The sequence below is a fragment of the Limisalsivibrio acetivorans genome (assembly GCF_000421105.1).
GTDB classification, from domain to species: domain Bacteria; phylum Chrysiogenota; class Deferribacteres; order Deferribacterales; family Geovibrionaceae; genus Limisalsivibrio; species Limisalsivibrio acetivorans.
Genome location: NZ_ATWF01000002.1, coordinates 1 through 57,671, shown reverse-complemented (window position 1 = coordinate 57,671; position 57,671 = coordinate 1). Strand labels below are relative to the sequence as shown.

The following is a 57,671-nucleotide window of genomic DNA, read 5'->3' as shown; positions in this document are numbered from 1 at the left end:
AGCGGCGATAAAGTCGTGCCAGGTGATTATTCCGGTGTAGTAGAGATACTCCTCAAAGCTCAACTTTCTGGAGGGGATGAAGTCCCGCTTTCTGCGGCTGGTGTGGGCTCTCTGCTGTGAACCGCTGCTGTTTCCGGGGGATGAGTACTGAGGTTTCTCAGTACTTCTCTGCCGAAATACTGAGGACGGTGCTGTGAATGCACCAGATGATTCCAAGTAGCCTAGAAGGTTTTTATAGGCCTCGTTCACGCTGATAAAGGAATCACCGAGCCTGCGTGAGGTTTCCTCGTCCGCCCCTCTGTTCATATCAGGGTGCAGCTTCATCGCCATCCTTCTGAACTGCTTTTTAACAGAATCGCTGTTCAGCAGTTCCGGAGAAGGAGAGCTTACCCTTGTGCCGTAAAGTTTGCTTAAACAGGAAATAAGTTCCGCATTGTTCATCATGCGGATTAATAAGCAAGGAGCGTGCCTGTCAGGAGTCTGCGGGGACGGTGAAAATAAAGACGCTACCATCCCCCGATGGCGGGTCTTCGGTCCATATTTTGCCGCCGTGATAGGATATTATCTCCCTGGATATAGCAAGGCCTAGTCCGGTTCCGCCTGCCCCTGTTTTGGTTTTGGCGCTCTGGATGAACTTATGGAAGATCCTCTCTTTATCCTCATCGGGAACCCCGTGCCCTTCGTCTCTTACTCTAACCTCTGCAAACCCTCTGTGTTTAATCAGTTCTACCTTTATGCTTCTGTTATCCGGTGAGAATTTTATGGCATTCGATAAAACATTGCTGAAGACCTGACCTATGCGTAAACGGTCAATGGAGGCTGTGGCGCCTTCTTTAGGCATCTCAAGAATAATCCCTTTTTCGTTTAGTGATTCCTGAAACTCCGAGGCGATGGACTGCAGAACAGGCAGGATATCCTCTTCCTGTATTCGGTAGTCCATACTCCCTGCCTCCAGCCGGGATAGATCCAGCAGGTCGTTTATGAAGGTCATGAGCCTGTTTGCGCTTTCGTGCACCTGTATGAAGTAGTGCTCGATCTTTTCTTCTGAGGCTGTGCCCAGTTTCTTCAATCCGAAATTGGAGAAGCTCAGGATACCGTGCAGAGGTGTGCGTATCTCGTGGGACATATTTGCCAGAAACTCGGATTTAGCCTTGTTGGCATTCTCCGCATCCTCCTTAGCACGTATAAGCTCTGTGTGAATATCCTTCCTCTTCCGGTTTTCCTCCTGCAGGTGACGGTTTACATCGTCCAGATCTGCGGTTCGTTCCCTTACGGCTTTTTCAAGCTCTTCGCCGGCTTTCCTTAAGGTGTTTTCTGTGAGCTTTCTCTGGCGTATCTCTTCCCAGAGCAGGCGGTTGCTTTCATGGAGCTTATCCTTCTTCTGCTTGTTTTCCCTGCGGTATTTTTCTGCCCCCGATGCTATTCTCCCCGATACTTTGAATGATATGAATACTGCAAGCCCCGCAACGGCGAGAAGGGCGGCGAGGGTGTATATGCTGTCCATTATGACCCTGTTAAGGAGCTCCGCCTTTTTACCGGCTATCTCATCCTTGATATCCTCAAGATAGTAGCCTTTGCCTATCATCCAGTCCCATTCCGGGTACAGGAGGAAATAGACCATACGTACTCTTGGTTCATCCTCTCCGGGGATTCTCACAAGATGCTTTACGAAGGCCTCTCCATTTTCACGAAGATCGTCCATTATATCACGCAGGTATAAGTTTCCTTCCTCATCGGTGTAGTTATCGGAAATGAGCATGTTCTGAAGCTCCTCATTTCCTGTGAATACGAGAACCCTCGCGAAGTCTCTTCCGCCGTGCATGTTGAATATCTCGTTTACGGAAACGAACTCCTTATGGAGTGATAAGTTACTGGTATATTTATAGCTGTTCAGGATATCTTTCTTTACGCTTTTTTCCGCCTCATCGAGATAGTCCCCAGTGCCGATAATCCAGCCGAATGGCTCGAAATTCCTGATATAGCTGTATTTCATGTATAGATTTTCCCTGTCGTAGGGCTTAGTCCAGCGGTACTCTATGTATCCATTTTGGTGGGAGTCCGCCAGGGATTTCATCTGTGTGATGAAGCTTTTTGCAAGCTCCAGAGGGGTATCGTTAACGTTAAGCCCTTCAAGGGGGGTATTGGTGCCATGGAGGACGATATCCAGGTTGCTGTTTATTATAAAATAGTAACCCCTGCCGGAGTTGAACTGGATAGGCTTTATGGTGTCGTAGATCTTCTGTTTTATCTCCCTTTCGCTCAGCTCGTCTTTATAATCGTTATAGATGCTGTTCATTATGTTCCATGCTTCATCGGTTCTTGTTTTGATCTCGATTCGGAGGTTTTCGGAAATAATGTTCCGGTAGAAGCTTATACGCTCGATCTCTTCGGTTACGCTGGTTCTCAGGACATCCTTAAGCGTTCTTTCGTAGTCATCCTGCAGTGCTTCCCGGTCCCTTTTGTAGTCTGTGTAGTAGCCTATGAAGAAAACGGCCGCAACTATAAGGGTGAGGGCGGCTGTGAGGCCGAGGGAGGTATAAAGGGATATCTTTGAAATCTTCTTTTCATTCATTGAGGCTGTCACCTTTAACCTCTTCGGGTGATTTCAATATGAAGCGGATTACAGTCTCTGCGCCCTCTCTAGCGGCAAATACATCGCCGTCGTGGACAAGGATGATCTCGCGGCATATGGAGAGACCGAGCCCGAAGGTGTTTGAGCCGTCCGGCTTGGGCTTGTCTGCATATCCGCTGAAAAGCTCGGAAACCTCTTTATCGGTTAAGATGTTTTCCGTCAGCCTTATCTCTGCGGCGAGGGCCTTAACATCCTCCCCCTTTCTCTGGAGCCTGGAGGGTGCGAAGGCTATGGATATCTCCGAATTATTCTCTGCTACCCTTATGAGTGAGGAAAGGAGGTGGCGGAAAACCTGCAGTATTGCTCCTACATCCGCATAAACCGGCTGTTGAATACCCTCGGGGGTTATGGTCACAACGAGACCTTTCTCGCTAAGGTTAAGCTCAAGCTCTTTAACAGACTGTTCGGCGGCGCTTCTTGCATCGGTAACGTTAATCCGGTACTCCATCTTTCCCGCCTCAAGCTTTGAGAGCTCGAGCAGTGAATTCAGGAACCCAAGCAGCTTTTCTCCACTGTCCTTAATCTGGCTGAAATATCTCTGCACCTTTTCTGGGGGGACCTTGCTGTGCTTGTCTATACCGAAACGGGAGAAGCTTAGTATCTCGTGCATCGGGGAGCGAAGCTCCTGGCTCATGTTTGTGAGGAATTCGCTTTTTGCAAAGTTGGCTGTTTCCGCCTCCTCTTTTGCTTTAATCAGTGCCTTTTCAGCCTGTTTCCTCTCAATATTCTCAGCAATAAGGAACTCGTTTTTCCGCTTAAGCTCCAGAGTTCTGTCCTGCACCTTTCTCTCAAGCTCCGCCCTTGCACGCACGAGCTGCTCCTCCACCTCTTTACGCTCCTTAATCTTTTCATGAAGCCTTTGATTGGCGGCAGCCAGCTTGTCGGTCTGGTTTTTGTTTATCTTGCCATAGCGACGAAAGATACTGCTTATATTACTTGCGATAACAAAAGATATTACAACGCCTATGAGCAAAGCGCTGAGAACTGCCCCTGCGAGTATGTATATGTTTCGTTTCAGCCCCTCCCTTAGAAGATGCTCCTCTCTCATTACCAGATCGCTTATATCACGGGTGGACATGGTTCTTGAAATAATCCAGTTCCAGTCTTCAATAAGACGAAAGCAGGAGAGTGCGGGCACAGCGTAGCCCTCCTGTTCACGGTATAGGCTGTTTGATATGCAGACCTGATTCTCCTCTTTTATCCTTTCCAGTATATTAGCGGTGTAGCCGGGTGTGGGTTTTTCCGTGTAACGATCACCTTTTTCCAGAAGTGTTTCGATGAACCTGTCCCCATCAGCGGTCTCTGTTATTTCATAAATGCTCAGCCGCTCTTCCTTCGGATTCAGTCTGCTAAGTCTCTGCATTTCATTAAGGATTACGTTCTTGGACTCATTTATAATATCTTCCTTGTACAAACCGGTTCCTACAAAGAGATCCAGAGCTTCAACATATTTTATATAGCCTTTTTTCTCATACATCAGTAGATAGTTGTCCGGCTTGTACCAAGACCACTCCAGGAAATCCTCACGACGGTTTTTTGCTATCTCAAGCATCTTTTGGACTATGAAGACTCCGTTGCTGTCCTGCAGTCCTATGATGTTGGTTCCCTCCATTTCCCGGTTTGTGGGGAATAGGTGGGATAAACCCTTCATGTCTATCAAGAAGTAATATCCGTTGCCGTTATTGAAGCGCATCTTATCAAGTAGCGATGCGGCTGTTTCGATAATCTTCGCATCGGGATATTCACCCGCCATGTCTCTGTATGTTCTATAGATTACAGAGTAAGCGTTGTGGACCCTTTCAAGGAGCTCGGATTCGGTTCTGCTCTTCATCTCTTCGGAGGCGTAAGTTATCCTTCTGGTTTCCGAGGCAAGCCTGCCGCTCAATACATCTCGCCGGACATCATAGATTTGGTTTTGCAGCTGTTGGGACTTACGTTTTATCTCACGGATATTTGATGAAATGAATATAAAGCTGATTGTTACTGCGAAGATAGCGACCACAGAGATCAGGCTCAGGAAGCTAAGTGCGGCAATCTTTCTGTCTTCGCCTTCTCTATCCATTCCTTACCCTTGTTGCTCTTTTATTCTAAATTCACAGACAGCTCCACCCGTTTCGGAGTTATAGAGGGATATATCACCGCCGTGGGCTCTGGCCACATAGCGAGCTATGGAGAGACTTATCCCAAGCCCCTTATGGTGGTGCATAATCTCATCTACGTGGAACTCCTCGAAGAGATCACGATAGTTTTCCTCATCTATGCCGGGGCCGTTGTCCGTTACTCTGTATAGAACCATATCTGGCGATTCCTTTTGGATATCGGCCTTAACCTCAGCTCCGTGGGGGGAGTACTTTACGGCGTTGTCCATGATATAAGTTATTGCGTGGGTTATCATCTCCCAGTCTGCCGTTGCGGGCTCGAGTTCGTCGCCGGAGACAGAGAGGCGCACGTTCTTGGTCCTGAACTGCTCGGCAAGTCTTTCCTTAGCCGCAAGAACAACATCGGAGGGTCTCGCTATGTATGTGTTAAGCCGTTGGCCGCCTTTCAGGTTGCAGAGAAGGGTGGTCTTGTTTATGAAATCCACCAGCCTCTCGGAGCTTGATACGATCATTTTGAGCAGATAGCGCTGATCCTCGGTAAGGTTTGTATCCTCAAGCAGGAGTTCAGCTGGGCTTACGATGGAGCTGAGCGGTGTTCTGGTTTCATGGGAGAAGAGGTTCAGGATGTCCATTTTGATCCTGTCCACCTCTTCGGTCCTTTTCAGTCTCAGAAACACGTTTGCCTTGGCCAGAAGCTCGTCATCGCTGAAAGGTTTGGTTACATAGTCATCGGCGCCAGCCTCATAGCCCTCAAGGCGCTCTTCGGTCATCCCCTTGCCCGAAACGAGAATGATCTTAACCAGCCTGTGTTTCACGCTTCTGCGTATCCTTCTGCACGTTTCATACCCTCCTATGCCGGGCATCATAATATCCATAAGGATAAGATCGGGTCGGTATGAATCAAGAAGCTCAAGGGCTTCCTCGCCGGAAGAGGCACTCTTCACACGGTATATATCGGAGAAAATCTCCTCGAGTATGTCTATGTTAAGAGGATCATCATCAACGATTAGGATTTTGTTTTCATTATCCATCAAGGCACCTGATAATTTTTTTACATGTTAACATAAGGGGAAAGTTAAATTAAGGCTAATTGCCTTTTGAAACTAATCATAAATATCATTGTTTAATAATGTGTCAAAAAAATAATTACTCAATATGGAAAAAACATCTTGAGTGTATCTATTGCACACACTATTTTCTTATAATGCAAGAATACGCAGGTTTAATTTATTCACTTGGTGGTAAATAATGAATAATCAGTTAATCTTAGTTGTGGATGATGAAGTAATAAATCTCGATATTATGGAGGAGATGCTCTCGGATCATTACTCCGTAATTACGGCCTCTTCGGGTAGCGAAGCCCTTGAAATGGCTACTGTAAAGCAGCCCGATCTTATCCTTCTTGATGTTATGATGGACGAGCCGGACGGCTACGAAGTGTGCCGCAGGCTCAGAAACGACCCCATACTCAGGGACATCCCGGTTATCTTTATCACAGCACTTTCCAGCGACAGTGATCAGGCCGCAGGTTTTAAAGCGGGTGCGGTGGATTTCATTACCAAACCCCTTAGCGAGACCGTTGTACTTGCCAGAGTCAGAACACATCTGGAGCTCAAGGGGCACCGTGACCGTCTTGAGGATATCGTCCGTGACAGAACAGCCAAGCTTCGTCAAACCCAGCTTAATATCGTTAAATGCCTTGGTCATGCGGCGGAGTTCCGTGATAATGAAACGGGAATGCATATCCACAGGATGAGCTATTTCTGCGAGCTTATGGCGAAGGAGCTCGGTATGGATGACAATCAGGCGGAACTGCTCGCAACGGCCAGCACTATGCACGATGTGGGTAAGATCGGTATTCCGGACAAGATCCTTCTGAAGCCGGGGAAGCTCACCTTCGAAGAGTTTGAGATTATGAAACAGCACACTGTGATAGGGCATAACCTGCTCCCCGATGATGATTCTGAGTTGCTTAAGTTGGCAAGAAAGGTTGCTCTGCTCCACCATGAAAAATGGGAGGGGGGCGGCTACCCCCAGGGGCTTAAGGGGGAAGAGATCCCCTTGGAGTGTAGAATAGTTGCCATATGCGATGTTTACGATGCACTCACCTCCGAGCGCCCCTACAAAAGGGCATGGAGCCCGGAAGAGGCTCTGGCGCAGATCCTTAAGGGGAGGGGAACCCATTTTGAGCCAGAGATAACAGACAAATTTGAGAAAAACTTCGACAGGATCGTACAGCTCGGTTCAGAATACTCGGATTAAAACAGGCTACACTGTTTTATCATTCTTGAAGTTATTCTGTCTTCTGTGTAATATGCTCGAAAATAACTATATAAAGCGGTATAAATGTCACTATTCAAAAAGAAGAGCAGGATCCTTGTAACCTGCCCTAAAGCAATGCCCGATTTCCTTGCAGAGGAGATGGAGGCTCTCGGATTCGAAATAACCAAGAAAAGTATAGCCAGCGTGGAGACCGAAGGAACCATGCGGGACTGCATGCGCCTTAACCTCCATTTGCGCATAGGTCACAGGGTGCTGTATCTCCTTAAAACCTTTAGAGCGGCTGGGCCCGATGAGCTGTATAAGGAGGTCTCAAAGGTCGGCTGGGAGGATATCATCGACAGCCGTGGCTATGTGAGTATAACCTCCTCGGTGCTTAACGATAATATCCGGGACACCCGGTTTGCAAACCTGAGGCTCAAGGACGCCGTTGTGGACAGGATCTCCTCTAAAAGAGGGAGAAGACCCGATTCAGGGCCCATTCTCAATAAAACGGTCATCTTCCTTCACTGGCGCAACGGTGGCTGTGCACTCTATATAGACAGCTCCGGAGAGGCTCTTTCCAAAAGGGGCTACAGGCTTAATCCTATGAAAGCGCCGATGCAGGAAACCCTTGCGGCAGCCTGTGTTGAGGTTTCCGGGTGGGACGGTACTAAAAACTTTGTAAACCCCATGTGCGGCAGTGGAACCCTTGCCATAGAGGCGGCGATGCGTGGTCTTAATATGGCACCGGGGCTGATCAGGCGGAACTTCGGTTTTATGCATATTCTCGATTATGACGAACGGGAGTGGAAGCGGATGCGTGGTGATGCACTCTCCGCTGTACGCAAAGGTTTTGACGGCAGGATAATAGCCACAGACATCAACAGCGAAGCCGTTGAAGCGGCGAAAAGCAATGCCGCCGAAGCGGGTGTTGAGAGGTTTATAGAGTTCGGCAAGGTCCCCTTTGAAGAGACAGAGATCCCCGGGGGTGAAACCGTTGTTATGCTCAACCCTGAATACGGAATGCGGATGGGGGAAGTATCAAAACTTGAAAAGGTATACGGCGAAATAGGCGATTTCTTCAAGCAGAGCTGTACCGGGTGCAGTGCGTATATATTCACGGGCAATATGGATCTTGCCAAGAAGGTCGGTCTTAAAACATCATCAAAAACCGTCTTCTGGAACTCCAAAATAGAGTGCCGTCTGCTTGGATATGAGATATACTCAGGTAGCAAGAAAAACAAGGACTAGCTGTGTTTTGTACTGACCGTGCTCGTTTTATGTTTATTTGTTTAATTACGAGCTTATGCTAAAATCTCTTAGGGATGGCAAGCAGCCGTTAAGGAGATACGGATAGTTTTATGGCGAAGAAGATAGTCGGGATAGGTTCATCCGCTGGAGGTCTGGAGGCACTTAAGCTCCTTATTCCAAAGCTTCCGGTGGATATGGATATAGCTTACATTATTGCACAGCACCTCTCACCCAAGCATCACAGTATGCTTTCATCACTCCTCAAAAACAGTACTGTAATGGATGTTAAGAATGCTGAGGACGGAATAGATCCTAGCCCCAATACCATATACGTAACACCCCCTAACAGAGATGTTTTCATAAAAGACGGCCGTATTATGCTCCGTGAGCCCGGGCATGCTATAGGCCCGAAGCCTTCTGTGGACAATCTTTTTGTTTCCATGGCAGAGGACGACCTCGATAAGCCCATCGGTATTATCCTCTCCGGTACCGGTTCGGACGGATCCCACGGTGTCCGGGCTATTAAGGCTGCTGAAGGGTTTGTCCTGTGCCAGGGGAAGGAATCCGCAAAATACAACGGAATGCCCACCGCAGCCATAGCCACCGGGTGCGTGGATCACATAATGGAGCCGGAGGATATGGGGCAGGAGATAGCCCAGCTTCTGAGGGCAGCTCCCCCCATAAAGCAGGATGAGGTGAGCTCCACAGAACAGGATTACATCGGTGAAATACTGAGATCTGTTAAGAAACGCACAGGCTATAGCTTCTTCGAGTATAAACCGAATACCATCCTCCGCCGTATGTCCCAGCGCATGAGCGCCATAAAGGTCTCGACTGTACAGGATTACTCCGACTATATAAAAAGAAATCCCAACGAGGCGGATGCCCTTTGTAAAAACATCCTTATATCAGTGACATCATTTTTCCGTGATATCGATGTGTTCAAGAACCTTTCCGAGGTTGTAAAGAGCTTTATCAAGTGTGAGAAAGGGGCCAGGAGCCCGAGGATCTGGATTCCGGCGTGTTCCACAGGCGAGGAGGTATACTCCATCGCCATAACTCTATCCGAGGCTCTGGGCAGGGATCTCCACAGCTGCAACATCAAGATATTCGGCACAGACATAGATATGGAGGCCCTTGAGGTTGCCAGAAAGGGGCTCTATACCGATGCTGCAGTTTCCGGCCTTGATAAGAGGATCCTCAACAGGTATTTCTCCATGGAGGATTCTCGCTGGCGTGTGTCCAAGTCACTGAGAGAGCTTATTATCTTCGCCAAGCAGGATGTTACTGCGGATCCACCCTTCTCCAATATGGATATCATAAGCTGCCGCAATCTTTTGATATACTTTAAACCCGAACTGCAGAAGAAGGTTCTCCAGCTTTTTCACTACTCCCTTAATAACGGTGGTTTCCTTGTACTCGGCAGGAGTGAATCACCCTGGAACGAGAGCGACCTTTTCGAAACTGTGGACGACAGAAACAGGATATACCGCAAGAAGCGCCATTGGCACACCAGTTCCGCCGAAAGCTCCGGTAAGATGCCCCCTATGCCCAGCCAGACAAGCGATAAGAGGAGTCGAGAAAAGAAGAGCGGAAAGACTTTATTGAGTCCTGGTGTCGCCATGAGCCAAACGCTTGCAGAGCAGTACGCCCCTCCTTCGGTTCTTGTGGATGTTAACCATAACGTTATTCAGGTTAGCGGAAAGGTGGATCGTTTCCTTAAGTTAGCCCACGGTGAGGCGAGCCTGTCCGTAACTAAGATGATTGATGATCGTCTTGCCCTGGAGCTTAAGGGTTTGCTCCTTAAGTGTGCCAAGGATGGGGATAACTGTAAGGGCAACGCTGTGGTTGTAGAAGATAAACATAATAATAAAACCAGCATACGCCTTTGTGTCTCCCCTGTTCATCTATCTTCCAGCGATGATGACGACCCCTACTATCTTATATCCTTCGAGGAGACTAGTATCGGGTCAAAGCAGAGTGATTCTATCCCTACGAACAGGGAGAGTGATGATAAAATCAGTGAGCTAGAACAGGATCTTATCGCAACCAGAGAGCATCTGCAGACTGTTATCGAGGAATACGAAACTACGAACGAAGAACTTCAGGCTCTCAACGAGGAACTGCACTCCTCCAATGAAGAACTGCAGTCCACCAATGAAGAGCTCGAGACATCCAACGAGGAGCTCCAGTCCACAAACGAAGAGATGATTACGGTGAATGAAGAGCTCCAGGTGAAGACCATCGAGCTTGCAAGAAGCCGGGAAATATATATCAACATTGCAAAGAATTACCTCAATGGCGCGATTATGCTTTACGACACAGACCTTCGTTTCAGCATAGCAGAAGGTAAAGGGCTAGAAGGCTACGGAATCGAGAAAAGCGCCCTTGAGGGGAAGAAGGTTTGGGATTCTATGGGTGAACACTTCTGTGCCGAAGTGGTTCCCCATATGAATGAGGCGCTTGAAGGTAAGGTCTCCCGCTTTGAGCACCGCCTTGGAGAGGAATGGTTGCAGATCATCACCCTCCCGATAAAGGGCTACAAGGGGGAGATAGAGCAGGGGATGATAATCTGCAATGTTATTACAGATATTAAGAAAACTCAGAACAACCTCGAGGAGAACAGAAACCTTCTGCAGGCAGTTTTCGACAGGAGCGTAAGCGGTATCGTGCTTTCGGATCTCGAAGGGCGGGTGCTCATGGCAAACCCCGCATTTTGCAATATGGTAGGGGTTACCGAAGAGAGCATTTTAGGCAACAGAGTATCTGAGTTGAGTGTTGACGAGGATCATGATAAGGGAACTGAATATAACAGACAGCTCCTGAATGGAGAGATAGAGAGCTACAGTACAGAGAAGCGTTTCCGCAGACCGGATGGGAATGAGGTTTGGACGTCAATAGGTGTAAGCCTCATCAAGGGTACGGATAATGAGCCCGTAAACCGCCTTGCAATCGTCAAAGATATATCCTCCATCGTAGAGCAGAGGGAGGAGATCGAGAGGCGCAGAGATTACCTGCAGAATATCCTCGATTCCCAGTCCAGCATGATAGCAACCACCAACGGGTACATACTGAAAAGCTGCAATAAAAACCTCCTTGAGTTCTCAGGGTATTCAAGCCTTGAGGACTTCAAAAGGGATCATCAGTGTGTCTGCGACCTCTTTCTGGATGAAGATGGCTACATCTCAGGTCATGACAGCGGCGAATGGCTTCGTCAGCTGATTATAAATACCGCCGAGGAGAAGGATTCCAAGGTTCTCATGAAGGATGTCCGCACAGACGAGATCCGCACCTTCCTCGTGGACTACCGAGTATCACCGCTTAAGCTGGACGAGCAGAATCAGGATGAGTATATAGTATCCTTCACGGATATTACCGAGGTTATTAAATACCAGACCCTCTTGCAGGATATGAATCAGAACCTTGAGAAGCGTGTTTCCGAGAGGACGGTAGAACTGGAGGATGCAAAACGCCGCATTGAGGAGAGCAACAGGATCCTCGCCGATGCCCAGCAGATAGCCCACTACGGCAGTTTCGAATGGGATATACCAAATAACAGGGTTATATGGTCCGAAGAGGCCTACCGCATGATGGGGCTTGAGCCCCAGAGCAGTGAACTTACCTTCGACAGCTTTAAAAGCTTTGTCCACACGGATGACATCGACTTTATAGATGAGGTTATCGAGAAACAGCTGGTTTCAGGCGGAACAATGGAGTTTCAGTATCGAATTATAAGAGTCGATGGAGAAACGAGGAGTATTGATGCCATAAGCCGTGTGGAGATGGACAGGGATGATATCCCTGTAAGGATGTACGGCGTTTTCCACGACATAACCGACCGTATAACCGCCGAGCAGGAGATTAAGAAGAACGAGAACCTTCTGCAGTCCCTCTTCGATGTTTCCAAAGTTGGGATATGCCTCACCGATGAGAATGGGAATTTTATCCGGGTAAACAATGCATATTGCGAGATAAACGGATACGAAGCTGGTGAGCTTCTCGGAAATCATTTCACTATGATGGTTCCTGAGGAACATAAGGGTTATATGCTTGATCTTTACACATCATTCCTTGAGGGGAAGCATGTTGAACTCCCCTATGAGTGGCAGAACAGGCGAAAGGACGGCAGTCTTGTTCCCCTTATCGTCAGCGCTGGAAGGATAGAACAGCCCGATGGAAGCGCTTATAAGGTTACGACCATTTCCGATATCTCCCAGCTGAAATCCCTTGAAAAGGAGAAGGAACAACAGCAGCAGATGCTTATACAGCAGTCTAAGATGGCGGCCATGGGTGAGATGATAGGTGTTATTGCTCATCAATGGAAGCAGCCCCTTAATGCCGTGGGGCTTCTGAGCCAGATGATAGAGACAGAGTTCACCGAGGGGAGCCTTACAACTGAGGATCTGAAGGACTCCATGGAGAACATCCAGAACCAGGTGGATTTCATGTCCCAGACAGTGGACAACTTCCGTGAGTTCTTCAAGCCCTCTGTACAGACAGTTCCCTTCTGCCTTTATAAGAGTGTGCAGGATGTTCTGGGTCTTATTGAGCCTCAGCTGACCAAGTTCAACGTAAAGCATTCTGTGGAGCTTGAGGATCAAACGCTCATGGAAAGGATGGTTTGCGGGCTCCCCAATGAGTTCAAGCAGGTTGTGCTCAATCTTATCGTCAATGCAAAGGATGCCGTCCAGGAGAAGTGGAAGCGTGAGGGCAGAAAGGCGGGTGAGATGGGTATTGTCCGTATACTGTTTTCCGACAGGGATGGACGTATCTCCGTACGCATAGAGGATGACGGCGGCGGCATACCGGACGAAGTCCTGGGTAACCTTTTCGAGGCGTACTTCACCACCAAGGGTGAGGAAGGAACCGGCATCGGGCTTTACATGGCGAAGATGATCGTCGAGGGTAAGATGAACGGAGAGCTTAACGCCTTCAACATAGAAGGGGGAGCTTGCTTTGAGATCATACTGGACCCCTGCCGGAACTGCTGATAATACTGAACATTTATATAATAAACCTGTCTATTTAAGCAGGGTAAGTTGATTTATCCCGCTGTTTATGCCATATAAGCAGATCAATTTCACAGGAGCGTACTATAATGGCACTTAGGCTTGCTTTAATCGGGGCAGTGATGATGATCGCCGCCGCCTGTACCACCCCCAAAGAATGCAGGATAGCGAAGAATGTTCTGGTTATGCCACCGGACTACAGCGTTGAGGCGGGGGGAGTTGAGGAGTTCGGCAGCGACCTCCACGAAACCTTCAGAACAAAGCTGGAGAACCAGTTCGGCGAGTATGATTTCAGCTTCGGTTATGAGAGTGAGGATGCAGACCTTATTATCCGCAGTGTTATTGTGAGCTACGCAGGTCCCAAGAGTGATGGCGCAGAGCAGAAGCTTGGTCTTTCCGGTACGGGTAATATCGAGTACAGTATCCGTGTTTTCTCCGGTGACGGAAAATTTCTTAGGGAAACCTATATCATGAAGGATATGAAATCCGGTTCCAGGGACTTTGTTATCGACAGCCTAACCGACGACGCACTAACCTTCGTGCGCAAAAAATGCTTTTAATATAATAGATATTTAATACATAAAGCCCCCTCAAAACGAGGGGGCTTTTTTATTGAACTGTTTCTTATAAACTTCCAGAATGCTTTCTGGCTGTTTGTTGCAGGGGGGAATTGAGCCCTAGAACCCTGCTGATATGGTAACGATGTGGCGCTCGTCCTCCTGCTGTCCTGCGTAGGCTCCCATCTCCTCCTGATAGAAGGAGTAGTCTATGCCTATGTATTTCAGATCCGCTCCTATACCGAAGCTGGCATATCCCTGATGGAGGCCCGCCCTTGCGCTGAGCATCTTCCACTGTGCCCTTGCGCCGAGGTTAAGCCTTTTGGCGTAATCATCATCCTCATCGTATGACTTGCTTATATCACGCAGATCCGCAACGAAATCTGTTTTGAGTTCGCCGAAGGAGGGTGATACGGCGAAGGATACGGTGGCTGTGGTGTCCACATCCTCAGCATCGCCCATATCAGTGGTGCCGATATTGTTCACAGCGGCGCCGACACGCATATCGCTCTTATCCTTGGGGGTTATGTTGAAGATAACGCCGGCGTTTGCGAGGATCCCCGTACCGCTCTTTATGTCATCCTCGATAATCTCATCGAAATCGGCACGTGCTATGTCTGCTGCCGTGTAGGTCTTGTTTATACTCTTTCGGTTAAGGAGCATAACGCTGAGACCCGCATCGAGCCTGTCCTTCATAAACGAGCGTGATACACCGGCTGTTACACCCATATCCACAACTGCGTCCAGATCCGTTGCGGGATAAACACGGTTGCTGGCAAGTGTTGTGGCCTGAACACCTGCAAAGACGCCCACTGAGAAGTTCTTCTTATAGTAGGCGGGGAATATGGAGGCTCCCACGTGCTGATAGTCGCCAATTATATCACGCAGGAAGTCGGCAACCTCATCCTCGTTGTTGAAGTCCGTATCCTCGATATCGCTGTAGGTATCCTCGGAGTTATTGTTCCACTCAAGCTGAAGGCTGAGCAGGCTCCACCGCTTATTCTCTATCCTGGCGAGACCTGCGGGGTTGTAGAATAGGGTATACTGATCCTCACCCATGGTATAATACGCATCTCCCATACCCAGAGCCTTCCCGGAGCGCATGATGGAGGGGTACTCAAGGGATGAGGCGAAGGCGGGGAGGCAGAAACAGAGCGCCGCAAGGGCTGTTATTAGCTTTTTCATCGAATCCCCCCTTAGTAAACTTCGTTGTTTATATAGTGGGCGATGTCATCAGCGTCATAAACATCGTCCCCGTCGTAATCGAGTTCGTCCATGAAATCCTCGAACTTCTCCTGAAGGTCGCTGGCGCCCTGAACATCGTTGTTCAGATCGAGGAAGACCTCGATGGTTCCGGCAACGGCCTTCATATCCCTGTCTATGCGGACATCGGCATTCTCTACGCTGTCGATTATCTGCTGGGCGCTCACATCCTCAACACCGGCGTTATCGAGTGCATTTTCCACACCTTCCGCTGTCAGGGGGAGTACGTTTACCCCTGTGATATCGATGGCCGCTTCTGCCACTATCATGATTAGATCCATGGCACCGGCTATGCCGCGCAAGGTTTTAACATCCGCATCCTCATTAGCCTCTTCAAGGGCTGTGAGTGATTTTGTGAGGGCGTCGTAATACTGCTCTACGGTCTTTTCTCCCACACGGTTCACGCCCGCTGTCACGTTGTCGTAGCCGAACATGGATGCCATAACGTTGAAGGTGTTTATGTTGTCGCTGTCCACAACATCGAGGATGTTGATGAAGTCGATGCCCACCTGGCCGAGGTAGGCGGAGGCAAGATAGATCTGCTCCTGGTCGCTGAGGTCGGTCTCATCCTCCAGCATATCGATTACCTTGTCGTAATCGCCGTCATCAAGGGCCTGTTGGATCTCGTAGTCCCTCGCTTCGCCGGAATCATCATCCGCAAAGCTCTCAAAGGAGTTGGCCCCCCCACACGCCCAGATAAAGAGCGAGAGGAGCATCAGGACAGAAATAGTGATTCTTTTCATGGTTTCCCCCTGTTTAAAAAGGTGTTATATCTGATTTTAGCACCGGGGGAGGGGGTAGCAAAGGTAATATGAACCTTAGTCCACCATCTTCATCTTATAATTGGATATTTTTATTTCCAGATCGTTTTTATCGGCACCCGCTGTGAAGCCTATGCGTATGTTCTGCATGTTCTCCCACATCGGGAAGCAGTCATACATTGTCGGCTCCTCGATGCCCGCCTCCTGCGCCTTCTCCGCTGTCATGTTGTCGAAGCCGTCAAATACGCTGTCCATCGCCTTGTCTATCCAGACGAAAACCTCAGTGCAGACCGGCTCTTCGTATACATCATCATTCGGGTTTTCCGGAGGACCCATCGGGTAGTCGATATTCGGGCTCAGGCATTTTGTGCAGGCTAGCCCGGGCTGAATATCCGGATATACCTCCACACGCACCCTGAAGGGGGAGTTGTCCACCAGCCAGCTGTCCTCCCCATCTTCGTAGAAGCAGGCGTCCGGTTCTACGTTTACTAGGGAGCAGTCATCATTGGGTATATAGCTCAGAAACGTTCCGCCAAGGGGTTCTCTGAGAAAGGTGTGCAGGTTTGTCCAATAGTAGTCGATGTTTCGTATGTAGTTTTGGGAGGGGTGCATCTTCAGCCTTCTTTCGGAGTGCACAACGGCTGCGTGGTTCTCCGCATTGAGGGGATCGTTGTTGGAGGATTCCGATTCAAGATCAAACTCTATGGCGAAGCTCTCCGGACCGTCATGGTTGTTGTCATAGCCGAGATCTCCCCCCTGTTTGTTACCACAGGGTGTTGTTTCGGGGTAGTCCCCCGCAATGACAGCATAGGTGAAGCCACCTCCTAAATCAGGGTCATCGGTAAAGGCCGCCTCAAAGTAGGAGATCATGGTGTTGTTTATGCTTCCGTCCAGTGAATAGAGCTGGAAGCTGTCAGGATACCATGTGCAGGAGAAGGCGTTATTATTGCCGTCGGACAGTATCCTGAGCGTGTTTTCCTCCGGTGAGGCTCCTTCTTCTTTATGAACATCAAGTCTTGTGTATCCCGGTTCTTCGAATCGGCTTAGCTGGTTGAAGTCGGTGAAGGCGATATCCGAATCCCCGCCGCCGTCACCCCCTTCGTCCTCTTCTTGCTGGGGGCTTGATACAGAGGCTATGTACTCCGGATTTATAACGAGCGGAAAGAGCGCATCGGTGTTGTCAGTACCGTTATCCTGAACGTAGACCCTTATGGAGTATGAGCCGGGCTTAGAGAGGTTCAATGTACCGGAGACAGTATAGTTCCTCGTTTTTGTGAAATCGCTGTTGTCTGTGCAGTCATTCAGCCCCAGATCCCCTTTCACCAGAGGGTTGTTTACAATGGCGCACCAGTTGTATTCCCCGTTTGAGTATGGTCTTCCTCCGGCGGCCTTGAATGTGGCTGAGTATGCCTTATCCACAGCACCTTTAGGGATGCTGTCTGTGACAATCCTCAGCCTTTCTGCGGAACATCCCGCCCTTTTGCGCAGTTCGGGGAGGGTTGCCCAGCGGACGTTATCGTCGTAGGTCTCTGCACTGTCCACATCCGCCGGGTAGTCGTCAACGCTGACGCTCATATGGTTGTATACCGTTATGGGGGATATTGTTCCCGTCTGGATGTTTCTGTTCTCTCCGCCGCTGATGAGGAGATAGGCAACGTTGTTCACCGTTCTGCCACCGCTTATGATGTTCAGTCCAGTACTGTGTATATTACAGACAGATTCGCTGCCAGCGATGGCTGGAGCGGGTATATAGAGGATATCCCTGCCGAACTTATCCGTTTCTGCAACCGTGGAGGGGAGCTCCCTGTCCATGATGCTCTCCTCCATGATGCCGTAGAAGATGCGGTCAATCTCCTGTTCATTTTCAAGGGATTTCGTTCCCCGCTGGAGTGAGCTTAGGGAGTATATGCCAAGTGATATGACCACGCCTATGATTATAAGAACCACTGCCATCTCAACGATGGTGAATCCCCGTCTACTGCTCATATCCCACCGTGAATATCTGTTTATTAAAGCTTGTGCCGTCATGGGTTATAAAGACCGTGAAGTCGTTGTTGTCGCTGGTGTAGTCCGTATTATCCGTAACATAGGTTACGGAAACCTCCACATAGTCCGATTCGTACCAGTTTGTCCCGTAGGAGTAATCATTTATGCAGTTGACAGATTCGTTCATGATATTGCCGTCATCCTCTATGAAGGAGGGGTTCAGCCCGCTCGCATCCTCCACGCACCATTCGATGTAGTTCGCCCCTTTGGCGTAGATCCTTGCGCTGTAGTCCTTTTCCGGTTCGGGGAAGGGGAGGATGGTGTTCATGAAGGTGAGCCCGGAGCTTCCGTCGCATTCCGTTCTCCCCTGAATCTCGGCGAGGGTTTTGTATATGATAATATCGTCGAACTCCTCCACACGGTTGATTGTGGTGTCGTTGTCCACATCGATGCGTGAGTAGGTGTCTATCCCGTGGTCAACTCCGTTAACACCGCCGATCTGTTTATTCTTGTTGTAGCCTCTGGAGCCAATGATGAAAAGGATGTCATCCGTTTCGCTCCTGATGTCGGTACAGGGGGCATCCCCGCATTTGCGTAAGGTTAGGGAGGTATTATTCGTGGTGCAAACATCCTCTTTGGTGGTGATATTCTGATCGTAAATGTAGTAAGCCTCCGTTCCGTAGGGGTCTGTCTGTCCCCCTGTTATCTCCGTACGGAACTCGGTTCCGTCGGGGAGGCGTCCGTTTGCGGCATAGAATGCAGAAACCCTGTCTCCGGCTGTGCTCAGGAACCTTCTGATATCCTTGGCCTTTTCCACACGGTTCAGATTTGCATAGTATCCTATCCCCACCGTTGCGGCGGCGGCGATGAAGGTGAAGAACAGAAAGAAGTATATGGAGAGGAAGCCTCTGCGGTCGTTTATCATCTTAGTAAATCTGTATTATTACTGTGTTGCACCACTTCTGGGTCGGCCTGTCCGATTCCTCTTTGCGGCATTCATCGGCATCTGCGTATGCGGAAATGACAGGATTGAAATCGTAATCCCCGCCGGTGCAGTTGTTTAGCCCTGTGGGCTCCACGTTGTTGTCCACGTCGCAGTCGTGGAAGTCCGTCTGGCAACCGTTGTCGTTATTGGGGTTGTATACCCTGCGTACCTCTCCGATGTTTATATCGCTGTCGTCCAGCCCCTTCTCATACTCGCAGAAGTCTCTGTATGATATAGCTTTAACGTTTGGCTCCGTTCCGGGGGGTATATCCGCCATGTGGGTATCGGATATATATACGCATGTGTTGGTGTGCGGCTGTCCCTCGTATGTATCGCTGGTGGCAACGAAACCGTAGGGCTCGGGTGTGCACTGGGTGAAGACGTAATACCGGTCCGGCATTATGGGGGATACGAAATCGTCATACTCCGCATACCCCTGATTAATGAGCTCGTTATAAGCCGTGTTTGCCTCATCGGTTGAGATAACGCCGTCACTATTGCCGTAGTCGCCGTCGTTATCACCGGGGAGGCTCCCCTCGGCGTTTATGTATGTCTGAACGATCTCCTTCACCTGATCTATCTTTGCACGCTCCTTGCTGTATACATCCTGCCCTGTGTTGAGGGTCGGATGGACGGTGAGGACGTAGTCCCTGCTTGCGTAGTTGTCATCGGTTCCGGATGTGTCGAGGAAATCCCGCACATGAACGGTGAACCTGAAAGCACCTGGCGAGGCTGGGGTATTATCCGCATTATCTAATTCGAGGCTTGGGGCTTCGTAGTATACGGCAAGATCCCTGTCGCAGTTGTTTGTGTCGTCTATGACACCCCCGCCGAAGGTCATCCCGCTTATGTTGTCATCACCGTAGGCGTCAACACACCACTCGTAGCTAGTTCCCCCCACTCCACCTGTTACACCACCGTCTGCAAGGAACTCAACGTTGTATTCCTCCCCTGTGACGCCGAAGGGGAGCTCCTCATTAAGTATCCTGAGCCTTTTCTCACCACAGTCCGCATTCAGCTTAAGCTCGCCCAGTGTTGCAAAGCGGATGATGTCGTCATAGGATTCCACCCTGTTGATTCCGTCGGTGTTGTCGTCAACCATGGTTCCTTCGGGCTGTATTGTATACGTTCCGCCGGAGATACCGGTCTGGGGGTTTTTGTTTTCACCGGCACTTATGATTATATATGCCACATCGTTCACGGTGTTTCCGCCGATGCTCACGCTGAGCCCTGTGGAGTTGGCGTTGCAGACATCGTCGGCATTAAGAAGGTTTGGGGCAGGGTGGTATCCCACATCCTTACCGAAGCCGTCCTGGAATCCGCTGAGTATACTCTGAATCTCGGAGGTTGAAGGTAGTTCGCTGTTCTCTTCGATGTATGAGGAGAGACCGTCCTGTGTACTGTCCAGAATCTCTTTGGTCTTTCGCACCTTGGCGGTTTTTGTGAGCGCCACCACCGCAGCGGAGCCCAGCCCGAGCAGAAGCCCTACGATGACAAGGACTATGGCCATCTCCACCAGGGTGAAGCCCTTTTTATCTTTTTTACCTTTGAAATCACTGTGTAATCTGCCAGCCACGCCGTTATCACTCCTCTATATAATGAAAATGCCGTTCAGTTAATGATACATTGCGCCAATAGAGCCTGCAACGGGTAAAACTATTTTACTTTCCGCTGTTTACATGAAAGTTCTATACTTTTGAGATAATAAGGAACCTTTCATCGAAGAACCCGACCAGTATAGGCCTTACATCCTCCCAGCGCAGGCCGCCCCCTCCGCAGCCGGGTCTGGGGACTACTATTTCGCTCCACCCCTTTTCGTCCGCAAGCTCACGGAGCTGTTTTGCTGATGCTTCAATAAGTTTCGGATCAGGATTGTCATAGAAGCAGTGCTCCACAGGGAAGCTCACTATATTATCGGATAATATGTGTACACGGTTGCCCGATTCGCTGATCTTTCGACCCAATATCTTCGGAATGTCGGGGAAGAGGGCGGCAAATTCTCTGGCGTTTCCCCGCCCCATATTTGCACTGCCGTCCTTTTTAACGGTTCCGTTTGTGGTTATGGCTATTATGCATCTGCCGATGTAATCCTTTAGCTCGCCCTCGATCTCCCTGAACAATATCCGCCCCCTCTGCTGAAAAACAATTATATCCCCATACACACAGGCTTGAAAACAAACATCCTGCGGTGTATTCTGGCTCCATGAAAAAGATTCTCTTAATCCTTGCCGTAATGGTTGTTTCCGTAATCCCGACTAAGGCCGAAGAACCCGATCTTAAACAGATGGCGGGGCAGATGATCATGGTGGGCTTCCGCGGGACTCATGCGGATAATGAAAGTGTATCCCTGTTGAAAGCCCAGATCAGAGAGGGACTGGTGGGGGGCGTGGTATTCTACGCATACAACATCGACAACCCGGAACAGACCAGACGGCTTAACGATAATCTCAAGTCATCCGCTCCGGATATGCACCCGCTTTTCACAGCGGTGGACGAAGAAGGGGGGAAGGTACAGAGGCTCAGGGATAAGAAGGGTTTTGAGGACTTTCCATCACATCAGTCCGTATCTGAGGGTATGAACGCCGTTCAAGCGGAAAAGCTTTACTCAAAGCTTGCCCGAATGGTTAAGGATGCGGGCTTTAATGTGAATTTCGCCCCCGTTGTGGATTTGAATGTAAACCCCGACTCACCCGCCATCGGGAGAATCGGCAGAAGCTTCGGCAGGGATTCGGACACCGTTACAGAATATGCCGAAAGCTTCATAAAGGCGCATAGAGAGATGGGTGTTATCACCAGCATAAAGCACTTCCCCGGCCACGGAAGTGCCATGACCGACAGCCACAAAGGCTTCACCGATGTTACAGATACATGGAGCAAAGATGAGCTTCAACCTTATAAGGCTCTTCTAGACGCTGGGATGGTAGATAGTATCATGAGTGCTCATGTGTTCAATAAGAAGATTGATACTGAATATCCCGCCACAATGTCGAATAAGCAGATAGGTATGCTGAGAAAGGGAATTGGCTACGATGGAGTTCTTTTTACCGATGACCTGCAGATGGGTGCTGTGAGCGATAACTACGGCCTTGAAACTGCCGTCGTAAGGTCTGTTTCAGCGGGTGCTGATGTGCTCATATATTCAAACTATTTCGAATATGTACCCGATTTCCCTGAAAAGGCTGTTGGTTATATCCTGAAAGGGGTAGAGTCGGGTGAGCTTAGCAGAGGCAGGATCGAGGAGGCGTACCGGCGTATTATGCAGTTGAAACGCCCCCTTTGACTACCTATCCGTTCAGCTCCTCCAGAACCCTGAGAACCTCGGGTAGAAGCTGTTTCTTCCTTGAAAGAACCCCCGGCAGACGGAACTGCTGGGAACCCTCTTTGTTGTATGCCAGTATCTTTTCAGCCGCCTCAAAGCCTGTGGTAAGGAGGATGCTTTCCTCTCTTATTATATCTGTTATGAGGAGCATGCCCCAGTCCGCCTGCTTCTCATTCATTACAGTTTCAAGTGCCTCAAAAAGGCTGTCCTTTACCTCTTCCACCTCTTCAAGGGTCACAACCTCAACCTGACTTATGCCGACGGTTACGCCGAATTCTTCGTACATCTTGAAGTCGGTGGTGATAACGCTTTCGGGTTTTCTGGTTTTCAGGCTGTCCGTGGCAGAGAACATATCAACGCCGAACTCGCTGTAATCAAGTCCGGCTATCTCGCTCAGCTCCTCCACAGCACGGATGTCCTCATCGGTGGTTGTGGGTGATTTGAGGATGACAGTGTCCGAAAGAATGCCTGAGAGGAGCAGGCCTGCGATACTCTTATCGACCTCGACGCCGTTTATCCTGTACTGCTGGAAAACAAGGGTGCATGTGCTCCCTACAGGTTTTGCGAAGAAGTGTATGGGGGTCATGGTTTTAATGGTTCCGAGTCGGTGATGATCAACGATCTCGAGGATCTTCGCACTATCCGCACCATCCACAGCCTGGCCCATCTCGTTGTGGTCCATGAGAATAAGCTGACGCTGGGCCTTCTTTATAAGGTCCGAGCGGGTGATTATTCCGGAGAGCCTGTCCTCCTTCACCACGGGCATACCCTTATGGTCGATGCTCAGGAGGGTCTCACGAACCGTTTCGAGGTAATCCTCCTCCACACAGGTGGGGACGTTCTTTGCCATAACCGCCTTGGTGGGTAAGGAAAGCTGAAGCCTCCGCATAGTCTCCGCCGTATCCAGCTCGGAGATGTAGACCCACCCCTCGTAGCCGGAGAAATCTATATCCAGATCCTGCTCATCTTTGATCCCCGTAAGGATGATTGCAGGGAGCTGTCTGCGTACTGCGTATTCGATAATGTCACGCCTTTTGCCCACAACTAGAACGATGTCCGAGGTCTCCTGTGCCTCCATCCTCTCACGGAAGCGGTCGTAGGGCATTGCACCGATCATAACCGTTGCGCTGAACTCCTCGTCCTTTCCCCGGTAGTGGAAGTGCCCCTTGATAACCTTGGCGAAATTTTCCGCCCGGAAATGCAGGACAGGCTTTGTCTGTACGTCACGTGTGGCGAGGAATTCGGAGAGCTCATATATGCTCACGACCCCTTCCAGCCTGTTCCCGCCGGATACAACAGGGGTTATGCGTATCTTGAGTTCGTCGATATTGCGGATAACCCCGTATACCGGCTCGTTTACATCGATGGCCACAACCTTATGGGTCATAACATCGCTAACCTTCGGGTAAACATCCTTGATAAAGGGGGGTGGTGTTACGCCGAACCGGTCGAAGATGTATCGTGTCTGCTTATTAATGTTTCCGCATCTTGCCGGCAGATAGCGGTTTGATTTATCCAGCTCTTTCTTAAGTTCCGCATAGCAGTATGCGGAGGCTATGGAGTCTGTATCCGGATTTTTATGCCCAATAACAAGTATTTCTGACATTGCTCTCCCGCCTGAATCTATTTGTTGAAAAACTGTGAGAGACCGTTCCGGAGGCTCCAGCCTGCCTCTTCGAAGGTTGTGCGGCACCATTCGACATCGTGCCCTCTCCCTTCCTCGGTTTTCTCTTTGATATCTCTGGGGTTTGCGCCGACCTCCGCCCAGAAGAGGTTAGCACCTGCCGCTGCGCCCAATGTGCAGGGCTCGTGGGTGCATGTTCCCATTACACTGGATGGTGTGGCTAATCTAGTTACAGCAACGCACTGGGCCATGCGCATCTCGCTGATCATACCCTTTTTCGCAAGGTCTGTTCCGGGTATTGAGATCCTCCTTGCGGCTCCGCTGAATGCGGGGTCCACCGATGCAGCGAATAAGATCTTGTCGGCAATCTCTTCGTTTGAATGCTCCGGTCCGATGGGCTCAACGCATGTTCCTACCACAAGACCAGCCTCCTGGAAGGTTTTTATGCTTCTTTTTCTTTGTTCGGGATCGATATCCGTATCCGTTCCCTCCCCCATGCGCAGGGCGTGGTAGAGGCCGGTGAAGCCGGTTTCCTTTATCTTATTTGCCGTATCATAATCCTGATCGCCGATGTTCCCTATCATTATGGTCTCGGGTTTGAGGTTTCTGCGAACCTCGGCGGCGGTTTCGAGGAACTCGCCCATGTCGATGTTTGCGGTGGCCATCATGTATATGCAGGTGGAGTTGTCCGCCTCAAGTTTCTTTGCGCTGAAGACAGCCTCTTCGGGGGTAAGCATGGTGGATTCGGTAAAGATGCCGTTGGGGATGGCAAAGGAGCAGAACATGCAGTTCTCTGGGCAGGGAGCAAGATTAAGGGCAAACTGACCCTGTGCCTCCGCCTGGTTTTCGCAAAGCTCCATGGAGAAACGCTTTGCCTCGGCCATCATTATATATGTTTCAAGGCTGTTCTCGGGGAAGGAGAGCATGGTGATAATCTCCTCCCTTGTGAAGCCCTCTCTCGTTCTAGCTTTGTTCACTATATCATGGATATCCATCAGTTCCTCCGTATAAATTATGACACACTATAGAACGTAATGGTTGCTTATTTCAATAGTTTGTGGCTTAAGAATACCAGGCTTATCCGAAAATCCTTTCGAGTTTTTCGTATCTGTAATCGAAGATCTCTTCCAGCTTCTTTCGAACATAAAAGTGGTGTATTAGGCTGCCTGCGGGGCCGAAGCCGAGGCTGTAGTGGACGCTGTCGCTCATCAGCACGCCATTCTCAGTTTCTTCAAAGAAATGCTTATGGTGCCAGAACTTATATGGCCCGAAACGCTGTTCGTCAACGAAGAACCCAGGTTCATCCACATGGGTTATCTCTGTGACCCATTGGACAGATACCCCTGCAAAGGGTTTAATGCGGTATTCTACAATCATACCCTCATACATCCTCGGCGCGAGTGGTGAGACCACACGGAAATTCAACCAGTCCGGCGTTATCTCTGCAAGTTTTGATGGATCAGAGAAAAAATCCCAGGCGGATTCTATATCGGTGCCGATGAGCTGAGTTCTTTCTATAGTATTGATCCTCAAGAAGAAAACCTCCCTGTACATTTTAAGATTATTTCACATTATACACACAACTACTTCAACTATAAGGCTACTTTTTATGTAATCATACTGAAATTCTACAAGGTGGGATAATTATTGAATATATTTTATAGGTATAAAACGTTAAGAAAATGTCAAAATATCAAAATATCTGGAAAATTCGGCCTAAAAGCTCGAAAATAGTTTTAAAAATGCTGTTAAAACAGCAATTATAATGATATTCTAATATAAGGTGAACGGATGCGACAATACTTCATAAGGCACGGACATGCTGCCGAACGTTACGACTGGAAAGGTTCTGATCTCGAAAGGCCGCTGGTTGAAAAGGGTGTAACAAGAGGGGAGAAGGCTTTCAAGAACTTCTTTGAGCTTTATCCCGAGCCGGATATCCTGATTTCTTCCGAGGCTGTAAGATCCGTACAGACCGCAGAGATTATCACCGAACTGACAGGGCTTCAAATACACAGGGAGCCCAAGCTAAACCCCGGAGCCTCCGTTTCCGACTACATGGAAATGGTGCAGAAATACTCATCGTACGAAACAGTTGCCTTTGTCGGGCATGAGCCGGATATGTCCGAATTTATATCCTACTATATTTCCGGCAGTGCGATGAATGTTGTCCTTAAGAAAGGCTCTATCTGTCATGTTGAAAACAGATTTCTGGTCAACCTCGTTCAGCAGAAGGTGTTACTGTGCTGAAGGAAATGCCTTGAGAAATATCACTAAGCGTATCGAAAGAATCGACTTTGAGAGCCTTAAAGAGGCTCTTACCCCCTATGAACTGAGTGTTTCCGAGACGGAAGAGAGGGAGTGCATACTCATTGACGCCTTTGACTGGCTCCTTGCACGTGCCGGGTTAACGCTCATTTACTCACCCAGGTTGCTGGAACTTCACGGCGATGGGATCTTTGAGGAGAACCGTGTCTCAAAGATACCTTTATCCTGCTCCGACCTCCCGGACAGCCCGCTGGCGGATATTGTTTGTCCGGTTATCGACCCCAGAGTTCTCCTTGAAAAGCTAAGCTACACAGAGAAGCAGTATTGTGCGAGTGTTCTCGATGATGAGGGGAAGACCGTTGCCAGGTACCTTTTCAAAACAATGAAAAGCACCGATGCCCAGCTCGATACGGTTTCACTGCAGGAGCTCAGGGGCTATTCTGCTGAGTTTAAAAAGGCGGATAAAGCTCTTAAAAGACTCGGGTTCGGCGATATTATCGAGGATGAGTTCAGCACCTTCATAACCCTTTCCGGTCTTGACCCCAGAGCTTACAGCACGAAGGTCTCTGCACCGGATGAACCTGAGATGCCCGCCGAGGATGCTGTTAAATCTTTCCTTCTGGATCTTCTCGAAATAATTGAGATGAATGAGGAGGGAACAAAGCTCGGGCTCGATATAGAGTTCCTACACGATTTCCGAGTATCCGTCCGCAGGACACGCTCCGCCCTTGCCATGCTTAAGGGTGTTTTCCCTGAGGGGATTACAAACAGATTCCGGGCGGATTTTAAGGACGTGCAGAAGGTTACGAACCAGCCCAGGGATCTGGATGTTTACGCCCATATGATGCAGGAGTACAGGGAGCTTCTCCCCCTATCCATGGAAAACGGCCTTGAGCCTCTGGAGAAGATGCTTGAGCAGACCAGAAAAAGGGAACAGAAGAGCCTTGCCGAATATCTGGAATCCTCTGAATATCATAAGATAAAAGAGGATTGGCGCAGCTTCCTCACAGGCGGAATGGATGCCGAAAGAACCGAAAAGGGCGCTATGCCTGTTCGGGAGCTGGCTGCTGAGGGTATAGCTAAAGCTTATGGAAAAGTCATTAAAAAGGGTGGTAAACTCTCAGAGGATTCTCCTGCGGATGACTATCACAAGATACGCATAGACTGCAAAAAACTTCGTTATCTCCTTGAGTTTTTTGGTGTGCTTTACCCGGGGAAGGATTCCTCAAAATTTATATCAGAGCTGAAAAAACTGCAGGACTCCCTCGGTTCGCACCAGGACTATGAGGTTCAGCAGGAGGAGCTCTATACCTTTGTGGAGGAAGTGAAGCAGAAGGTAGATGATCCGGCGCCGGTATCCATGGCGGCTGGCTATCTTATAAAGATACTCTCCGAAAAACAGATGGAGGAGAGGATGAAAGGCCTCGGACTAGTGAAGAGGTTTATCCGTGAAAAGATGCAGAATAAAGTGGAAGAGATGTTGAAAAAATGAAAACAATCGCAGTTTACAGTATTAAGGGGGGTGTCGGAAAGACAGCCGCCTCGGTTAATCTGGCATATTATGCCGCTAAGGCGGGTAAGAAGGTTCTTATATGGGATCTCGACCCCCAGGCGGCGGCTACCTTTTATTTCCGTGTTAAGCCGAAGATAAAGAAGGGTATAAAAAAGACCGTTCAGGGTAAGCGTGATATCGATGATGATATCAAGGCGACGGACTATGAGAACCTCGACATTATCCCCTCCGACTTCTCTTACCGGAAGCTGGATATATTTCTCGATGCGGAGGATAAGTCGAAGAAGCGCATTGGGGATATTCTGAAGCCTTTACAGGATGAGTACGATGTTGTTATACTTGATGCACCCCCCGGGATAACACTTCTCTCAGAGGCTCTTATCCAGGCGGCAGACATTCTTGCCGTTCCGATAATACCCACTGTTCTCTCCCAGAGAACAAGCGAGATGCTCACTTCATACCTCAAAGAGAATGATATGAAGAAGGTTCGCCCCGCTCTGTTCTTCTCTATGGTGGATAGAAGGAAGAAGATCCACAGGGAGGTTATGGAGGATCCGGGTATAAAGCGGATTAAGCTTCTTGAAAGCTTCATCCCCTATTCTGCAGATGTTGAGCGTATGGGGACAAACCGTGAACCGGTGGGGGCTTTCAGCCCGTGGTGCAGGGCTTCCAGAGCGTATAAAACACTCTGGGAAGAGCTTGAGGCTATTCTCTGATATCACCTGACAAACATTTAACATCGTTATTGCATCTTTATAACCGGTGTATACGAATCTGTATGCTGATCAGTCCCTTTCATGGGGACACGTATTGCTATTAGGAGTGAGAATGCTTCAGCTTGATTTAACGAGTGTCGCTGTTGTTGATATTGGCAGTAATACTGTGCGACTTCAGGTCTCAGAATTAAAGGATAAAAGCTATAAAGTAGTTGAGGAATATAAGGAATCAGTACGTCTTGGCGATGAGGTTTTTAACTACGGCAGGATAACAGAGCCCGCCCTTGAGCGTCTTCTGGCGAGCCTGCGTGAGGTTCGCAGTATCGTGGAGCACTGGAAGGTGGACACCATCCGTGCTGTAGCCACCGCTTCCTTCAGGGGTGCGGATAACTTCGAAGAGGTTATCGATAAGATTCGTGAAACCTGCGGTTTCAACGTTGAGGTTATCAGCGGTGAAGACGAGGCGAGGTTCACGTGTATAGCCGCAACGGCAAACTTTCAGCTCACCAAGTACAATGCACTCGTTCTTGATATCGGGGGCGGAAGTGCGGAATATTCCTTTGTACGCAAAGGTGTACTGGAGCGGGCTGTCTCCCTTGAGCTTGGGTGCAACCGTCTCACGAGGCAGTACCTCAAGGGTGATCCTCCAAAGTCCTCGGAAGTGCAGGAGCTTAAGGATCTTTACCGTGAGGAGATTAAAAAGCTTAATATTGATGATAAGATCGATATAATAATATGCACTGGCGGCTCCATGGGAAACCTGGCCACCATAAACTATATTGAGAAGAAGGCGAGGCTCGACAGGGCGGTTAAGTACGTTGAGCGAAAGTACCTCAAGCGTTTCATCAGCGATTTCCGCAACATGAGTGTCAAGGAGCGTATCGAGGTTGAAGGTATGGAGGAGAAGAGGGCGGATATAATACTTGCCGCCGCCATGCAGGTGGATATCGTCCTTGAGCATGCCGAGCGGGAGGGCTTTTACACCCTCAGTGGCGGCCTGCGTACAGGGCTTACCATCGACACTGTCAACTCCATGGGGATCGAGCTCCCCTTCCAGCAGAACCTTGATGATATTCGACACTCAAGGCTCATAGAGATAGGGAACAAGTTCCTCTTTGAGGAGCGTCATGCAAGGCAGGTGTGCAGGCTCTGCCAGAAGCTCTTTGATTCAGTGGCAGAGGAGGAGAAGCTCACTTCCGATGACTGGCAGCTCCTTGAAGCTGCGGCACTCCTCCACGATATCGGCAACTATATATCATACTCCAAGCACCACAGACACTCGCAGTACCTTATTATGAACTCCGACCTCATCGGGTATGACCATGACGAGATTGTGCTTATAGGCAATATCGCCAGATACCATAGAAAGAAGGGGCCGCAGGAAAAGCATAGATACTACAGGGGTCTCAGCTCCTCTCAGAAGAAGAAGGTTGCCGTTCTTGCGGGAATACTCCGCATAGCAGATGCCCTGGACCGTTCCCACAGGTCCCATGTTAAGGAACTGGAAATCAAGTCATCCAAAAAGGAGATGAATATTAAGGTCGTCTCCGGTGCGGATGTTTCCATGGAACTTAGGAAGGTGGATATCAAGAAGGACATCTTGGAGGAAACAATTAACAAAGAGATTGTGTTTAAATGAAAAACGGACTTTTTGCCTCAATCAACATCGGTGCCAGTGCCTTCCGGATGATCATCTGCGAGTATCGTGACGGGGAGGAGAGGGTGCTTGAAACCCTCGTAAAGCCCCTCGGGCTTGGGAAGGACACGTTCACAAAGGGCTACATCACCCTTGATAATGTGTACAAAGCCACCCGGATAATGCAGAACTTCCGCAACAAGCTGGACGAGTTCGGAATTAAGAAGAACTACAAGTGCGTCTGCACCAGCGGTGTGCGTGAGGCGAGAAACCGTTATTTCCTCATAGACCATATATTCCAGAAAACCGGCATTAAGCTGGATGTTGTGGACCCCTCCGAAGAGGTCTATGTTAAATACATAGGCGTTAAGAACGATATACCGGATTTCGATAAATACGAGAGAAAGGGCGTTATCTTCGCAAATATATCAAGCGGTAACGTCTCATTGAATATAATCAAGGACGGAGTAAGTATATTCTCCGGAACCCTTCCCTACGGGAGCCTGCGCCTGCGGGAGATATTCAAGCATATCCCCATCCACAGCCGCCACAAGGCCTACAGGCAGTATGTGAAAACGATGTTTACCACCATAAGCTCTTCCCTCGGCGGGGATATGAGCATTAAGTATATAGTTTGCTCGGGAAGCTCGGTTAACACCCTTCTCAGCATATTCAAGCCTGAGGATAACTTCTTCATGCGCAAACAGCTTGAAGAGCTCTACGAACAGGTTAAGGACAAACCTTCCCAGGAGAATATGATGGATCTCGGCATCAGGATGAACGAGGCGAAGGTCCTTGTTCCCATGCTTGAGATGTATCTGCGGCTTCTCAGCTACGTTAAGTCCGACAGGCTCCGTTTCTCCCGTCTTACCTTTCCCCATATCATGACACGCTACTACTCGAAGTCGGTTAATGATACGGGTTTTAACACCAGACTTCGCAAAACACTCTATTTCATGGGGGAGCGGTTCAACTTCGATAAGCTCCATGCAAAAACAGTGGCCGGTTTTGCCACCAAGCTATTTGATTCCCTCAGCGAACTGCACAACATGGGGAACAAGGAGCGCATACTTCTGGAAGCGGGGGCCATCCTCCACGATATAGGCTACTTTATCGATGCAAAGATGCACCATGAACACTCCTACTATATTGCAAACGCACTCGATATGCCCGGTTTCAGCAAGGATCAGGTTACGATAGTCGCATTCCTTGTGCTTATGCACCGAAACGAGCCTGAGCAGTCACTCGGCAAGCGATTCAGCTATCTTGATATAGATACCCAGCTGATTATACGTAAGCTTGAGAGCATGCTGCGTATTGCGGATGCCCTTGATACCAGCCACATGCAGCTTATTATCGATTTCGATGTTCAGGTGGCGAACAACCGGATTCTTATATCCGCAAGGACAAAGAAGGTTCCATACCTTGAGAAGATTACGTTCGAGCAGAAGAAGGAGCTTTTTATAGAGACCTTCGGTATACCTATAGAACTGGAGACGAGGATTCTTTATGAGTAATTACCGTTTTATCAACAGGGAGATAAGCTGGCTTGGCTTTAATGAGCGTGTCCTCAGGGAGGCCGAGGACGAGCGTGTGCCCCTCCTTGAAAAACTGAAGTTTCTTGCCATATTTTCGTCCAATCTGGACGAATTTTTTATGATCCGTGTCGCCGGTCTTATGGACCAGGTTAATGCCGGCTATACCAAAACAGACATATCCGGCCATACCCCCGAAGAGCTTCTGCACCAGATATCCGATATATGCCATAAGCTTGTGAAGGATCAGCAGACGATATTCAACAGTGTAAAGAAGGAGTGCGCAAAGCACCATATCGTTATAGAGCCGAATATTGAAGGGGATCTCGAAGAGATTGTTGAATCTATCTTCACCGAAGAGATAATGCCCCTCGTTTCCCCCGTTACCCTGAGCTCGGCAAACCCCTTCCCCTTTATCTATAACCTGCGCCACTGCATCTTTGTGGAGCTTGAGAAGGATGGCAAAAAGCATTACAGCATTATAATAATACCGGAGAACCTCCAGAGGGTTTTCAAGGTTAAGCTTCATAGAACATATTTCCTGACATCCGAGGAGATTATTGCAAAGTATCTTCAGCGGGTCTTCCCCGGTTACGACGTGAAGGACAGCTATATGCTCCGACTCACCAGGAACGCCGACCTCTCCGTTGAAGAGGAAGAGGCGGAGGACCTGCTTAAGCTTATCCAGAAAAAGCTCCCTGCCAGAAAGAAGGGGAACGTTGTTCGGGTGGAGATAGACAAACGTGCCCCTGATGAGGTTTTCAGCATACTTAAAGAGCATATCCACTTCGAGGATGAGGATGTTTATGTGGTGGACAAGCCTCTGGATCTCACCTTTCTTTTTGCTGTGAGCGGCGAAAATAAGGAGCTGGCCTATCCGGTCTACACACCCTATATCCCTTACGGACTCAAAGCGGATGAAACAATCTTCGACCGTATCAAGGAGAGGGACTACATATTCTACCGCCCTTACCACGATTTTGCCCTCATCTCCGGTTTGATTCGGGTGGCCGCAAGGGATCGTGATGTTCTCTCCATTAAGATGACGCTTTACCGTGCAAACAAGGGCTCCAGTATAATGGAATCCCTCGCCGAGGCCGCAAGGGCGGGTAAGCAGGTCTGCGTGGTAATCGAGCTTAAGGCACGCTTTGACGAAGAGAGAAACGTTGAGTGGGCCACAAAGCTTGAGGAGGCTGGGTGTATCGTAACCTATGGTATCGCAGGGCTTAAGATACATTCCAAAAACCTTATGATCGTTCGAAAGGAGCAGGGGAGGATCGTTCGGTATAATCATCTCTCCACCGGAAATTACAACGAATCCACAGCCAATCTTTATACTGATATAGACTATCTCACCGCCGATGATGAGGTGGGTGAGGAGTGTGCGAACCTCTTCAATATGCTGATGGGGTATACCGACTACGTTCAATGGAAGCATCTCTATCCCGCCCCGACCCACATCAAGCCGAAGATCCTTGAGTTTATCGATAACGAGATGGAGTACGCCCGAAAGGGGAAGAAGGCGGAGGTTATCGTCAAGGTGAACTCACTCATTGATAAGCCCCTGATGGAAAAGATATACGACGCCTCCCGTGCGGGGGTTAAGATAAAGATGATAATAAGAGGCATCTGCGGGATAACCGCCGGCGAGAAGGGGCTTAGCGAGAATATTCAGGTTCGCAGCATTGTGGGAAGGTTTCTTGAACACCCCCGGATCGTATATTTCCACAACGGAGGCAAGCCCCGCGTGTTCATCTCCACAGCGGACTGGATGGAAAGAAACATGGACAGGCGTGTGGAACAGCTATTTGAGGTTAAGGACAAGGAGGCGAGCCGCTTCCTCATAAAGATACTCGAATGCAACCTTGAGGATAATACCAAAGCCTGGGAGCTGCGGGGGGATGTCTACGAAAAGGTGCAGCCATCTTCTAAGGAAAAACCCTTTGGTTGTCAGCAGGATATGATAGATAACGGGATTGAATAGATCATTACCTCATTTTTTCTATTGCACAAACACCCCCTGCGACTATATTGGAGTATATAAGTCTTCTTTAAGGAGGTGCTCCGATGACAAAGATGTGCAAGCTTTCCGAAGGGGAAGCTGAAGAAAAGCTTGGGGATAGAAAACCCAGGTTCAAGTGTAAATGCGGGAGTGTCGCCAGGAAGGAAAAGCAGCTCTGCAGTCCCAAGAAGTTTAAGTAAACGGGGCGGTTTATAAGAGAAGTTGCGGATTAAGATTTTAATCCGCTAGTTGATAAACGGTATCTGGATGTTCATATCAGATACAGGATGTACGCATCTGGCGGCACACTGGTTTAGTCAAGTTAATAAACTATATAAAAAGGGGCACATTATGTGCCCCTTTGTGTTTTATATGTTGAAGACCAAGCAAACTTCCGGTGATTTTGAGTAATGTCTTAGTAGAGGGGCACATTGAGTGCCCCTTACTGGCGCAACCTGAATAGCTTTTTTGTGGTAGACCTACGTGGTCATGCGCACCAGAACCTTAGTTCCCCGTCTTAAGCTTTTCCCAGTATTCCTCGTAGATAGTGATAGCCTCTCCGACGTCCATCTGGAACTCCCCCTTTTCTATGGTCTCTGCGGAGGGGTAGATCGTTTCATTATTTCTGATTTCTTCGTCCAGAAGTTTCTTCGCCTCCGCATTGGGGATGGCGTAGCCTATCTCCTCCGTGATGATCTTTGCGATCTCGGGGCGGAGGACGAAATCTATAAATTTGTGGGCATTCTCAACATTCTCTGCGTTTTTGGGGATGACGAAGTTGTCCATCCAAAGTATTACACCCTCCTTGGGGTAGATATATTCGATGGCGGGGTTTTCCTCGTGGGCTGTGTATGATTCGCCGTTCCAGTTCATCCCGATATTAACCTCACCGGTTATGTAGGGGATCTTAGGAGCTTCGGAGTTGAAGAGGAGAACATTGGGCATAAGCTCCCTGAGCTTCTCATAGGCTGCCTTTATCTCGCTCTCTTTGGTGGAGTTTCCGGAATAACCGAGGACTGTGAGCCCCATATGGAAAACCTCCCGGACATCATCGGTGAGCAGAACCTTCCCCTTATACTCAGGTTTCCAGAGCTCGAGCCAGCTGTTTATGTTTGTATTCTTGACCCTGTCAGTATTTACGGATATACCCGTACTCCCCCAAAGGTAGGGAATGCTGTACTCATTGCCCGGGTCGTACTCCTTGTTTGTGAGACTTATTTCAAGGTTTTCGAAGTTGCTGAGCTTAGATTTATCGATCCTGTGCAGAAGCCCCTCTGAGCGCATCTTGTTCACGTAGTATGTTGAGGGAACGGCAAGGTCGTAACCCTTTCCGGAAAGGAGCTTGAGCTTTGCGTACATCGCTTCGTTGCTGTCGTAGGTGGTGTATACAACCTTGATTCCGGTCTCATCCTGGAAACGCTCGATCACCTCGCCGGGCATGTACTCCGTCCAGTTATACAGATAAAGCTCCTTATCAGCCGCAAATACAGGGAGTGCGGTTATTAATACCGTCATCAGCACAAGAAATCTTTTCAACGTCTCCTCTCCTTAATCAGAATTTGTGACGCTATTACCATCAACAGCGACACCATGAATATTATAGCACAAAGTGCGTTTACTTCCGGTTTAACTCCCAGCCGGACCATAGAGTAGATCCGAAGGGGGAGTATCTCAAAGCTTGGTCCGGTTACAAAAAAGCTGATTATCACATCATCCATGCTCAGCGTAAAGCTGAGAAGCCAACCCGAAACAACGGCTGGCAGGGTCATAGGCAGTATGATCTTTCTGAATACGGTGAACTCCCCTGCACCGAGATCCTTCGCCGCCTCTATCACAGCGTTGTCAAATCCGCTGAGCCTTGAGAATACGGTGACGATAACAAAGGGGAGGTTGAAGGTTATATGCGACATAAGCAGGGATGTGAAACCGAGCTCAATATGCACAACAACAAAAAGCACCAGCAGGGATATGCCCATGACGATGTCTGGGGACATGATTACGATATAGATCATTGAGTAAAGAGACTTCTTACCCCTGAAACGGTATCTGTATAAAACCACTGCGCCGAGTGTACCGAGGATTGTGGCAGATGTGGCGGAGAGAACGCCTATGAGCACAGAGTTCAGAGCCGCATCAATAAGCATCGAGTTGCCGGCAAGGCTCTCGTACCATTTGAGTGTAAAGCCTTTCCATTCAAGGGAATACTTCGACTGATTGAAGGAGTAGACGATGAGGATCACGATGGGGATATATAAAAAGGCGTACACACTGAACATGTAGGCGTTTTTCAGTATCCGGCTCACATCAGGCTCCTGTTCAGCTTCTTCATGCTCTTATAGTATGCAAGGAGGAGCACGGCCATTACCCCTGTCATAACAACGCTTGCCGCAGAACCGAAGGGCCAGTCCCTTGCCGTTAGAAACTGATTCTTAATAAGGTTGCCGAGCAGTATATTCTTTGCTCCCCCAAGCAGATCAGGTATGTAGAAAAGCCCCATAGCTGGGAGGAAAACCAGCATACACCCTGCGATAATGCCGGGCATTGTGAGGGGGAGGATAATCTTTGTAAAGGTCTGTATTCGGCTTGCGCCGAGGTCCTCCGCCGCTTCTATATATCTCTTGTCCAGCTTCTCAATGGTGGCGTACAGAGGAAGTATCATAAAAGGTAGCAGGGAATACGCCATACCGAGGACCACAGCCCCCTGGGTATAAAGGAACTGTACCGGTTCATCGATGAGACCGATCTTTTCGAGGAGGGTGTTTATGATTCCGTTCGTTTTGAGGATTATCATTATCGCATATGTACGTATGAGCGAGCTCGTCCAGAAGGGGATGATAATAAGAAAGAGGAGTGTGGAGCGATACTCCTTCGGGGATCTCGCCATAAAGTATGCAAAGGGGTAGCCGGCAATGAGGCATACAGCCGTTGATACAGCCGCCAGCTTGAAGGAGTTTGAGAAGATCTTAAAGTACAGGCTTGTGAATATCCTCGAGTAGCTCTCAAGGCTGAATGTGAACTGTACAAAATCCGTCTCACTTCTGGTGAGGAAACTGGTGGCAATGACCATTACATTGGGGAGGAAAACAAACACCACAAGCCATATGGAGATAACGGCTATAACTGTGTTGCGGAAGAAACTGCTCTCGTTCATCCTCAGTTTTTTCCTTCATCGGGGAGAAGAACCTCCCATCCGCTAACCCATGTTATGGAGACCTCCTCGCCACGGCTGTATTCAAACTCTTCGTATTCCTCATCAAAGAACTCGCTGGCGAGAAGCTTTGTGCCGTTGGGGAGGGCTATAACCGAATCGAGGGTGGCTCCTTTATATGTTGTGGCTTCTATTTTGCCCTTCAGTATGAATTCCTTATCGAGGGGTTCCTCATCGATGCGCATATCCTCGGGGCGGAGAAGAAGCTTCATCTGCGCCCCCATCTCTAGCTCCTTCGATGTCTTTACGAAGGAGTCGAAGCCCTCAATGGTGCAGAGGTAACCGTCCTCATGCTTTGCTCCGATGACAGTATCAAGGACGTTTATCTCCCCCACAAACCTTGCGGTGAAAAGGTTGGTGGGCTGTTCGTATACCTTCTTCGGCGTACCGATCTGCTCGATTATCCCCTCGTTCATCACCACCATCCGATCGGACATAGATAGTGCCTCCTCCTGATCGTGGGTAACGAAGATGAAGGTTATCCCGAGCTTGCGTTGGAGCTGTTTCAGCTCCCATTGCATCTGCTTTCGGAGTTTGTAGTCGAGTGCGCTGAGTGGTTCATCCAGCAGAAGTATCTTCGGGTTGTTCACCGCCGCCCTTGCTATGGCAACCCTCTGCTGTTGTCCGCCGGAGAGCTGGTGCGGCTTCCTCTCTGCATAGTCCGCCATCTTTACCATACCCAGGACATCCCGCACACGTTCGGCTATCTCCCCTTCATCAACCTTGTCCATACGCAGGCCGAAGGCAACGTTATCGAATACGCTCATGTGAGGGAAGAGGGCGTAGCTTTGGAAAACGGTATTTACCTCCCGGGAATTAGGGGGTAAATCGTTTATCCTCTTATCCTTAAGGAATATATCCCCTTCATCTACAGGTTCGAACCCCGCTATCATGCGCAGGATCGTAGTTTTTCCGCATCCGGAAGGGCCGATGAGGGTAAGGAATTCACCCTCGTATACATCAAGGCTGAAATCCCTGAGGACTGTACTTTTATCGAATGATTTTGTTATATTGCGCAGACGCACCACGCAGTTTTTATCTGCCATTTTTCAAACTTTATTGAATTACCGCCGGAGTGTCAAGAAATGTGAGCATCGGTTTACAAATATTTGTAGTGTCCGGTATTATTTCCATGTAATGTTAGCCTCTGAATCTGGTAATATGGGTCTGATATTATTAGCCGGGGGTTTTTTTGAGAAAAATTCTGATTATTCTGGAACTTTTGATCCTTTATGTGGCTATGCCCCTTGTATATGTTGTTTTCTTCAAGGGTGTCTCACCCATCCCCTTTCTGCTTGGGGCTATGGTCTATGGTGCTGTTGTGCTTATGTTTAATAAGGGTTTTGACAGGAAAGAGCTGCGCCGGATCCCCTCCCGGGGGGAGTTTCACCGTATGCTCCGACTCTTTGTGCTCATGGCCGTATTGGCTGTACTCTTTATGCTCGCCGTTATTCCGGGGGAGCTGTTCTCCTTCCCTATGCAGAGGCCTTATATATGGATAATGGTTATGCTCCTATATCCTCTGCTCTCCGTCTATCCCCAGGAGATTCTTTACCGGACTCTTATTTTCCGCAGGTTCGATGAGCTTGGTATGAACGGAAATACCGCCATGCACGCAAGTGCCTTCGCCTTTGCCCTTGCACATACTGGTCTATACAACATAACCGCCTTCATTCTTTCATGGCTCGGGGGCTACATATTTTCCTATACGTACAAGAGAACCCGGTCACTCCCTGCGGTTTTCCTTGAGCACTCCCTTTATGGATGCTGGATATTCACCCTCGGCATGGGTTATTTCTTCTACCACGGGAATGTGCAGTAAGGTCTATATCCATTTCTTTCGGCGGAAATAATAAAGCATCCCCACCAGCATGGCAGCCATGAGCGACAGCAGAACCGGATAGCCCCACCTCGTTTCCAGCTCGGGCATGTACTTAAAGTTCATTCCGTATATGCCAGCCACGAATGTCAGTGGTATAAAGATCGATGCGAATATGGTCAGCACCTTCATGATCTCATTCATCTTGTTCCCGGATGTTGCTATATGCAGGTTGAACATGTCTCCGGCGAGGCTTAGTACGGAGTCCGATATACTGTTGAGGTGCTTGGAGTGATCGTCCAGATCCCTTGCGAAGATCCCTGTCTGCCTTGTGATAATCCCCGTTTCATCGTTGATTATTCTATCAGCGATGTCGGCGAAGGGGAGGGACATCCGGCGGAGGAGCATCACCTGTTTCTTGAGTGAGTACACACGCTCCATGGTCAGATCCTCACCCATAACAAGGGCCTCTTCGATCTTCTCAATACGCTGAACCAGTGTGTCCATAGTTATCAGGAAACTGTCCACGGCAAGATCCGCAAGGGCGTAGAAGAAATAATCCTCCCCTATGCTCCGAAGTCTGGTGGAGGGCTTTTCAAGCCGCCTTTTGATAGGCTCAAGGGTAGGGGTTAGGTAGGATGCAAAGGTTACCACCGTATCTTTCATAAGAACTGCGCTAACGTTTAACACCTCGGGCTCTTCACCGGAGGGGGTGCGGGAGAACTTCAGGACAGAGAAGATATATTCGCTGTAGGCTTCATACTTTACAGACTGGCTGGGGCTGAATATATCCTCTGCGGCCAAGGGGTGCAGGCCGATCTCCTCGCAAAGCTTATTGATCGATTCTGGATCTCCGAAGCCAGTTACCTCGACCCATCTATACATGAAACCCCGCATGGCTGGAAGTTCCTCTCCGGGTTTGTGCTCACTAACCGAATAATCCTCTGGGCTTATGTTGTGGATTTTTATGGTCGTGGCCTCTGCATCTCTGTCAGCCTTTTCTGTTCTTGCACCTGGTGCTTTACCGAACATCCTGCGGTCAATTCTGAGATACCTTAGCATATGATTCTCCTAAATATTGGGAAATAAATAAAATTATACCATATATATACTGCGGTGCACCATTCACAATTATTTCTTACAAGGAGACAGATCTCTATAAAACATGTTTATAATAATGTCGATGCTTGGGAACCGACAGGTTTTAACAATGGTCAGACTGTATAATGTATACAATATACAGTTTCTAATCTATTGCTCTTAATGAAAATGTTACAATCTTTATATTTAATGGAAAAGTCAGGCACAGGATAATATTATATCGTTTTTATCTTTCTACAGATTATTAAATATACCTAAATGTTAATATAATTATTAGTTGAATTTTTGCATTAAAAGTGTATTCTATAGTTAACTTTTTAATGAGGAGTTGTTATGAACAGTATCGGACAACACGTGGTGGGGGATGTATTCCGCATTTATGATCGGGAACTCGATTCCTACCGTAATGTCGTTCTGGCTCGGATAGCCATTACCCAGAAGCATTTCTATCTGCTGAGCATGCACTCCTTCGAGCCCTGGAACGAGCGTACTGTCAGTACGAAGGATATGTTTGGCAAAACCACCCTAGATATGGGTGAGATAGAGTATCTGGCAGATACTGCTGATGTAACTTATGTGGGGAATATGTACCACTTTAAGAAAGAGATAGATGATGTCTTCATGGCGAGGACTGCGAGGTAGACATACCTCCTGACTGAACATTCCCCCGCCACGCCGAAGGCGGGGGTTTTTTTAACCAAACCTTCCGATAATATACGGCACAGCGTGCTCCGTTGTCAGTATCCTTTCTCCGAAGGAGAAACCTTTAAACCCGCATCTTATGAAAGTATCGATCTCCCGCTGGATGAATCCCCCTTCGGGGCCGATGGCAATAACAGCCGGCTCCTTAAGCTCTTCACCCTTTTCTGCGGTGGGCTCTGCAAGCCATCTGCTTTTATCCTTCGAGATTTCCGGCAGCTCATTCTTGACGAAGTCCATGAAAAATCTATGGAAGCTTACCTTCGGCATAATAGTGTCCTTGGCCTGTTGGAGCGCTTCGAAGGCGTATTCGCCCGTATTCTCAAGGTATGGGCTTTTCCAGTAGCTCTTCTCCACACGCCAGGTGTTTATTATATGTATATCCTTTATTCCGGCGCAGACGAGGAAGAAGAATATCCTGCGGAAAACCTTCGGGCGGGGGAGTGCGAGGATAACACTTATCTCTCTGGGGGCGGGTGGCTTTTCTGCAGCGGCGATATCCAGAACTGCCTCATCATCGTTTATGGAGACGACATCCGCTGTTCCCATTAATCCGTTCAGAATTCCGGCTTTGATTGTTTTTCCGGGGGTGCATTTCAGCACACTGCGCATGTGCGCATGCCTTTCCCCTCGTATAACAGCTCTGTTACCTGTCAGTTCCTCTTTTTGAATAAGGATTATGTTCATCTTTCAAAATATCCGTTATCCGGTCTTTGCGTCAATAAGATACTTTAGAACGATTAGAGCAAAATTTTACAATAAAAATCATGGAAGAGGTGTATATTGGATGTCATGAAGCGTGACATTGTTTTCATGAGAAAACCTGAAATCAAGGGTGTTGAGGTGTGCACCGCACTTCGCAGTGAGCACATGTTCCCCAAGCACGCCCATGATGATATCTACGCCTTTGGTGTAATGGTGGATGGATTGTCCTACTGCCTTGAGGATTATGATGAGAGGGGGTATCTCTACTCAGGTGAGACTGCCCTTATCAATCCGGGAATGGTGCATACTGGCAATCCCTTTCCCGGTACAGAGCTGAATTATCGTATGCTGTTTATAACCATCGACAAAATGAAGGATATCGTTTCAGATATCCTCGAAAAGGATGGTGTGTTGCCGGAGTTCGAACAGCTTATCTGCAGGAACCGGTTCATATTCCGCAGGCTCAATGCTCTCACGGAGCTTTACTCTTCAGCGGAGGATCTCATAGAGGTGGAGACAGTTCTGTACACATCCGTAGGAGAGATGCTTGAAGGCGCAACGAGTCTGAATATCCGAAGCCTTCACGACGGATATTCGGAACACAGGCGCATCGCCGAAGCAAAAGAGATGCTCTCAGGGAACCTTGAGAAGAAGCTCTCTATTAGCGATATTGCCTCAGAGATTGGTACTAGCCGTTATCACTTCGTCCGCATATTCAAGCAGAGCACCGGCATGGCGCCCCATACCTACCGCACAATGAAGAGGATCGAGAAGGGGAGGGGGATGCTCAGGGCAGGTTCTTCACCTGCGGATGCTGCTCTTTCAGCAGGTTTTTACGATCAGAGCCACTTCACCCGCAAGTTTAAGGACATAACAGGCGTAACCCCCGGTGATTACGCCGCCGCATTAAAATGAACAGCAATTTCATACAATACCTTTTTCCCGCCTTTCCGGTAAATAACTCACCAGAGGTGGATATTTATGACAGTTAAGACCGATGCTATCGTTACCAGACCAGCTCCCGCCAAGCTTATCTCCATTGCCGCACTCATGGGTGCTGTTATCTTCTGGGGGAGTTCCTTTGTGGGGATGCGTTTTGCGCTGAGGGAGATAACCCCCATGCAGGTTATCTGGCTCAGGATGTTCGTGGCTCTTATTCTGATCCTCCCGTTCCTGCCGAGGCTTACCCGCCTTAAATATAGAAAGCTGGATATCCTGCGTATCGGGGTTATGGTTACGTTCCTCCCCTGCGCATACTACATACTTGAGGCCAATGCTCTCAGATTCACAACATCCTCCCAGGCGGGGGTTATCTCCTCCATCGTTCCTTTGCTTGTGGCGTTCTTCGGCTGGTCGATGCTGGGAGAAAAGCTATCTGCCAGAACAGCCTTCGGTCTCGCAGTCTCCGTAGGGGGAGTGATATGGCTCACAATGGGCGCTTCGGAGGATGGTGATGCATCAAACCCTGTGCTGGGCAATATAATGGAGTTCGGCGCAATGGCCTGTGCGGCGGCGAGCATGGTGATGCTGAAACAGCTGAGCAGACGTTTCAGCTCCTTCGATCTTACGATGTTTCAGGTTATCGCCGGGTGCGTTTTCTTCATCCCGGGTGCTATATCCCTTGCAGAGGGTGGCTTTGATGCGGGTATTTTATCGTATCTGGCTGTCATATATATGGGTGCGTTTGTTACTTTGGGAGCCTTCGGGCTCTATAATTGGGCTCTCAGCCGGATAGATGCTGCCGAGGCCTCATCGTTTATAAACCTCGTACCTGTGGCGGCGGTTGTTTTCGGTTGGAGTATCCTCGGTGAGTCACTCAATACTATGCAGATCATCGCAGGCGGCGTTACGTTGGCGGGGGTTTGGATTACAACGATGAAATAAAAGAGCCCCGGATAGTACCGGGACTCTTGTTGTATTATTATTTCGCAGGTCTGGGTGTGTCGTTCCTTGTTGCAGGGAGTATGGGGTAAACAACCTCGGGCTGAATACCTGTGGTTGTTCTGAGGAACGCTGTAATCTGGTCAACCTCTTCATCGCTCAGTGATATACCAAGCTGGGCAGAGCTCATAACCCTGACGGATTCCCTGAGTGTCCATACTTTACCGGAATGGAAGTAGGGTGCTGTTAGCTCGATGTTTCTGAGCGAGGGGGATTTGAAGAGATACTCGTCACCCTCGGTCTGGGTAACCTTATATCGCCCTTTGTCACCTGCAAGTATCTCAGAGGCGGGCTTCTCCATTACACCGAAGGGGTAGTAGTTGTCGCCCCCCATGTTAACGCCGCTGTGGCAGTCCACACAGCCCTTATTTACGAAGGCATCAAGACCTTTCTTCTCTTCAGTGCTAAGTGCAGTGGCATCACCTTTAAGGAAATGGTCGAATCTGGAATCGGGAGTTACGAGGGTTGCCTCGAAGGCTTCGATGGCTCTTGCCATGTTGTCGAATGTTACGGGATCATCCTGTCCGGGGAAGGCTTTCTCAAATAGTGCGACATATTCAGGCATACTGTTGAGTGTTTCCACAACCTGCTCGGGGGTGTTGTTCATCTCAACGCCGGCCTGAATAGGTCCTTTGGCCTGCTCTTTGAGGTCGCTGGCTCTGCCGTCCCAGAACTGCGCAACGTTATATACCGAGTTAAGAACCGTGGGTGCGTTTCTCGGGCCTCTCTGCCAGCCATGGCCCACGGAGGTCTCCTGAAAGTCGTCCCCGCCCATGCCCACGTTGTGACATGAGTTACAGCTTATGAAGCCGCTTTTAGAAAGCCGTGGTTCGAAGTAAAGCATTTTACCGAGTTCGATCTTGTCGTTGGTGATGGGGTTGTCCTTGATTGCCGGGGGTCCGTAAGGGATAGGTTCGAAGAGGTCCTGAGCCTGCTTCATTAGTTTGTCAGCTGCCATAGCTGTTCCCGCTGTCATAACAGCGATTACCATGGAAATGAACAGTTTCTTACTTAGTGCCATTGCATCCTCCTTAATTAAATCTTAATGACACCTTACAAAGAATATTTATCAATTGCAAGTTATTTTCTATTGAGTATAAATATTGACATGTATAAAAATAAATATATAAGTGTTACTATATGCAGAGAAATATAAAATCTTATTACGTACTAAGCTTTATAATTATCTTTGAAATGGGTTTTTGAGGGGATTCTAAGGGGAAACTTTTCCCTAAAAATTTCCCCTTAGTCTTATTTTTTACGTAATTATATACGAAATTAATCACTAATTTATGTATTTCGTGCTGAAGCACGACTTACTTTTGGTTCGCAAAAGTAAGCAAAACGCTTTCCCTCAGGGTTTTCCAGCCGCCATTGTTACTCATTTATATTCATAAATTCGTAAGAGATGGCGGTTCCCTCATTTCACTCTTTTTCCACCTGAAGTTTTGCTGATGCTGAGGAGTGTAACCGCACTTCATACATTTTAGTATTCAATATTTACAGGATATTCAGTTTATCACGTGCGGCCAAAACTTCCGGGCGGTTCCAAAAGAGCTCATTCGGCTGTAAAACATTCGGGGAAGACTAAGAGTGTTATTAGCTAAACAGAATGTTGGCTACTAGTCACCTGTTTAACGAAAAACCACTTCAGGTCTCACGTTGTTTTCTCTTGAGTGTAAACGTTAGAGCCAGCTATTAAACCTATGGAATTTCCATGGATGGAAAATTCCATAGATATAATTTAGACCATTTTACAAAGGCTGACTACTTTTCAAGTAGTCAGCCTTTGTAAAATGGAGGTAAGGAGGCTCGAACTCCTGACCTCAACACTGCCAGTGTTGCGCTCTCCCAGCTGAGCTATACCCCCATCAAGAAAGAGAATCTTATTGATTTATGCGGTTTTGTCAATAAAAAATTGTCAGAATATGATAGCTGCCGGCCTCAACCCTTTATCTAAAAGGACTTAGAGGTACAGATATCCCCGCTCTATGCCTTGACAAAGAGGGTGTAGGTGTCTATATTCCTTAAACTTGTACCAATAGTAATTATATGGAGCTGGATATGAATATAATCCTGGCAGATGGAAGTAACAGAGAGATAGCGAACGGCAGCAGTGCATACGATGTTGCCGCTGATATAAGCCCCAAGCTGGCAAAGAAATCCGTTGCCGCTGAAATAAACGGTAAACTTACAGACCTTCGAACGGAACTGAACGAAGGTGACAAACTCCGCCTTGTGACAGAGGATGACCCCGAGGCGATAGAGATCCTGCGCCACTCCACAGCCCACGTTATGGCACAGGCCGTACAGAGGCTTTACGATGATGTTAAGGTAACCATCGGACCCGTAGTTAAGGATGGCTTCTACTACGACTTCGATACTGGTGACAGGAAATTCACTCCCGAGGATCTTGAGAAGATCGAGAAGGAGATGAAGAAGATCGCCCAGGAGAAGATACCTGTTCAGCGTGAGGTTCTTGAGAAGGATGATGCGGTCGAAAAGTTCCGTGATATGGGTGAGGACTACAAGGTCGAGCTCATTGAGGAGATCGAGGACCCCACCGTATCCCTTTACGGGCAGGGGGATTTCACCGATCTCTGCCGTGGACCCCATGTGGATAACACCAGCAGGATAAAGCACTTTAAACTCCTTTCCGTGGCGGGTGCATACTGGCGTGGTGACGAGAAAAACAAGATGCTCCAAAGGGTTTACGGAACAAGCTGGTTCAAGAAGGACGAACTTGAAAACTACCTCACCATGCTTGAGGAAGCGAGAAAGCGTGACCACAGAAAACTCGGCCGTCAGCTCAAGCTTTTTATGATGGACGATGAGGTCGGCGCTGGCTTCCCTATATACCTCCCTAACGGCGGCGTTCTTCGTTCAACATTGGAGGACTTCGAGCGTAAGGAGCACCTTAAACGTGGTTACGATATTGTGTACGGTCCCAATATCCTTAAGCAGGATATGTGGAAGCGTTCCGGTCACTACGACAACTACCGTGAAAACATGTATTTCACAGAGATAGATGAGACAGAGTTCGGCATCAAACCGATGAACTGCCTCAGCCATATGATGACATTCAAGTCCGAGCTTAGAAGCTACAGGGATCTCCCTCAGAAATATTTTGAGCTTGGAACCGTGCACAGGCATGAGAAGTCCGGCGTTCTCCACGGCCTCATGCGTGTTAGGGCATTTACCCAGGACGATGCACACATCTTCTGCCGGCCGGACCAGCTTGAGGATGAGATCATAAAGATCATAGATTTCGTGGATGAGGTAATGAACATCTTCGGATTCGAGTTTGAGCTTGAGATATCCACCAGGCCGGAGAAGTTTATCGGCTCCATCGACAACTGGGACAAGGCCACCGATGCCCTCAAGCAGGCTCTGGATAAGAAGGGTCTTCCCTACGAGATAAACGAGGGTGACGGAGCATTCTACGGCCCTAAGATCGATATCAAGCTCAAGGACGCCATCGGCAGGTTCTGGCAGTGCGCAACCATTCAGGCGGACTTCAACCTTCCCGAGCGGTTCGACATCAACTACATCGGCGAGGATGGCGATAAGCACAGGCCCGTTATGCTCCATAGGGTTATCCTCGGTTCGGTGGACAGATTTATCGGAATCCTTATCGAGCACTTCGCAGGTTCATTCCCCATATGGATTGCCCCCGTGCAGGTTAAGGTGATGAGCATTACGGACGATGCCCTTGAGCATGCGAAGGAAATTGAAAACTCCCTCAGAGCCGAAGGATTCAGGGTTCAGGGTGATTATAGAAACGAAAAAATAAACCTTAAGATCAGGGAAGCCCAGCTTGAGAAGGTCCCTCATATGATCGTTCTCGGCAAGAAAGAGGTGGAGGAAAACAAGATTTCTGTGCGCCTCAGGGACGGTTCTAATAAAAATAACCTTGATCTTTCAACCTATATTGATGTATTAAAGGGGCTTAACGAAATTAAGTCACTAGAACTTTGGAGGTGAGACATACGGGGCAATAAACAAGCTGACAAGGAGCGGATTAATCAGGATATCAGAGTTCCTGAGGTCAGATTAGTGCTGGATGACGGAACCCAGAAAGGGGTTGTTACAATTCAGGAGGCGTTGGACATTGCGGATGAACACGGGCTTGACCTTGTTGAGGTTGCCCCGAATGCTAAACCGCCAGTTTGCCGTGTTATGGACTACGGCAAATTCAAGTTCGAAAAGAACAAGAAAGACCGTGAAGCGAGAAAGAAACAACGCCAGAACCAGATAGAGACAAAAGAAATTAAGTTTAGGCCGAAGATCGAGGACCATGATTACAATGTCAAACTGAAACATATCAAGAGATTTCTTGATGAAGGTAACAAGGTTAAGCTTGTTATCCGTTTCAGAGGGCGAGAGATGATGTTCCAGAACAACGGCATAGAGTTGCTCAAGCGTGTGACGGAAGATGTCAAAGGCTTGGGAGTAGTAGAGAAGACGCCTGAGATGCAGGGTCGTCAGCAGATAATGATTATAGGACCTGATCCCCAGGGCGGTCAGCCGCAACAGGGCAAGTCTGAATAATCAGTCTGCTAACAACAAACCGGAGGTATTGGCCAAATGCCAAAGATGAAAACCCACAAGGGCGCTGCCAAGAGGTTCAAAGTTACTGGCGGCGGAAAAGTAAAGGTAAAGAGAAGTGGTCTGAGGCACATCCTCACCTCCAAGACCACAAAGCGAAAGCGCGCTCTGCGCCACCCTGGCATCCTTGAAGGAAAAGATGCGGATAACATTAAGAAATTAATGCCGTACAGCTAAGGAAGGAGGATCGAAAGTGCCAAGAGCAAAAGGCGGGGTGAAAACCCGCAAGAGCCATAACAAATGGCTTGAATTGTCCAAGGGTCATCGCGGAACCCGTAACAATGTTTACAAAAAAGCCCGCGAGCAGGCCGAGAGATCCCTTGCCGAGTCCTACAAAGGACGCAAGCAGCGCAAGAGAGATTTCAGAAGGCTCTGGATAGTGAGGATCAACGCAGCCGTAAGGCAGCATGGTCTCAGCTACAACACCTTCATGGGACTTCTCAAAGAGAAGAACATTGAGGTGGACCGCAAAATGCTTTCAGAGATGGCTATCAACAGCCCGGAGCAGTTTGCGGAGTTGGTTAAGCAGGTACAATCCTGACAAATCAGAAGGGGAGCCGAAAGGCTTCCCCTTTTTTTATCCATACTCTATAATTAGCTCACAATTAAAATAAGAAAAACCGGCAGAACTTTCATATGCCGGGTATACAGGGGTACATCCAGCGATGTCTATTCAGCTTGATACAAGCGGTCTCGACTCATTTAAAACCGAGATCGCAGAGGCCTCAAGCCTCGAAGAACTTTATAATGTCAAGGTTAAATACCTGGGCAAAAAAGGATTAATCAGCGGTCTGAACAAACAGCTCGGCAAGCTCCCTCCCGAAGAGAGAAAGGATGCGGGTCAGCGAATCGGCGCACTCCGTGCAGAGTTCGAAGAGCACCATGATGCTAGGGAAAGCACCCTCAAGCAGGAGGAGAAGAGCAGGAAACTCGAATCCGAATTTATCGACATAACCATGCCGGGTGTTCCATTCAAAGGTGGCGGCATCCATCCCGTTACCCGTGTTTACGATGAAATCGTTGATATCTTTACATCCATGGGTTTTGAGGTTGCCCTCGGGCCCGAGGTGGAGTCCGATTTCTACAACTTCGAAGCACTCAACATTCCGAAGGAGCACCCCGCAAGGGATATGCAGGATACATTCTACATCGGGGAAGAGGTTCTAATGAGAACCCACACCTCCCCTGTGCAGGTCAGGACCATGCTCAAGGAGAAGCCCCCCGTTAAGATCATCGCACCCGGTAAGGTATACCGCTGCGACAGTGATGTTACCCATACCCCCATGTTCCATCAGGTGGAGGGTCTTCTGGTGGATGATAAAACCACCTTCGGCGACCTCAAAGGTACGCTCACCGTCTTTATAAAACGTATGTTCGGCGATGATGTCCCCGTCCGTTTCCGCCCCAGCTTCTTCCCCTTCACAGAACCGAGTGCAGAGGTTGATATGGGGTGTGTTATCTGCGGCGGCAAGGGTTGCCGTGTGTGCAGCCACACAGGCTGGCTCGAGATCCTCGGTAGCGGAATGGTGGACCCCGAGGTTTACAAACATGTCGGCTACGACCCCGAGGGTTGCAGGGGCTACGCCTTTGGTATGGGAATAGAGCGTATCGCCATGCTCAAGTACGGCATTGACGATCTTCGTCTCTTCTTCGAGAACAATCTTAAATTTCTCAAGCAGTTTTAAGGATATATATTATGAAAGTCAGTGTAGAGTGGTTAAACGAATTTGTTGACCTAAGCGGAATAGATATTGATGACCTCTGCTCAAAGCTCACCATGAGCGGCCTTGAAGTTGAAGGTGTTGACACCCTTGAAAGGATGGACAACGTTGTTGTGGGCAAAGTGCTGGAGTGCGGGAAGCATCCCGATGCGGACAAGCTCTCCCTTTGTAAAGTAACAGACGGAACCGAGGAATTTCAGGTTGTATGCGGTGCGCCGAACGTTGCCGCAGGGCAGACGATACCCTTTGCAAAGGTTGGCGCAAAGCTCCCCGGCGGTTTCAAGATAAAGAAGGCGAAGATAAGGGGGACGGAGTCCTTCGGTATGATCTGCTCCGAATCCGAGCTAGGTCTTGCAGATAAATCTGACGGCATCATGCCCCTGCCAGAACATCTTGAGATCGGCTCGGACATAAACGAGCACCTTGGCCTTGGCGATAGCGTTATCGACATATCCATAACCCCGAACCGTGCCGATGCACTCAGTATTATTGGCGTGGCTAGGGAGATCTCGGCCCTTTACGGAAGACCGATGAAGCAGCAGGAGATATCCGTGCAGGAATCGGGTGGAAATGCTTCAGATCACTGCTACGTAGAGGTCAAGAACAGTGTGAACTGCCCTGCATACCTCGCCAGGGTAATCAAAGGGGTAAAGATAAAGCCTTCTCCCATGTGGATGCAGAACAGGCTCCGTGCTGCGGGTGTGAGGCCTATTAATAATGTTGTAGATATAACAAACTACGTACTCTTCGAATACGGTCAGCCCCTGCACACCTTTGACCTCCGAATGATAGAGAGAGGGATCATCGTTCGTGATGCTAAGGAGGGGGAGGAGATCCTCACCCTTGACGAGAAGGAGCGCAGGCTGGAGAGCAGTATGCTCGTCATCGCCGATGAGAAGAAGCCTCTGGCCGTTGCCGGAGTAATGGGGGGCGAGCATTCGGGTATCAATGACGACACTACGGATGTTCTTCTGGAGTGTGCATACTTCAAGCCCGAAAGCATAAGGATGACCGCCAGAAGGCTTGGTATGCAGACCGACTCCAGCTACCGCTTCGAGAGGGGGATAGACCCCGAAAGCACTGTGCGGATGGTGGACTATGCGGCCAGTCTCCTCGCTGAGCTTTGCGAGGGTACGGTTTCCAGCGGTGTTGTCTCCAACAATTACGAACTACCCAAACAGCCCATCGTGGAGTTCTCCACGGATAAGATAAACGACTTTCTCGGAACGGATATCCCCGAGAAAGAGATGCTTGATATTCTTGAAAATCTAGGTATGCCTGCGGAAAAGTCCGGCGATATATATCGCCTTAGCTCGCCCTCATGGCGTGTGGATATAGAGAGATGGCAGGATGTTGCCGAAGAGGTGGCCAGGATGTACGGCTACGACAATATCAATGCCACAGTACCCCTTCTCCCCTCGGACAGCATGCCCCTTATTCCTATACTCCGCTGGAAGAGGATACTCCAGCAGAGACTGGCATCCCTCGGCTTCAATGAGGCTGTGAACTACTCCTTCATGGGGGAGGATTTTCTTTCACTCTTCGATGACAGGAAGAGGTTCGTCAAGCTCATGAACCCGATATCTGAGGATATGAGCACCCTGCGCACCTATGTCTTTCCCGGTGTTATTTCCACCATAGCCCATAACATAAAGCACGGTGTTAAGAATACGAACATCTTCGAGGCTTCCTCCGTGTTCATAGAGGAGGGTGGCGAGCTTCCATTTCAGGAGCTTCGTTTCGCCTTCGGCGTTTCCGGCGGTTACTGGCCCCTCTCGTGGAACAAGAAGAACGAGGAGGAGCTTTTCTTTGTAACCAAGGGTGTTCTGGACAACATTTTCTCTGCCATGAATGTTAGTAATGCGGAATATGTAAGGGGCTCACTCCCCTTCCTCCACCCCGGTAAATCTGCCGAGGTCAGGATCGATGGGGAGACTGTGGCGTTCCTCGGCGAGCTTCATCCCGATGTGCTGGAGAAACTGGATATAGATGTTCCCGTATGCATATGCGAGATCCTCTTTGAGAAGCTTCTGGACACAGCAAACGTGGTTCCGAGGTACAAAAAATTCAGCAAGTATCCTTCAGTGTATAAGGATATATCAGTCGCCGTTCCTGCAAAGGCGGCCTCGAACGATATTGCTCTTAATATATCAGGCATCAGCTCTCTCATTGATGAGGTTGTGCTGTACGATGTTTATAAAGGGAAGGGTGTGGATGAAGGTGAGGTAAGCCTTACCTTCCGAATATTCTTCTCCGATCCTGAAAAGACCCTTACGGATGAGGAAACCAACGCTGTTCTTATGAAGATAGCCGGTTCCGTTAAGGAAGAGTTCGGAGCGAAGCTCCGCTAAAGGAGTTGCCCATGGCCGATGAGGGTCATGTAAAAGCTAGCGGCGAGATACTGAGCTTTCTGGTCAAGAACGGCAGGAAGCTCAGTTACAGCCCCGGTGATGTTGTCCTGCGTCAGGGGGAGCACTCGAACTACGTCTGTATCATCATGAGCGGTGAGGCGGAGGTGGTTAGGCATGATTCCTCCGGCGGGAGCGTCAGTATAGCAACCCTCGAACGGGGTGCTGTTCTTGGCGAGATGGGCTCCTTCCTTGACAACAGACGTACTGCGGATGTCGTGGCACTTACTCCTATGGAGCTTCTGGTGTTTCAGAACCACACCTTTCTTAAGGCACTGCGTGATGTTCCTGAGCTCGCCGAAAGGATAATGCGCAATTTTGCCCAACGCATAAACAGCATAAACGAGGAGCTCTCCGGTGTTCGCCGCTCAAAGCTCCTCTATGCCGTTTCCCTCCTGATTTACGAAAATATGGAAAACCCCCACAGCCTCAGTGAGCGTGTAACCATAAGCTACGATGATGCCTTCTTCTCATATGGGCTCCGGCAGGGTAAGCTACTGGACGGCCTTGTTATTCTCAGCGAATCGGGTGCCGTCAGCGGCATAGCGGAGGTATCCAAAGGGGGCTTCATATCCGGAGAGCGTATCAACGATGAGGCCGGTCTGTCTGCCCCTAAATCCTCTGTGACGCTTACTGTTGATGTGCCAGCACTCAAGGCTTCGCTTAAAGGTCTTGCCAAATTCTGAAACAAATCTATACTGCCGAATTCAGGCCTTGAGTAAACCTTGCTCCGGGCTCATCTTAATGATTAAAAAACAGGGAGGAAGATCTTGGTTACTGTCGAATACTCCGACGGAAAAAGATCCGAAACGAAACCGGGGACTGTTAAGAATATTCTTACAGGGCTCGGTCTAAGAGACAACTCAACCCTCGTTGTGCGTGAGGGTGAGCTCATCACCCATGACATCCATGTGAAAAGCGGTGAAACAATAAAGATAGTTAATGTGGTAAGCGGCGGCTGATGAAGTGTAAAAAGTGTCCCCAAAAAGCTGTAATCAAGATACCAAGAGCCAACGCCGCCTTCTGCCCCGAGCATTTCAACGAATTCTTCTATAAGCAGACCGAGAAGGGGATCGAGGATTTCAGGATGCTGTCCAAAGAGGACAGGACCATGGTCTGCGTCTCCGGCGGGAAGGACAGCCTTGTCCTCTGGCATGTACTCAGCGAGCTCGGCTACGATGTCACGGGTATGTATATCGATCTCGGAATCCCCGGCTACTCGGATAGATCCAAGGAGAGGGTGAACACGTTCGCAGTGAGAAGAGGGCTTAAGATCATAACTGTTGATCTTAAGGAACTCGGCTATGCTGTTCCCGATGTGGCAAAGTCCGCCAAGCGTCAGGACTGCTCCGTCTGCGGAACTATAAAACGATATTATTTCAACAAGATAGCCTACGACTACAACTTCGATGCTGTGGCCACCGGGCACAACCTTGATGATGAATCCTCACGCCTGCTGGGTAATCTCCTGCACTGGAGCGAGGAATATCTCCCCGGGATGAGCCCCGTTCTCCCCGCCGAGGGGAAGATGATGAAAAAGAAGGTTAAGCCGCTCATAAGGCTTACAGAGAAGGAGACGGCGGCTTTCTGTATCGTTAACGGAATCGACTATATAATGGAGGAGTGCCCCATGAGCAGGGGGGCTACCAGCCTTGTATATAAGGATGCGCTAAACCGGATCGAGGACGATATGCCCGGCACTGCGCACTACTTCTATTTCCAATATTTCAAAAAAGCAAAAAAATGGTTCAGCGTGCCGGACAGAAAGGGCGAGGGTGATACAACCCTGTGCGAAAGCTGCGGTATGGAGACTTTTACAGATAAATGCTCCTTTTGCAGGCTGGTGGAGAAAATGAATGAGCAGTCTTAACTACGGCGACAAGGTAATCCTTGTGGATGAGAAGAAGAAAAGCAGACACAACACAGTACTCAAGGAGGGGATACGCTTCTCCACCCAGTATGGTTTCATCGAACATGAGGATATCCTCAAAGCGGGTGACGGCGGTGTTGTAAAGGCATCCAAGGGGATGAAGTACAGGGTATATTCCCCTTCATACATAGACTACGTTATGGGCATCAAGCGCAGGGCTCAGATCATATATCCCAAGGATACAGCTGTTATGCTCATGTGGGGTGATATCCACCCGGGGCTTGATATACTTGAGGCCGGCATAGGGCAGGGTGCGCTCTCAATTGCGCTTCTACGTGCACTCGGAGGACAGGGTACGCTCACAAGCTATGAGGTGCGTGATGATTTCGCAGAGCAGGCACAGGGATTCATAAGGGACTATCTGGGCGAGACACCCAACCACTCCGTAGAGGTACGAAGCATATACGACGGCATCGACGGGCAGTATGATCGTATCATGCTCGACCTTCCCGAGCCTTGGCACGTTATCCCCCATTCCAAAGAAGGGCTCAAGGTGGGGGGGACGCTCATAGTCTATCTCCCCACGATCCTGCAGGTTAAGTCGTGTGTGGATGCCATGGAGGAATCGGGTCTTTACGATGATATAGAAACCTTCGAGTTCATAAAGAGACCGTGGAAGGTGGAGGGTCGCTCAGTGCGTCCGGAGATGTGGACATTCAACCACAGCGCATTTATCATATCCGCAAAAAGGGTCGGCTCATTCACAGAACCTGTTAATGAAGTTGAGGAAAAGCCATCAGAAACCGGAGCTGACGAAGAGGAGTAGGTATTCTTTTAAGCCTGTTTTCCGAAGGGTAGTCTGTGACCTGCGATCTGGCCGGCTATCCCCACTGCGAGAAATAGAGGTATGTAACTCCATGGTGTCTCAGTTGTTATGCGAACAAAGGCAACGATGGCGATGGGTATATGGATACACAGAAACCAGGCTATGCCGAATTTCTTTGTGAACCTTCTCAGGTAACCGAAGGGGAGGTTTAGGATAAAGGCTGTTAATGCTATAATGAAGATGCCCGTTGCTCCGATCATGCCTCATTATATAGGACTAAACAGGTATTATGTAAATGAAAATATTGTTAATCGGCCTCGGCGGATTCCTCGGGGCGGTATCTAGGTACGGCGTTTCCAAGGGAACCATGATGCTGGTGGGAACGAGAATCCCCTTCGGCACCATGGCTGTGAACATCATCGGCTCCTTTCTGCTGGGATACCTTTACACCGTTTCGGTGGATAAACTCGCTCTCGGTGAAAACTTCCGCTTCTTCGCTGCCGTGGGCTTCCTCGGCGCATTCACAACCTTCTCCACCTTCAGCGTGGAGACCCTTCACCTCGTCGAGGACGGAGCATACGCCTACGCATTCATCTATGCGGCAGGGAGTGTAATACTCAGCCTTTCAGCCGCTCTTTTTGGATTCTGGATCGCAAGGCTTTAAAACAAGGAGGTCATCATGGCAGGGCTTCTCGGTAAACAGAAGATGCTTCGCATCTACATCAGCGAAAACGACACTATTGACGGCAGGCCCCTCTATAAGGCCATTGTCGAGCTGTGCAGTGAGCAGGGTATAGCGGGCGCAACCGTTCTGCGGGGCATATACGGCTACGGCTCAAGGGGGGAGATACACTCCTCCAGAACCCTCACCCTGTCCTCCAGCCTCCCCCTTGTGGTGGAAATAATCGATACAGAAGAGAATATTGATGCTATACTCCCACTTATCGACCCCATGATGAGCGGCGGAATGATAACCATAGAGATGATCAACGTCCTCAAATATGAGTGAGGTGAATAATGAGCTGTCTCAGAAGGCTAAACTGCCCCGTTTTCAATGCTGAACGACTCCAGAGCGTTCCTGAAAAGGATGAATACACTGTCGAGATCGGCGGAAACACCCCTATGAAGGGTAAGTACCCCCTCAAGGAACTCCTCTCAAACTTCAAATACCGGACAATCGAAAGCAGACTTACCTCCGTATCCGGCTGGAGCATACGATGCGACTGGCAAGGGATACCGTGGAAGGACTTCATAGACTGGGCAAAGCCCGGAGATTACAGCTACGTATACTTCGAGAGCTACGGCAGTTACGTAACAGCTGTGGAGCGCAAGCATATGGACAATCCCCGTATCCTCCTTGCAACCCATGTGGATGGAGACGAGATAGAGTTCGAGTACGGCGGACCCTTCCGGAGCATCATACCGAATCTGTGGGGGTACAAAAGCTGTAAATGGATAAAACATATACACTTCCTTGATGAACACATCCGAGGCTACTGGGAATCCGCAGGCTATCCTGAAGAGGGGCTTATTGAGCCGGGATTCACCATGGACGTTAATACAGGGCAGAGAAGGAAAATAAACGGCGGGGAGGTCACCGAGTTTTAATATGGCTGGAAGCATTTTTGGAGAAGTATTCAGGATAAGCACCTTCGGCGAAAGCCACGGCAAGAGCGTCGGCGTCGTCATAGACGGCTGCCCCGCAGGTATAGATATCGCAGAATCAGATATCCAGAACGAGCTTAACCGCAGAAGACCCGGTCAAAGCGATGTCAGCACACCACGGGATGAGAAGGACAAGGTGGAGTTCCATTCAGGTATATTTGAAGGAAAAACCACCGGACACCCTATAATGATGCTGGTATATAACGAGAATCAGAGGTCCAAAGACTATTCCAAGGTTAAGGACCTCTTCCGTCCCGGCCATGCGGATTTCACTTATACCTCCAAGTACGGCATACGTGATTACCGGGGTGGTGGACGAAGCTCCGCAAGGGAAACCATAGGGCGTGTATGCGGCGGGGCGGTGGCAAAGCTTCTCCTCGATAAGATCGATCTTGAAGTTATAGGCCATGTTGTGCAGGTTGGTGATATTAAGGCGGAAAAATTCGATGCTGATTATATCGAAAAAAATCCTGTGCGTTGCGCCGATTCAGATATTGCGCAGAAGATGCGTGAGCTTATATTGAATGTAAGCAGTGAAGGCGACTCCATTGGTGCAGTTGTTGAGGTAGTCATCAGCGGTGTTCCCGTCGGTCTCGGCGAACCGGTCTTCGACAGGGCCGAGGCAGAACTGGCCAAGGGGATCCTCAGTATCCCCGCAGTTAAGGGTATAGAGTTCGGAACCGGTTTCTCCGCAGCTACGATGCGGGGGAGCCAAAACAACGATGAAATGTCAAAATACGGGTTCCTCTCCAATAACGCTGGAGGAACACTCGGCGGTATAACCACCGGACAGAATATCGTTTTCCGTTTTCCCGTTAAACCGGCCTCCTCAATCACAGTTCCAAAGCAGACCGTTGACCTCTACGGAAACGAGAAGGAGATTATAACCGAGGGAAGACACGATGCGTGCGTTGCTCCCCGTGTTGTTCCCGTTGCTGAGGCGATGTCACGGCTGGTTCTAATCGACCTCCTGATGAGGGATACAGCGGCAAGAAAACTTTTTTAAAGATTTTCTTTAGATATCTGTTGACATTACAGGGGGTTTTTCGTTATAACTGTCTTCCGTCGCAAGGACGGCAACCTTTTGGGAAGCACCTGATTTGGTGTTCATGGAAGGTAGATTTGTTTGAAAGCAGGGTGAGTTTGGTTCCGTTGGCCGATAAGTTGGCCGGGAGTCTTGTTAAGGGTGTTCACCATTGGTGACGCATCCGAAAGAGAGCAGGCCTCGTTAAGGGATATAAGAACTTACCGATAGGTATAATCCATTCCAGCCGGAGATGTTCCGGCGGTTCGATTTCAATGATAATACATCAGGACGGTGAAACCGTTTCCAGGTATGAGCGTTGAAACGGGCTTGGAACGAGGTTAAAAACTTTTTTAAAAAAAGTGATTGACTTCGCGGCTGAGATTGGTTATAACTTCCTTCCGCTCACGAGAGCGGGAGGGATAACAGAGCAAGTTAAACGTTGTTTGACAATAGAATAGGCCGGTCCGAGAAAAGGGAAAAAGATATAACTGAGTTTGGACGGAGAGTTTGATCCTGGCTCAGAACGAACGCTGGCGGCGTGCTTAACACATGCAAGTCAAGGGGAAAGCACCTTCGGGTGTGATTACACTGGCGCACGGGTGAGTAACGCGTGAGGAACCTGCCCCGGAGAGAGGGATAACAACTCGAAAGAGTT

At 49.0% G+C, this 57,671-nt stretch carries 51 protein-coding genes, 1 tRNA gene and 1 rRNA gene (1 of these 53 running past the window's edge); 31 read left to right on the top strand and 22 right to left on the bottom strand.

What is annotated here, in order from left to right; all coding sequences use genetic code 11:
- The 4 genes in view from K300_RS0111490 to K300_RS0111475 are tightly spaced (at most 28 nt apart) and all read right to left on the bottom strand, a layout consistent with a single transcriptional unit that may run on beyond the window.
- Positions 1–444: the 5' portion of a J domain-containing protein gene (locus K300_RS0111490; RefSeq protein WP_022851820.1), read on the bottom strand. The gene continues 315 nt to the left of window position 1, outside the view; only the first 444 of its 759 coding nucleotides appear in the window; its start codon is at positions 442–444; the stop codon falls past the left edge of the window.
- 28 nt (positions 445–472) lie between these two features.
- Complete coding sequence (locus K300_RS16320) at positions 473–2,572, bottom strand: cache domain-containing protein (protein ID WP_022851819.1); 2,100 nt, start codon at positions 2,570–2,572, stop codon at positions 473–475.
- Entirely contained in the window at positions 2,565–4,694 is a 2,130-nt protein-coding gene (locus K300_RS0111480; protein ID WP_022851818.1) for a cache domain-containing protein, read from the bottom strand. The genes K300_RS16320 and K300_RS0111480 overlap by 8 nt, the downstream gene beginning before the upstream one ends.
- A gap of 3 nt (positions 4,695–4,697) precedes the next feature.
- Complete coding sequence (locus K300_RS0111475) at positions 4,698–5,762, bottom strand: hybrid sensor histidine kinase/response regulator (protein WP_022851817.1); 1,065 nt, start codon at positions 5,760–5,762, stop codon at positions 4,698–4,700.
- Positions 5,763–5,979: 217 nt separating this feature from the next.
- On the opposite strand from K300_RS0111475, the gene K300_RS0111470 reads away from it, so the two are divergent.
- The 4 genes from K300_RS0111470 (at position 5,980) to K300_RS0111455 (ending at position 13,813) form a co-directional block, all read left to right on the top strand.
- Positions 5,980–6,993, top strand: coding sequence for an HD domain-containing phosphohydrolase (locus K300_RS0111470; protein WP_022851816.1), 1,014 nt, complete (start codon positions 5,980–5,982; stop codon positions 6,991–6,993).
- A gap of 84 nt (positions 6,994–7,077) precedes the next feature.
- Positions 7,078–8,244 carry a THUMP domain-containing class I SAM-dependent RNA methyltransferase gene (locus tag K300_RS0111465; RefSeq protein ID WP_022851815.1) on the top strand — a complete coding sequence of 389 codons (1,167 nt, stop codon included), beginning with the start codon at positions 7,078–7,080 and terminating at the stop codon, positions 8,242–8,244.
- Positions 8,245–8,354: 110 nt separating this feature from the next.
- Positions 8,355–13,235, top strand: coding sequence for a PAS domain S-box protein (locus K300_RS15475; protein WP_022851814.1), 4,881 nt, complete (start codon positions 8,355–8,357; stop codon positions 13,233–13,235).
- Positions 13,236–13,342: 107 nt separating this feature from the next.
- Complete coding sequence (locus tag K300_RS0111455; RefSeq protein WP_022851813.1) at positions 13,343–13,813, top strand: hypothetical protein; 471 nt, start codon at positions 13,343–13,345, stop codon at positions 13,811–13,813.
- Positions 13,814–13,930: 117 nt separating this feature from the next.
- Here K300_RS0111455 and K300_RS0111450 read toward each other — a convergent pair whose 3' ends face one another.
- The 6 genes from K300_RS0111450 to K300_RS0111425 form a co-directional block, all read right to left on the bottom strand.
- Positions 13,931–14,995, bottom strand: a complete 1,065-nt coding sequence (locus tag K300_RS0111450; protein ID WP_022851812.1) for a PorV/PorQ family protein — start codon at positions 14,993–14,995, stop codon at positions 13,931–13,933.
- Between the two features lie 11 nt (positions 14,996–15,006).
- On the bottom strand, positions 15,007–15,816 hold the full coding sequence (locus tag K300_RS0111445; protein ID WP_022851811.1) for an outer membrane protein assembly factor BamD: 810 nt from the start codon (positions 15,814–15,816) through the stop codon (positions 15,007–15,009).
- Positions 15,817–15,891: 75 nt separating this feature from the next.
- Positions 15,892–17,820, bottom strand: coding sequence for a prepilin-type N-terminal cleavage/methylation domain-containing protein (locus K300_RS0111440; RefSeq protein ID WP_022851810.1), 1,929 nt, complete (start codon positions 17,818–17,820; stop codon positions 15,892–15,894).
- On the bottom strand, positions 17,810–18,745 hold the full coding sequence (locus tag K300_RS0111435) for a hypothetical protein (RefSeq protein WP_022851809.1): 936 nt from the start codon (positions 18,743–18,745) through the stop codon (positions 17,810–17,812). Before K300_RS0111435 ends, K300_RS0111440 begins: the two co-directional genes overlap by 11 nt.
- 1 nt (position 18,746) lies before the next feature.
- Positions 18,747–20,381 (bottom strand): prepilin-type N-terminal cleavage/methylation domain-containing protein, encoded by a 1,635-nt coding sequence (locus tag K300_RS0111430; protein ID WP_022851808.1) that lies wholly within the window; start codon positions 20,379–20,381, stop codon positions 18,747–18,749.
- 112 nt (positions 20,382–20,493) lie between these two features.
- Positions 20,494–20,925, bottom strand: coding sequence for a macro domain-containing protein (locus K300_RS0111425; RefSeq protein WP_022851807.1), 432 nt, complete (start codon positions 20,923–20,925; stop codon positions 20,494–20,496).
- 83 nt (positions 20,926–21,008) lie between these two features.
- Between K300_RS0111425 and K300_RS15470 the strand changes: the two genes are divergently transcribed.
- Entirely contained in the window at positions 21,009–22,085 is a 1,077-nt protein-coding gene (locus K300_RS15470; protein ID WP_022851806.1) for a glycoside hydrolase family 3 protein, read from the top strand.
- Between the two features lie 4 nt (positions 22,086–22,089).
- Here K300_RS15470 and K300_RS0111415 read toward each other — a convergent pair whose 3' ends face one another.
- From K300_RS0111415 to K300_RS0111405, 3 genes are all read right to left on the bottom strand, one after another.
- A complete protein-coding gene (locus tag K300_RS0111415; RefSeq protein WP_022851805.1) occupies positions 22,090–23,730 on the bottom strand; it encodes a putative manganese-dependent inorganic diphosphatase in 1,641 nt (546 codons plus the stop codon).
- 17 nt (positions 23,731–23,747) lie between these two features.
- Complete coding sequence (locus K300_RS0111410; protein ID WP_022851804.1) at positions 23,748–24,743, bottom strand: biotin synthase BioB; 996 nt, start codon at positions 24,741–24,743, stop codon at positions 23,748–23,750.
- Between the two features lie 82 nt (positions 24,744–24,825).
- Complete coding sequence (locus K300_RS0111405; RefSeq protein WP_022851803.1) at positions 24,826–25,281, bottom strand: SRPBCC family protein; 456 nt, start codon at positions 25,279–25,281, stop codon at positions 24,826–24,828.
- Positions 25,282–25,539: 258 nt separating this feature from the next.
- Between K300_RS0111405 and K300_RS0111400 the strand changes: the two genes are divergently transcribed.
- The 7 genes from K300_RS0111400 to K300_RS17085 all read left to right on the top strand — a co-directional run bounded on the left by K300_RS0111400 (position 25,540) and on the right by K300_RS17085 (position 33,618).
- Positions 25,540–25,998 carry a SixA phosphatase family protein gene (locus tag K300_RS0111400; RefSeq protein WP_022851802.1) on the top strand — a complete coding sequence of 153 codons (459 nt, stop codon included), beginning with the start codon at positions 25,540–25,542 and terminating at the stop codon, positions 25,996–25,998.
- Positions 25,999–26,008: 10 nt separating this feature from the next.
- The gene (locus tag K300_RS0111395; protein WP_022851801.1) at positions 26,009–27,508 is read left to right on the top strand and encodes a CHAD domain-containing protein; all 1,500 of its coding nucleotides are present in this window, start codon (positions 26,009–26,011) and stop codon (positions 27,506–27,508) included.
- Positions 27,505–28,245: a ParA family protein gene (locus tag K300_RS0111390; RefSeq protein ID WP_022851800.1), complete on the top strand. Its 741-nt coding sequence runs from the start codon at positions 27,505–27,507 to the stop codon at positions 28,243–28,245. The genes K300_RS0111395 and K300_RS0111390 overlap by 4 nt, the downstream gene beginning before the upstream one ends.
- Before the next feature lie 112 nt (positions 28,246–28,357).
- Positions 28,358–29,884 carry a Ppx/GppA phosphatase family protein gene (locus K300_RS0111385; RefSeq protein ID WP_022851799.1) on the top strand — a complete coding sequence of 509 codons (1,527 nt, stop codon included), beginning with the start codon at positions 28,358–28,360 and terminating at the stop codon, positions 29,882–29,884.
- Positions 29,881–31,398 carry a Ppx/GppA phosphatase family protein gene (locus K300_RS0111380; RefSeq protein WP_022851798.1) on the top strand — a complete coding sequence of 506 codons (1,518 nt, stop codon included), beginning with the start codon at positions 29,881–29,883 and terminating at the stop codon, positions 31,396–31,398. Before K300_RS0111385 ends, K300_RS0111380 begins: the two co-directional genes overlap by 4 nt.
- Positions 31,391–33,400: a polyphosphate kinase 1 gene (gene ppk1, locus K300_RS0111375; protein WP_022851797.1), complete on the top strand. Its 2,010-nt coding sequence runs from the start codon at positions 31,391–31,393 to the stop codon at positions 33,398–33,400. Before K300_RS0111380 ends, ppk1 begins: the two co-directional genes overlap by 8 nt.
- Before the next feature lie 83 nt (positions 33,401–33,483).
- Positions 33,484–33,618 carry a hypothetical protein gene (locus K300_RS17085; protein WP_022851796.1) on the top strand — a complete coding sequence of 45 codons (135 nt, stop codon included), beginning with the start codon at positions 33,484–33,486 and terminating at the stop codon, positions 33,616–33,618.
- Between the two features lie 304 nt (positions 33,619–33,922).
- On the opposite strand, the gene K300_RS0111365 is transcribed toward K300_RS17085, so the two are convergent.
- Genes K300_RS0111365 through potA form a run of 4 tightly spaced genes read right to left on the bottom strand, consistent with a single transcriptional unit; the run spans position 33,923 to position 37,672 of the window.
- Positions 33,923–34,933 carry an extracellular solute-binding protein gene (locus K300_RS0111365; protein WP_081647019.1) on the bottom strand — a complete coding sequence of 337 codons (1,011 nt, stop codon included), beginning with the start codon at positions 34,931–34,933 and terminating at the stop codon, positions 33,923–33,925.
- A 17-nt stretch (positions 34,934–34,950) separates the two neighbouring features.
- On the bottom strand, positions 34,951–35,694 hold the full coding sequence (potC, locus tag K300_RS0111360) for a spermidine/putrescine ABC transporter permease PotC (protein WP_155827631.1): 744 nt from the start codon (positions 35,692–35,694) through the stop codon (positions 34,951–34,953).
- Between the two features lie 23 nt (positions 35,695–35,717).
- A complete protein-coding gene (potB, locus tag K300_RS0111355; protein WP_022851793.1) occupies positions 35,718–36,569 on the bottom strand; it encodes a spermidine/putrescine ABC transporter permease PotB in 852 nt (283 codons plus the stop codon).
- Positions 36,570–36,571: 2 nt separating this feature from the next.
- Positions 36,572–37,672 (bottom strand): spermidine/putrescine ABC transporter ATP-binding protein PotA, encoded by a 1,101-nt coding sequence (potA, locus tag K300_RS0111350; RefSeq protein WP_022851792.1) that lies wholly within the window; start codon positions 37,670–37,672, stop codon positions 36,572–36,574.
- Between the two features lie 146 nt (positions 37,673–37,818).
- Here potA and K300_RS16315 point away from each other — a divergent pair, with 146 nt between their 5' ends.
- Positions 37,819–38,448: a CPBP family intramembrane glutamic endopeptidase gene (locus K300_RS16315; RefSeq protein WP_022851791.1), complete on the top strand. Its 630-nt coding sequence runs from the start codon at positions 37,819–37,821 to the stop codon at positions 38,446–38,448.
- Between the two features lie 3 nt (positions 38,449–38,451).
- Here K300_RS16315 and corA read toward each other — a convergent pair whose 3' ends face one another.
- Positions 38,452–39,507 carry a magnesium/cobalt transporter CorA gene (gene corA / locus K300_RS0111340; RefSeq protein ID WP_022851790.1) on the bottom strand — a complete coding sequence of 352 codons (1,056 nt, stop codon included), beginning with the start codon at positions 39,505–39,507 and terminating at the stop codon, positions 38,452–38,454.
- A gap of 372 nt (positions 39,508–39,879) precedes the next feature.
- On the opposite strand from corA, the gene K300_RS0111335 reads away from it, so the two are divergent.
- Positions 39,880–40,188 (top strand): hypothetical protein, encoded by a 309-nt coding sequence (locus K300_RS0111335; protein ID WP_022851789.1) that lies wholly within the window; start codon positions 39,880–39,882, stop codon positions 40,186–40,188.
- A gap of 51 nt (positions 40,189–40,239) precedes the next feature.
- Here K300_RS0111335 and K300_RS0111330 read toward each other — a convergent pair whose 3' ends face one another.
- Positions 40,240–40,932, bottom strand: a complete 693-nt coding sequence (locus K300_RS0111330; RefSeq protein ID WP_022851788.1) for a 16S rRNA (uracil(1498)-N(3))-methyltransferase — start codon at positions 40,930–40,932, stop codon at positions 40,240–40,242.
- Positions 40,933–41,037: 105 nt separating this feature from the next.
- On the opposite strand from K300_RS0111330, the gene K300_RS0111325 reads away from it, so the two are divergent.
- Entirely contained in the window at positions 41,038–41,865 is an 828-nt protein-coding gene (locus K300_RS0111325) for an AraC family transcriptional regulator (protein ID WP_238320678.1), read from the top strand.
- A gap of 66 nt (positions 41,866–41,931) precedes the next feature.
- Complete coding sequence (locus tag K300_RS15460; RefSeq protein WP_022851786.1) at positions 41,932–42,834, top strand: DMT family transporter; 903 nt, start codon at positions 41,932–41,934, stop codon at positions 42,832–42,834.
- A 37-nt stretch (positions 42,835–42,871) separates the two neighbouring features.
- Here the strand turns inward: K300_RS15460 and K300_RS0111315 are convergent, their stop codons facing one another.
- Both K300_RS0111315 and K300_RS0111310 read right to left on the bottom strand, forming a co-directional pair.
- On the bottom strand, positions 42,872–43,912 hold the full coding sequence (locus K300_RS0111315) for a cytochrome-c peroxidase (RefSeq protein ID WP_022851785.1): 1,041 nt from the start codon (positions 43,910–43,912) through the stop codon (positions 42,872–42,874).
- Positions 43,913–44,688: 776 nt separating this feature from the next.
- A tRNA-Ala gene (locus tag K300_RS0111310) sits at positions 44,689–44,761 on the bottom strand.
- Positions 44,762–44,955: 194 nt separating this feature from the next.
- Here K300_RS0111310 and thrS point away from each other — a divergent pair.
- The 10 genes from thrS (at position 44,956) to K300_RS0111260 (ending at position 54,324) form a co-directional block, all read left to right on the top strand.
- Positions 44,956–46,875, top strand: coding sequence for a threonine--tRNA ligase (gene thrS / locus K300_RS0111305; RefSeq protein WP_081647018.1), 1,920 nt, complete (start codon positions 44,956–44,958; stop codon positions 46,873–46,875).
- 3 nt (positions 46,876–46,878) lie between these two features.
- Complete coding sequence (infC, locus tag K300_RS0111300; protein ID WP_081646981.1) at positions 46,879–47,442, top strand: translation initiation factor IF-3; 564 nt, start codon at positions 46,879–46,881, stop codon at positions 47,440–47,442.
- A 36-nt stretch (positions 47,443–47,478) separates the two neighbouring features.
- Complete coding sequence (rpmI, locus tag K300_RS0111295) at positions 47,479–47,676, top strand: 50S ribosomal protein L35 (protein ID WP_022851782.1); 198 nt, start codon at positions 47,479–47,481, stop codon at positions 47,674–47,676.
- Between the two features lie 16 nt (positions 47,677–47,692).
- Positions 47,693–48,040: a 50S ribosomal protein L20 gene (gene rplT / locus K300_RS0111290; protein WP_022851781.1), complete on the top strand. Its 348-nt coding sequence runs from the start codon at positions 47,693–47,695 to the stop codon at positions 48,038–48,040.
- A gap of 124 nt (positions 48,041–48,164) precedes the next feature.
- A complete protein-coding gene (gene pheS, locus K300_RS0111285; protein WP_022851780.1) occupies positions 48,165–49,184 on the top strand; it encodes a phenylalanine--tRNA ligase subunit alpha in 1,020 nt (339 codons plus the stop codon).
- Between the two features lie 11 nt (positions 49,185–49,195).
- Positions 49,196–51,571, top strand: a complete 2,376-nt coding sequence (gene pheT / locus K300_RS0111280; RefSeq protein ID WP_022851779.1) for a phenylalanine--tRNA ligase subunit beta — start codon at positions 49,196–49,198, stop codon at positions 51,569–51,571.
- A gap of 11 nt (positions 51,572–51,582) precedes the next feature.
- A complete protein-coding gene (locus K300_RS0111275; protein WP_022851778.1) occupies positions 51,583–52,314 on the top strand; it encodes a cyclic nucleotide-binding domain-containing protein in 732 nt (243 codons plus the stop codon).
- Between the two features lie 84 nt (positions 52,315–52,398).
- The gene (locus K300_RS0111270; RefSeq protein ID WP_022851777.1) at positions 52,399–52,590 is read left to right on the top strand and encodes a MoaD/ThiS family protein; all 192 of its coding nucleotides are present in this window, start codon (positions 52,399–52,401) and stop codon (positions 52,588–52,590) included.
- On the top strand, positions 52,590–53,498 hold the full coding sequence (locus tag K300_RS0111265) for a PP-loop family protein (RefSeq protein WP_022851776.1): 909 nt from the start codon (positions 52,590–52,592) through the stop codon (positions 53,496–53,498). Before K300_RS0111270 ends, K300_RS0111265 begins: the two co-directional genes overlap by 1 nt.
- Positions 53,485–54,324: a tRNA (adenine-N1)-methyltransferase gene (locus tag K300_RS0111260; RefSeq protein WP_022851775.1), complete on the top strand. Its 840-nt coding sequence runs from the start codon at positions 53,485–53,487 to the stop codon at positions 54,322–54,324. Before K300_RS0111265 ends, K300_RS0111260 begins: the two co-directional genes overlap by 14 nt.
- 8 nt (positions 54,325–54,332) lie before the next feature.
- On the opposite strand, the gene K300_RS0111255 is transcribed toward K300_RS0111260, so the two are convergent.
- The gene (locus K300_RS0111255; RefSeq protein ID WP_022851774.1) at positions 54,333–54,584 is read right to left on the bottom strand and encodes a hypothetical protein; all 252 of its coding nucleotides are present in this window, start codon (positions 54,582–54,584) and stop codon (positions 54,333–54,335) included.
- A gap of 35 nt (positions 54,585–54,619) precedes the next feature.
- On the opposite strand from K300_RS0111255, the gene crcB reads away from it, so the two are divergent.
- The 5 genes from crcB to K300_RS16770 all read left to right on the top strand — a co-directional run.
- Complete coding sequence (gene crcB / locus K300_RS0111250; RefSeq protein WP_022851773.1) at positions 54,620–54,988, top strand: fluoride efflux transporter CrcB; 369 nt, start codon at positions 54,620–54,622, stop codon at positions 54,986–54,988.
- A gap of 15 nt (positions 54,989–55,003) precedes the next feature.
- Positions 55,004–55,333, top strand: a complete 330-nt coding sequence (locus K300_RS0111245) for a DUF190 domain-containing protein (RefSeq protein ID WP_022851772.1) — start codon at positions 55,004–55,006, stop codon at positions 55,331–55,333.
- Between the two features lie 8 nt (positions 55,334–55,341).
- Positions 55,342–55,932, top strand: a complete 591-nt coding sequence (locus K300_RS0111240) for a molybdopterin-dependent oxidoreductase (protein ID WP_022851771.1) — start codon at positions 55,342–55,344, stop codon at positions 55,930–55,932.
- 1 nt (position 55,933) lies between these two features.
- Positions 55,934–56,995 (top strand): chorismate synthase, encoded by a 1,062-nt coding sequence (gene aroC, locus K300_RS0111235; protein WP_022851770.1) that lies wholly within the window; start codon positions 55,934–55,936, stop codon positions 56,993–56,995.
- 516 nt (positions 56,996–57,511) lie between these two features.
- Positions 57,512–57,671: ribosomal RNA gene (locus K300_RS16770) — 16S ribosomal RNA — on the top strand; the annotation flags it as partial.

Bases quoted from the DNA above. Each gene is read 5' to 3' on its own strand.
- K300_RS16320 (WP_022851819.1), bottom strand. From the start codon at position 2,572: ATGAATGAAAAGAAGATTTCAAAGATATCCCTTTATACCTCCCTCGGC.
- K300_RS0111480 (WP_022851818.1), bottom strand. From the start codon at position 4,694: ATGGATAGAGAAGGCGAAGACAGAAAGATTGCCGCACTTAGCTTCCTG.
- K300_RS0111475 (WP_022851817.1), bottom strand. From the start codon at position 5,762: ATGGATAATGAAAACAAAATCCTAATCGTTGATGATGATCCTCTTAAC.
- K300_RS0111470 (WP_022851816.1), top strand. From the start codon at position 5,980: ATGAATAATCAGTTAATCTTAGTTGTGGATGATGAAGTAATAAATCTC.
- K300_RS0111465 (WP_022851815.1), top strand. From the start codon at position 7,078: ATGTCACTATTCAAAAAGAAGAGCAGGATCCTTGTAACCTGCCCTAAA.
- K300_RS15475 (WP_022851814.1), top strand. From the start codon at position 8,355: ATGGCGAAGAAGATAGTCGGGATAGGTTCATCCGCTGGAGGTCTGGAG.
- K300_RS0111455 (WP_022851813.1), top strand. From the start codon at position 13,343: ATGGCACTTAGGCTTGCTTTAATCGGGGCAGTGATGATGATCGCCGCC.
- K300_RS0111450 (WP_022851812.1), bottom strand. From the start codon at position 14,995: ATGAAAAAGCTAATAACAGCCCTTGCGGCGCTCTGTTTCTGCCTCCCC.
- K300_RS0111445 (WP_022851811.1), bottom strand. From the start codon at position 15,816: ATGAAAAGAATCACTATTTCTGTCCTGATGCTCCTCTCGCTCTTTATC.
- K300_RS0111440 (WP_022851810.1), bottom strand. From the start codon at position 17,820: ATGAGCAGTAGACGGGGATTCACCATCGTTGAGATGGCAGTGGTTCTT.
- K300_RS0111435 (WP_022851809.1), bottom strand. From the start codon at position 18,745: ATGATAAACGACCGCAGAGGCTTCCTCTCCATATACTTCTTTCTGTTC.
- K300_RS15470 (WP_022851806.1), top strand. From the start codon at position 21,009: ATGAAAAAGATTCTCTTAATCCTTGCCGTAATGGTTGTTTCCGTAATC.
- K300_RS0111415 (WP_022851805.1), bottom strand. From the start codon at position 23,730: ATGTCAGAAATACTTGTTATTGGGCATAAAAATCCGGATACAGACTCC.
- K300_RS0111410 (WP_022851804.1), bottom strand. From the start codon at position 24,743: ATGGATATCCATGATATAGTGAACAAAGCTAGAACGAGAGAGGGCTTC.
- K300_RS0111400 (WP_022851802.1), top strand. From the start codon at position 25,540: ATGCGACAATACTTCATAAGGCACGGACATGCTGCCGAACGTTACGAC.
- K300_RS0111390 (WP_022851800.1), top strand. From the start codon at position 27,505: ATGAAAACAATCGCAGTTTACAGTATTAAGGGGGGTGTCGGAAAGACA.
- K300_RS0111385 (WP_022851799.1), top strand. From the start codon at position 28,358: ATGCTTCAGCTTGATTTAACGAGTGTCGCTGTTGTTGATATTGGCAGT.
- K300_RS0111380 (WP_022851798.1), top strand. From the start codon at position 29,881: ATGAAAAACGGACTTTTTGCCTCAATCAACATCGGTGCCAGTGCCTTC.
- ppk1 (WP_022851797.1), top strand. From the start codon at position 31,391: ATGAGTAATTACCGTTTTATCAACAGGGAGATAAGCTGGCTTGGCTTT.
- K300_RS17085 (WP_022851796.1), top strand. From the start codon at position 33,484: ATGACAAAGATGTGCAAGCTTTCCGAAGGGGAAGCTGAAGAAAAGCTT.
- K300_RS0111365 (WP_081647019.1), bottom strand. From the start codon at position 34,933: ATGACGGTATTAATAACCGCACTCCCTGTATTTGCGGCTGATAAGGAG.
- potC (WP_155827631.1), bottom strand. From the start codon at position 35,694: ATGTTCAGTGTGTACGCCTTTTTATATATCCCCATCGTGATCCTCATC.
- potB (WP_022851793.1), bottom strand. From the start codon at position 36,569: ATGAACGAGAGCAGTTTCTTCCGCAACACAGTTATAGCCGTTATCTCC.
- potA (WP_022851792.1), bottom strand. From the start codon at position 37,672: ATGGCAGATAAAAACTGCGTGGTGCGTCTGCGCAATATAACAAAATCA.
- corA (WP_022851790.1), bottom strand. From the start codon at position 39,507: ATGCTAAGGTATCTCAGAATTGACCGCAGGATGTTCGGTAAAGCACCA.
- K300_RS0111335 (WP_022851789.1), top strand. From the start codon at position 39,880: ATGAACAGTATCGGACAACACGTGGTGGGGGATGTATTCCGCATTTAT.
- K300_RS0111330 (WP_022851788.1), bottom strand. From the start codon at position 40,932: ATGAACATAATCCTTATTCAAAAAGAGGAACTGACAGGTAACAGAGCT.
- K300_RS0111325 (WP_238320678.1), top strand. From the start codon at position 41,038: ATGAAGCGTGACATTGTTTTCATGAGAAAACCTGAAATCAAGGGTGTT.
- K300_RS15460 (WP_022851786.1), top strand. From the start codon at position 41,932: ATGACAGTTAAGACCGATGCTATCGTTACCAGACCAGCTCCCGCCAAG.
- K300_RS0111315 (WP_022851785.1), bottom strand. From the start codon at position 43,912: ATGGCACTAAGTAAGAAACTGTTCATTTCCATGGTAATCGCTGTTATG.
- thrS (WP_081647018.1), top strand. From the start codon at position 44,956: ATGAATATAATCCTGGCAGATGGAAGTAACAGAGAGATAGCGAACGGC.
- rpmI (WP_022851782.1), top strand. From the start codon at position 47,479: ATGCCAAAGATGAAAACCCACAAGGGCGCTGCCAAGAGGTTCAAAGTT.
- pheS (WP_022851780.1), top strand. From the start codon at position 48,165: ATGTCTATTCAGCTTGATACAAGCGGTCTCGACTCATTTAAAACCGAG.
- pheT (WP_022851779.1), top strand. From the start codon at position 49,196: ATGAAAGTCAGTGTAGAGTGGTTAAACGAATTTGTTGACCTAAGCGGA.
- K300_RS0111275 (WP_022851778.1), top strand. From the start codon at position 51,583: ATGGCCGATGAGGGTCATGTAAAAGCTAGCGGCGAGATACTGAGCTTT.
- K300_RS0111265 (WP_022851776.1), top strand. From the start codon at position 52,590: ATGAAGTGTAAAAAGTGTCCCCAAAAAGCTGTAATCAAGATACCAAGA.
- K300_RS0111260 (WP_022851775.1), top strand. From the start codon at position 53,485: ATGAGCAGTCTTAACTACGGCGACAAGGTAATCCTTGTGGATGAGAAG.
- K300_RS0111255 (WP_022851774.1), bottom strand. From the start codon at position 54,584: ATGATCGGAGCAACGGGCATCTTCATTATAGCATTAACAGCCTTTATC.
- crcB (WP_022851773.1), top strand. From the start codon at position 54,620: ATGAAAATATTGTTAATCGGCCTCGGCGGATTCCTCGGGGCGGTATCT.
- K300_RS0111245 (WP_022851772.1), top strand. From the start codon at position 55,004: ATGGCAGGGCTTCTCGGTAAACAGAAGATGCTTCGCATCTACATCAGC.
- K300_RS0111240 (WP_022851771.1), top strand. From the start codon at position 55,342: ATGAGCTGTCTCAGAAGGCTAAACTGCCCCGTTTTCAATGCTGAACGA.
- aroC (WP_022851770.1), top strand. From the start codon at position 55,934: ATGGCTGGAAGCATTTTTGGAGAAGTATTCAGGATAAGCACCTTCGGC.